This is a genomic window from Rhodobacter flavimaris, from assembly GCF_021378075.1.
Taxonomy (GTDB): Bacteria; Pseudomonadota; Alphaproteobacteria; order Rhodobacterales; family Rhodobacteraceae; genus Rhodobacter; species Rhodobacter flavimaris.
In genome coordinates this window covers 1-57003 of sequence record NZ_JAJUOS010000014.1, presented here as the reverse complement: position 1 = coordinate 57003, position 57003 = coordinate 1, and the positions used below count along the sequence as shown (strand labels likewise).

The following is a 57003-nucleotide window of genomic DNA, read 5'->3' as shown; positions in this document are numbered from 1 at the left end:
AGATCTTCGACGAAAAGCGCGGCGAATTGGGCCCGCCCCGAGACGCCCGACTTCGCATAGACTCGTGCCATCTGCGCGCGCACAGTGCCCGCTGCGGCGCTGCGCAACTCTGCAATCTCGGCCACGTCGAGCCCCTTGAGAGCGAAAAGCGCAACGTCGCGCTCGGCGGGGGTAAGCCCCCAGCGCGAGAACTGCGCCTCGATCACCTCGGCAAGCGCGCCCCGCGCGACCTCAAGCGCGCGCGCCTGAGCCCGCTGCGTCTCGAGAGCGCGGCGCAATTGCCAGCCCCCCGCCGCCACGCCCGAACTGAGCGCGAAAGCGATGAAGCCCTCAAATAGGGTCTCTGGCCCCAGCCCGTCGTGCAGGATGTCGGACGCCGCATCGCCCACGAAAAAGAGCACAGCGACCGCTTGCAGAAGCACCACTGCGGCAAGAACCGCGGTATGCCGCCGCTCGGCATCGGGCGTGGGAAGCCTCATGCCTCCGGGCCCCGCTTAGTCCGGCGTTGCCAGAGCATCGGTCGCACCAAGTTACGCCCGAGCGCGCGGCTTTCCACCGCCACGCCAGCCACATGCTCGGCCGCGAAGATCAGGATCAGGTTTGCCATCAGCTCATGCACGGTTTTCACCGCCTTTTTGATCTCGCCCGAGGCGCCAGTCTCGCCCGCAGCGGCGGTTTGCGCAAGCGCCGACCAGTCACCCGAGAGCACCGCCGCCTGATCCGCGGCAATCTGCATCGGGGAGCGGGCATCGGTAAGCCAGAGCCCGGTGAGGCAAATGACCAAAAGCCCGCCCCAGAGTGCATAGACCATCATCGCGCCCGCAGGATTGTGCGAGGGGTGTTCGCGCACCGGATGCCGTCGGGCCAGCCCGTGCAGATGCGCGAGTGCAGCGCGCGGCGCGGGCGGGAAGGCAGAAAAGCGCGCCTCGATCGGGCCGAGGAGCCCCCAACCGAACCGCAGAACAAGGAGGGCGAGCACGGCCCAGCCAAGCCCGACATGTAGCGCGCCCCCGGCCTTGGTGAAGAGCCCGTTTGCCAGCACCGCCACTGCAACGCTCCAATGGGTGAGCCGGATCAGCGGATCCCAGACGGGCGGCAGGGCAAGGCCGGTGGCGGGGGAGACGGAGCCCCCCGCCGGCCGCGCCGCGAGACCCGCTTTCATGCGGTCAAGCGGCCCCGGCATCAGTCTTTTTCCTTGATCTCGGTGACGGCGCCCGAGGCCGGGTCGATCACTACTTCCCAGACCGCCTTGGCCGCATCGGTGCAGACCGCCTCGACCTTACCATCCTCGACCTCGAAGTCGGAAACGGTGCAGCCCTTGGCGGCAAGCGCGGCGGAAACATCAGCGGGATTGCTGCCCACGACATCGCCTACGGCGGGCATCGCCAGCGCAGCAACGGGCGAGAGGATCAGCGCGGTGGCCAGAAGGGTTTTCTTCATCGGATACTCCATTATTGAGGTTGGCCCGGTCGGTCTAGACCTTCGGACAAGCCGTGTTGGCTGGGGCAGGGATGGGCGCATAAAGCCGTCCCGTCGATGCGCGGATCGCTGAAATCGGCGACTATAAGCGCGTGCTTACGGGCGGAAGGGAGAAACTGGTCGGGCATGGCGCGAAATTTTCGGGGTCCGGTCTGGAGGGGCAATCGTCGCAGTGCTTTAGACATCCCGATCTCGCCCTCGATCGGTCGTAGAGCGCCTAGCGCAATGGTCGCTTCCTGCGCTATGCGGCGTGCCCTGAGCGAGATCGAGTGGCTGGTAACGCCGATTGCTGCTGCTGGGCATTGTTGCAGAACGGCGGCTTGAGGCGTGAGTGCCCCTTTCCCCTTGAGGTTCAGGCGACGCGGACGATCTCGGCGGTGCCGAGGGCATTGAAGCGGTTGATGAGTGCGACGCGGCTGTGGATTTCGGCGGTTTGGCGTTACGGGTCTCTTGCGGCGATACGCTCGCCGAAGGACTTGAGGTACCGCATCTTCGCTTCGCCGCGGCTGCGGGCATGGTATCCGGTCCACCGCTTCCAGAATGCTCGGCCGTAGCATCGCGTTGCGCGGAGGGTTTAGTTGCGTGCCTGAGCGGCTGGACACCCCTCTTTCCACGGGCGACCATTCTTCCGGATCGGGATGATTGCCGCGTCGCAGCGTGCGATTATGGCGCTATAGCAGCGGCGGGTGTCGTAGGCGCCATCTGCGGTCACGGTGCGGATGTCCTCGCCTTGGGGGATCTGGTCGAGCAGGTTTGGCAGGAAAGGGCTATCGCCTTCCCGGCTGGCGGTAAACTCGACAGCACGGATGTCCGAAGTGGCCGTATCCATGGCCAGATGCACCTTGCGCCATTGGCGACGTCCCTGAACTCCATACTTGCGGGCCTGCCATTCCCCGTCGCCGTGGAACTTGATGCCTGTGCTGTCCACCAGAAGGCTCGGTGGCCCGTCGGTGCGGCGATAAGGGATTTGAACCTTCAGGGTCTTTTGCCTGCGGCATAGCGTGGAGTAGTCTGGAACCGGCCAATCCAGCCCGGCCAGACGCAGGAGGCTCGCAATCATTCTAGCTCTCTGCCTGAGCGGCAGCTTGAACAGCACCTTGATCGATAGGCAGAACTGGATCGCCGCGTCCGAGAAAACCGGCGGGCCCCGGACGTCCCTCATGCGGCGCGTGCCAGGCCATCTCCTTGTTCAGCTAGATCAGCAATGAACCGCGCTTACTGAGCGCTGCGCTGTAGGTGGACCAGTTCGTCGTGCGGTGGCGGGCGGGCTTGGGCTTGCTCATGCCGCCGGTCTAACCGCATGGATTCGTGCTATGAATCCTTCATGGCAAGAGCTCTGCAACAACGCCCACCCGAAAACAACTTGGCAATGCCCTTCCTAGCGCGCGAGGTTCCAAGATCCGAAATCCTTCCCGAGCGCTCCGGCAAGATCTTCGGTGGAATCGTAGAGTAGCTCGAGGGCGTAATGCGGATTGTGCGCGAATGCGCCGGCATCCGTGGTGACGAATTTCCAGTTGTAGGCCGCCTGAAGTAGGCGCGGGGTCCAGGCGTTGTAGGCAACGCTCTTGCCGTCCGCCTCATCCACGCGCCCATCGCCATTCGCGTCTGCGAAGAAGTAGGGGTGCTTGCGGCCGTCAAACACCATCGGTGTGGCCGCCACCGTGCTGGCGTAGTCGATGATAAGCCCGAGCAACCGTTCGGCATTTGCCGCGATGTCCGCCTTGATCCCTTTTTCAAGATTGCCGCTGCCGTCATAGCTCTGGCGCGACAGCCGGATATTCTCGGGGGTGCCATTCTCGTGGCAGGTCAGACAGGTCTGTTCCGCGACCTTGAGGCTGTGCGGTTCGTGACATGAGACGCAGGTTGTCACCGGGCGGGCGTGGAAGAAACGCCCCGAATAGCTGCGGCCGGGGTAGTGATAGCCGCCACCCGCATAGCCGCCGAGCCATGTGGCCGCGGCCACCGCGTAGTGCGGGTTGATGAAGCTCAGTTGTGCATCGGGTTGATCCGCCACGAGCGAGGCCACCGCTTTGTTGATCTGCGCGCCTGACGCCCGCCCCTGGTGGCAGGTCATGCAAGACGTTTCAGCGGTCGATGCGACCGGGTGCATGACGCCGCTTGGAAAGCGGATTTCCCGGATCTGCGCCAGGCCGGGATTGTGGCAGGTCGCACAGTCGACGACCCCTCCGGTCGCAACGGGAGCCGTCGGCACGCCTGGCGCCGAGCCATCCAGACCGTGGAAGGCGCGAAAACCTGCCCCGGAATGACAGACCGAGCAGGCGGGCGGAATTTCACCCGCCTCGTTCCAATGGGCGAAGGCCTCGGAGGACGCGTCCGAATGCCCCGAACGGGCCCAGTTTCCGATGGCAACCTGGTTTTCGATCTTGATCTGATCGGGCTGGAATGGCCCGGATTGGGGCATCACGAAGAGCTCGAGATCCTTCGCGATTGCGTCGATTTCTGGCGAAGAGCTGTCTGTCGTGCCCTGTGCGCGGGACAGCCCCGGCAAGGCCGCGACGAGCATTGCGAAAAGAAATATCTTAAAAAAACCTTTTAGTTCCAAAGCCATGCCTGGTCGCCTCCTGTCGTGGTGGGCACCTGTCAGCGCGATTACATGCTATCCGGATTGGACGTTTCCTGCAATGATTGTCCCCGGGCCGGTTCGGGTCGCGATTGTGAATGACGGAGTTGAGATGTTCGGATCTCGCTTATCTGCGGGGCTGAATTTGCCGCAATCAGGTCTGCCGCCGGCGCAGGCTGATCCACCCGTTTGCTTGACCGACGAGGCTGCGCTGGTTCCAGAGCATGGCGAAGAGCTGCGCGTCCAACTGCTTGTGGAGGAGAATGCGCGTGTCGCCCAAGGACAGCCCCTGATGCGGTTGCGGCGGGCGCCGGGCATTGCGCTCGTGGCCCCGATGGCGGGGCGGGTCGCCCGTATCGACCTGGCCCCGGGGCGCCGGCTCAAGCAACTTGTACTGTTCCACGACCCGGAGGGGGACCGGCACCGCTTCGACATCCCCCATTCGCAGGGTTCCTCGGATGCCCTGCGCGCGCTTTTGCAAGAGAGCGGCCTGTGGCGGGCGTTTCGCAGCCGCCCCTTCGGACGCATGCCGCGCCCCGAGGAAAATCCGTCGGCCATTTTCGTGATGGCCGTCGACAGCCGACCTGGGGCGGCGCGGCCGGATCTGGCCGTCATCGGCCGCGAAGACGATCTGGAGCGCGGGTTGGCCGCGCTCACGCGGTTTGTCGATGCCCCTGTCTATTTCGTCGAGGCGCGCGCGCTGCATTATCACGGTGCGATCCCGACCGGCGTCACGCGCCTGCAATCCAGCCCGCGCCATCCTCAGGGGCTTGCCGGGTTTCAGATCCATCGCCAGTGCCCCGCGCGGATCGGGGCGCCGGTCTGGGACATTGCGGTCGAGGATGTCGCCGATCTGGGACGCGTGCTGGCGAGCGGTTATCTCCATCCGACGCGGGTGGTCGCGCTCTCGGGCACCGCGTTACGCGAGCCAAGGCTCGTGCGGTGCCAACCGGGGGCCGATCTTAGGGGCCTGACGCAGCCATATGTCCGGCCGGGGCCGCATGACGTGCTGGCCGGTTCGTTTCTCGACGGTCGTCCGGCGCATTGGCTCGGGCCCCGGGATCGTCAGGTCGCGGTTCTGGACCGTGCTCCTTCGCCCCGGGCGCGACACTGGTTCCGCGCTGCGCTGGAGCGTGCGGCTCATAAAGCGCCGATCATTCCGACCGCGGCCCTCGAACAGTCGTTGGGGGGCAGTGCGCTTCCCGCCGCCGCGCTGGTTCGGGCGTTGGCTGCGGGCGACGCCGAGACATTCACGCGTCTTGGGGGGCTGTCGCTCGTCGAAGAGGATCTGGCGCTGGCCGATTATGCGACTGGCGCGCGCCCGCGGCTCGCAAATCAGTTGCGGGCGCTGCTCGACCGGATCGCGCAAGAGGAGGATGCGGCATGAGGCGGGGTCTTTGGGACCGCGAGATGGTCGCGCTTCTGCTCCTGCTCGCGATGATGCCGATGACGCTGGCCTGGCTCTGGTTCGGCGGGGTCGAGGCGCTCGGGCGGCTGATCTTGACGCTGCTCGTCTCGGGGCTCTGGCACATGATCTTCATGCTGGCCCGTGCGCAGCCGCCGTCCTTTGCCGGGGCCTTGACCGGCGTAGCTGTGGCGATGCTCGCGCCGCAGGACCTGAGCCTGTTACAGCTGCTCCTCGGGATCAGCTTCGGCTCGGTCATGGGCGAACTGGTGTTCGGGGGCTGGGGGCGCAATGTGCTGAACCCGGCGACGGTGACGCTCGCGTTTCTGGGGTTCAGCTTTTCCGCCGCGCCTTGGCCCGATTTAGTGCCGCCTGTCGCCTGGGCTGCGCTGCCCGCGCTGGCGATGGGGGTCATCTTTGGCGTCATGTCCGCGCGCCTGATCCTCGGCGCGCTGGCGGTTCTGGGTGGTGCGTTGATCGCCGATGCGTCGCTGTCCACGATCTTTCCCGCCGCAGGGATCGTTCTGGCACTGCTCGTGTCCGACCCGGTCGCCAGCGCCTCGACCCGGCTTGGCGGCTGGCTAAACGGCGCGCTTTTCGGGGCGCTTGTCGTACTTTTCGCCACCGGCTGGCAGGGCGCCGCGCCGATGCATGTCGCGGTGTCGGCGGCGCTTCTGGCCTCACTCGCCGCCCCGCTTCTCGACGAGACCGCAATTGCGCTCTGGACCGCACGCAGGAGAAAACGCCATGGCTGATCTGAACCCGGTGACTGCGTGGCGCAGACTTCTGGCCTTGCCCAACGAAAGCCGGACCAAGACGCTGGCGATGGCCTTTCTGGTCGCGCTTGTCTGCACGCTCATGGTCACCGGCGCCACGGTGATCTTGCGCCCGATCCAGACGGCCAACCGCGCGGCGGAGCAACAGGCGCGGCTTGAGGCGTTGATCTCGGGCGTTCCGGGCATGTCCCATCTGTTGGCGCAGGACGGCGGCACGCTCTCGACGGTGGTGGTCGAACTGAACCGCGGTGCCGCCTCCAATGTGACGCCCGCGACGCTCGCCTCCGCGCTCGAGGATCCGGCAAACTGGACGGCGCTGAGCGCGGCGCAGGATCTTGCCGGGCTCGGGCAACGTCCGAAGTATGCGCAGGTCTATTTCCTGCGCAACGTCGCGGGCGATCTCTCTCTCGTGCTGCTGCCGGTCAGCGGGGCGGGCTACAACGGCCCGATCAATGCGATCGTCGCGCTGCGCGCCGACATGAACACCATCGCCGGTCTCGCCATCACTGGCCAGTCCGAAACTCCCGGCCTTGGCGGCCGTGTCGAGGAACCCGCCTGGCTTGCACAGTTCCCCGGCAAGCAGGTCGCGGATGCAAGCGGGGCGGTGCGCTTTGCTGTCGCGAGAAGGGGCGCGAGCAGTGATTACGAGGTCGACGGGATCACCGGCGCCACGCGCACCTCGAATGCGATGACGCGCATCATGCGCTTCTGGCTCGGGCCCGACGGCTACGGCCCCCTGATCGACGCCATCCAGCGCGGGGAGTTCTGAGCCGTGTCCGCAACTCCGAGCCTGCGCAGCATCCTGATCGCGCCCCTCATCCGCCAAAACCCGGTGACCTTGCAGATCCTCGGCCTCTGCTCGGCGCTGGCGGTCACGACCTCGATGCAGACGGCGCTGACGATGTGCGCGGCGCTGACGGCGGTGCTGGTGATGTCGGCGGGGCTGATCAGCGTGATCCGGCGGCACATCCCCGACACGATCCGCTTGATCGTCCAGATCGTGATCGTGGCCTCTCTGGTGATCGTGATCGACCAAATCCTGCAGGCCTATCTGTTCGAGATCAGTCAGAAGCTCTCAGTTTTCGTCAGCCTGATCACCACCAACTGCCTGGTGCTGGGGCGGACGGAGTCCTTCTCGCGCCACAACCCTCCGCTGCGCTCGATGGTCGATGCCTTGGGCAACGGGCTGGGCTACTCGCTCGTGCTGACGGTGATCGGCGCGATCCGCGAGTTGTTCGGCGCGGGTTCGCTTCTGGGATGGCAGGTGCTGCCGACGGTGGAGCAGGGCGGCTGGTTCACGCCGCTCAACCTGATGCTGATGGCGCCCTCGGCCTTCTTCCTCCTCGGTGGGCTCGTCTGGGCGATCCGCAGCGTCCTGCCCGAGCAGGTCGAGGAACTTGAGTACCACTCACCCGATGATCCGGAGGCTTCCGCATGAGCGAGCTCTGGTCCCTCTTCCTGCGCGCGGCCTTTGTCGAGAACATGCCGCTGACCTTTTTTCTCGGGCTCTGCACCTTCATCGCCCTGTCGCGAAAGACGGGCTCGGCCCTGGGCCTGGGCATCGCTATGGTTGCGGTCATGGGCGTGACGGTGCCCCTCAATCACATGATCTACAAAGCGGTTCTGGCGCCCGGCGCCTGGGCTTGGGCGGGGCTGCCGCAGACGGATCTGTCCTATCTAAAGCTGATCGCCTTCATCGGGGTAATCGCGGCGACCGTGCAGTTGCTGGAGATGGTGCTCGACCGGTTCTTTCCGGCGATCTACGCCTCGTTCGGGGTGTTCCTGCCGCTCTTGACCGTGCAATGCGCGATCCTCGGCGGCAGCCTGTTCATGGTCGATCGCAGCTATGATCTTGCGGAATCTGCGGTCTTCGGGCTTGGCGCGGGATTTGGCTTTGCGGTTGCGGTCGTGATGCTGAGTGCGATCCGCGCCCGGCTGAGCTATGCCGATCTGCCGCAGGGACTGCGCGGGCTTGGGATCACCTTCATTCTGGCGGGAATGATGTCGCTCGGCTTCTCGGCTTTCGCGCAGATGGTGGCGTCATGACCGAGATCACTCTGGGCACGCTCATCGTTGTCGTGCTGGTCGTCGTTCTGACCTTCGTCTTGCTGGTGACCCGGCGCCGGCTGATCCCGGCCGAGACGATGACGGTCACGGTCAACGGCACCGAGCGGATCGAGGCCGCGCGCGGCGACCGGCTGCTCGGGGTGCTGCATGGCGCGGGGATCGGCATTCCGGCGGCCTGCGGCGGGTCAGGCACCTGCGGGCTCTGCCGGGTTGTCGTCGAGGGCGAGGGGGCGGGCACGCCACAGGCGACCGAGAAGGGCATACTGTCGGCCGCCGAACGCAAGGCCCATGTGCGGCTGGCCTGTCAGACGGCGCTGCGTGGTCCCTGTTCGGTGGACGTGCCGCAGGAGTTTCTTGGCGCGACCGGTTTCACCTGCTCCGTCGTCTCCAACCGACAGATGGCGCCGCTGATCCGCGAACTGGTGCTGAAACTGCCGAAGGGCCAACCCTTCGCCTTCCGCGCAGGCGGTTTTCTGCAACTTACAGCGCCGCCCTACGATCTCGATTTCCAAGAGATCGAGGTCGCGCCTGCCTTTCGCGAGATCTGGCAGCTGGCGGACTGGCCGCAGATGCGCTCGTTCTCGACCGAGACAGTGACCCGCGCCTATTCCATCGCAAATCGGCCCGAGGATTTCGGGCGTGTCGTTTTCAACATCCGGCTTGCCGTTCCGCCCGCGGGGCATGAGCATGACATACCGCCGGGGATCGTGTCCTCCTGGCTCTTCTCGCTCGAGCCCGGCGACCTGGTCGAGGCCTCGGGTCCCTTCGGTGAATTCCATGTCGAGCCCTCAGATCGCGAGATGATCTTCATCGGGGGCGGCGTCGGTATGGCGCCGCTGCGGGCGATGATCCACGAACAGATCGCGCTAGGCCACAACCGGCCGATGCGCTACTTCTACGGCGCGCGCTCGGCCGCCGATCTGTTCTATGTCGATGAGTTCGAGATGATCGCGGCGAACCACCCGAATTTCGAATGGACCCCGGCGCTGTCCGATCCGGCACCGGGCGATCGCTGGAAGGGGGCAACGGGCTTCATTCACGATACCGTCCGCTCGGCCCTGTCGCGCCATCCCGTGCCCGAGGATTGCGAATATTATCTTTGCGGCCCGCCGGTGATGATTTCCGCCGTGCTCCACACGCTTGCCAAGCTGGGCGTCGAGCCGCAGTCGATCCACAACGACGATTTTGGAGGTTAAGCTATGCCGATCCGTCCGACCCGACGCCAGTTGATCGCGCTTGCCGGGGCCGCACTCTGCGCAGGTTCTGCCCGGGCGCAGGCTCCGGCGCTCCTGACCGGGGCGAGCCCGGTCGAAACCCTTGAGGGCAGAGCTTTCGCAAGTCACTGGCGCGTTACGCTGGCTGCCGGGTCCGTGGGGGAGCGTCATCGCGCCGGGCTTGAGCATTTGCTGGCCCAGGTCGACCGGCAAATGTCGCCTTGGCGCGCGGATAGCGAGCTCTCGCGTTTCAATGCCGCACACCGCGAAACGGCGGTCTCGCCCGCGGTGGCGCGGGTCGCACGTGCCGCCCTCGATATTGCGCAGCGCAGTGGCGGGGCCTTCGATCCGACGGTCGGGCCGCTTGTGGCGCAATGGGGCTTCGGTCGCATCTCCGGATCGGGTGCGGGGCATTGGCAGGGGCTGAGTGCGGGGGCGGTTGACCTGACCAAGGACGATCCGGGATTGACCATGGATCTGTGCGGTATCGCCAAGGGCTACGCGCTTGACCTGATGGCCGGGCACCTGCTCGAGGCGGGCTATGCGGATTTCCTTATTGACCTCGGCGGTGAGCTGAAGAGTGCGGGTAGCCATCCGGCCGGTCGCGAGTGGCACGTTGCAATCGAGGATCCGCGCCTGAACTCGGACGGGGCCGCCGCAGGGTTGCGGCTGCCGTCGGGGTTGGCGGTGGCGACCTCGGGGCTGCGCGCACAAAGCTACGGCTTGGGGGGCCACCGCTATGGGCATATTATCGACCCGCATACCGCGCGCCCGACCGAAGGTGCCATCGCTTCGGTCTCGGTGCTCGACCGCTCGGCGATGAGGGCGGACGGCTGGGCGACGGCGCTGGTGGCGGCGGGGGCAAACGGGCCGGATATCGCCCGCTCAAATGATATCGCCACGCTGTTCCTCGTCGATACGGGGGAGGGGCTTCGCGCGGAAACCACCGGCGGTTTCGACCGCCTGATGATGTGAGGGGAAAACCATGGCGCTCCTCTTGGGGCTTGGCATCGTTCTTCTTGCCGTGGGGGGGCTTGCGCTCGGGATGGCCTTCGGGCGCGGACCGGCCAAGGGATCGTGTGGCGGCATGGCCTGTCTCAAGGATGTTGCCTGCGAAGGCTGCCCGCATCGCCGCTCACAGGAGGATCGGACATGAGCGAGCACGAGACTCTGGATTTGCTGGTGGCTCGGGATATGCCAGTGCTGCGGCCCGATATGCCGATCCGTCGCGCGGTTGCGATACTGGTGCAAAAGCGCGCTGCCGCGGCTGCGGTGATCGATGACAGCGGTGCTTTGAAGGGCATTCTGAGCCAGAAGGACTGCTTTCGGCCCACGCTCAATGCTAGCTACTATCAGGAGTGGAAGGGGACGGTGGAGGACTTCATGACCGCCAAGCTCGTGACCCTCTCGATTTCGGCCGACATCACCGACGCGGCCGAGGCGTTCATTACCCATTCGTTCCATCTGTTTCCGGTGCTTGACGGCGACCAGTTCGTTGGAATGCTGAGACGAGCGGATGTGCTGCAGCGGCTGCTGGAGATGGGCTGAGTCGGCCCGTAGGGCCTGTAACAGAACTGCGGGAGCCGGCAAAACCTGGTGGTAGGTGTGAAAGGCTGGGCGCTGTCACAAGAACCTGGCTTTAGGTGGGCAGGGCCGGCACCTAGCCTTTCTGGATGACGGAATGTTCGCCCTTCGCTATTTCAAGAGGAGCCCCGAGACCATCCGCTTACCGGTGATGCTATATGTCTGCTTCTCTCTATCGCTCCGGAATGTCGAAGTTCTGCTTCACGAGCGAGGCGTCGACATCTGCCATGAGACGGTCCGATTTCGGTGGCATCGGTTTGGGCCGATGTTCGCCTCGGAGATCCGGAAGCACCGTGTCGAGGGGACGAGATAGAGCCACCGGAGATGGCAACTCGACGAGATATTCGTAAAGATCAACGGCGAAATCTTCTACACTCTGCGCGAGGCCCAGATCCTGATCGAGCGATGGCGCGTTCACTACAACACAGTCAGGCCGCACAGCTCATTGGGTTATCGCCCGCCTGCGCCGAACAGCATCGTCCCGATCGACCAAAGGCCTATGACGTACTAACACTCAAACCGGACCACCCGATAGGGGCACGCCACAGGATAAATCTATCCCAGTTGGTGGACTACTTCAGTGGGGGCACTTCAACTGCCCAAGTGGAGATTGGTTCGAATTAGTCTGCCAGCACCCGGGAACCTAATTTTTCACGTGCCCGGAGCCAGATTGATGCGCGTCAAGGCGCAGCGGATCAAATTCAGCTATTCGCATAATCGAAACATGTGCTGAGGGGAGGCCGACATGCGACTCAAGAAAACAGCTTTCTGGTCCACGACCGCGCTAACTGTTGTAATGCTTGCGGCAGTTGGTGTGACCGTTACGGATTTTGTCATCTCACCGTCGGGTGGCGCGGTGCTGGCGCAACAGAACCGCTCGGGCGGGTCGGATGGGTCCGGCCAAGGTTCTGGCGGTGGTGAAAACCGCGGCGGCAGCGATAATCGCGGCGGTGCTGGCGCTGGCACAGGTGCCGGCGGCGAAGCTGGGGGTGCGGGGACCGGAGGTCAGCAAACCAAACCGAGCGACAGTGGAGGCCAGCAGGGGCGTCCCGCTACCGCGGCGCCGGCATCCGAGGAAGGTGCCGGGCGACCTGCCGGGGTTGGAGGCCCTCCTGATGGCAAGCAGGGCGGACGTAGTCCTGAGGAGGGCGAGCCGACACTGGGCGATCTGTTCGGGGATCTCTACGTCGTGGAGCGGGATGCCAACGGCGTGCCGATCCTGACGGATGATGGCTATCTTCAGCCGCTGGATGCAGACGGCAACCCGATCCCGCTGATCGATGGGGAAGTGGATCCGGAATATCTGGATGATTTGGTCACGATCGATCTGGGGCGGCTGAACCTCGGTCGTTCGGCCGAGGACGTGCTGGATGGGCAGCTCGAAGAGGCCATCAAGACGATCAACTTGGCTGATGATGCCTCTGCTGGGGAGTCGATCACCCTCGACGCTGCCGGACGGATTGTTGTGACCTATGTCGACGCAGATACGGGTGAACTAATCACCAAGACGATCGACTCTCCGCTCGAGAACCTTGCCATCTACGAGGCTCTGTTGACTGACGGCGAGCTCGTGGTGCTTCGGAATCTGGATGAAGACCCCGAACTTGAGGAAGTGGGCATTACGACCAGCCTGCTGCCCGACAGCTTGGCTTATCTTGCCGATGGTGAGCAGGACGCGACGGATCTGAGTGAAGCGACGGCTTATCTTGCGGCGGCAACCGACAAGACCGGTACGTTCACGGTCGATGAAGTGGCTTATATCAACAACATCCTCGGCATCGCGCAGGAGGAACTGACCTTCGATTACGATGGCGACGGCACGCTTGATCCGACGGGTATCTACGCATCGGTGATTGATTACTCGGCGTTTACCTACGACCGGGAAGACACGTACAACGTGGAAGTTGTTGTGCTTGTCCCCAGCGGCGAGACTTGGGTGGACCTTGACAAGGATGGTGTGCAGGACGAAGGCGAAACCTTCACGACCTGGGAGCCGGATCTGGTAAACATCTACAGCACCGTATTTACCGGTGAGTACACTGCCAGCGAGACGGCGACCATCACCGACTTCACCCAAGCTGCGGATGATGCGCGCGAAGTGATCGAGTTCATCCACGAGTACGCTATCCCAGCCGACAGCACGACTGAGTGAACCGAGACGAAAAAGATCTTGAGGGGGGCGGATAGCCCCCTTCAATTTAAGATGAGCGCCTCTGCGGAGCCAAGACTCGCTGCGCGACCCAAATGTGAGCTGCGAATGCTTGGGTAAATGTTGCGGTCTGGCGCGGTGACTAGGGCAGATCAAGGCCATTCTTCCAGCGGTCGAACGGGAGCGGGTGCGTGCATTTACATTTGGTATTGGCAAATCACGTAGTCTTGGATGTGGTTGAGCGAAATCAACGCAAGTCCGGGAGGACTACTGCAAGTTACTTATGTCTCTTGAACGGAAGGTTCTGATTGACTGGCCTCATGGGGGACCAGATCACTCGCAGACATGGGAGAGAAATCATGCGGAGCTCCAATCATTTGAAGCGTGGACTGATCAAGATAGGGCTGTCTGCGACAACGCTTGTTGCAATCGGTGTCGGTGGGAGTGTCGTCACTTCAGGGGGGACGTATCTCCAGATGGCGTATGCCGAGGAGGTGCATGATGAACATACTGATTCAGAACATGAAGGTGGTATGGGACCCGGCGCTGGAGGGCACGAAGAGGGTGACGATTCCGATCATGCCGGTGGCTCAGGTGGAAAGAAGTACCAGTACGGCTCGGGTGGAGCTGGAGCCGGCGGACAGGGAGGTGCGGGTGGCCAAGGCCCGGGCGCTGGAGAGGCGGGAAATAAGCCCGTCTGGGCTCAGGAAGGTATTCCCGAGGTCGAACTTGGTCGCCTGAACGTAGTGCGGACGCCGGCGAGGGTGTTAGACCGGGCCTACGTCGAGGCAATCGCCACGCTGGCATTCGACAGTGAAATGTCGGGGTTTTACAATCAATCCTACGAGATGATCGTCACGGATCTCAGGACGAGTTTCCGGGAAATCAGCTTCATCGACTCTCCGCTGCAAAACCTGTCGATGCTGCGAGCGTCTCTTGATGGTTCGTTGTCGATGCCTGGGGTCGCGAACGATACGATAACTCTTCAGGCCGTGTTTCTCGGCGTGGCGTCCGACAAGGGAATACCGATCACGGCAGATACCGTGATAGCCGTGACAACTATCCTTGGGACCCCTGTGACAGGCGCTGCCGCTACTACTTTGGCGTCGAAGGCAGAGGCCGTACGTCTAGCCATTGCGGAAGGTCACGGCTGAAATCGTGTTCGAGGGTGCAGAGGTCCTTGACCCTCTTGATGCTGGTGGCCAAAACTATGTGAAATGCTGTGCCAGCGCGCCCTGAGAGGCGCTGTTAGGGCACCAGTCGAGTGGGAGGACGCAACATTGAAAGCCACTTTGACGAAAGGCGCGGCGGTTCTTGCGGTCATCGGCGGCGTAACGGTTGAGGCCGGTCGTGCCATAGCTCAAGACGCCTCAAGCCCGGCGTCCTTTCCATCTTTCGGCGTGGCGAGCGTGACCTATGGCCCGTACCTTCGTATCGAGGGCGGCTATGCGTCGAGATCACTTCATGACGCTTACTGGCTGCCGCCGGGATATCCGGACAAAGATCCACGGGTGAATTTCGACCTTGATGATGACAAGGGCGCAATCTGGGGGGTGGCAGCGGGATATGACTGGCTGAACGGGTTAAGGGCAGACTTGGAACTCCTTGGGCGATCAGGCATGGATTTGAACGGTGTCTGGACCAGCCCGGGACCCGGACCGCATGCTGACATCACTGGGGGTACGGTCCGTACGACAGCGCTCATGGCGAACGTTTATTACGCGCCACTCGAACAGCGAGGCAGCCACTCCCGGTTTCAACCCTTCCTGTTTTCCGGCCTGGGACTTGCAAATAACAAGGTGAGCACATGGACACGGACGAATCCCGATGCGGAGGGAGGCGAGGAGCGAACCGATCGCTCGTTCGAAGGTGACAGTAATCTGACGATCGCGGCCGCCATCGGCTTTGGGGCGTCGATCCAACTGACGAAGCCTGGGCAGCATCCGGTGATCCTCGAGGCCGCATACAAGTATTACTACTTCGGTACCGCCCACGGAGGGGCGACGCCCTTGCCGGGTTCCGGCACTTCAGAGCCCTACAAGCCGCTGACCTTCAAGCCTAACGATCAAGTGGTGACGCTCAGCCTGCGGATTCCGCTGAAAAGATACTGAGCCCTCCCAAAATCGGCACAGCAAGGTCGTGTTGTCGCGCAACCGGTTATTAGAACCCTCTTCTGTTTGATGTCTCGCACGGCATTCGTGGTGTCCCAATGGTGACCCGAAAACAGATACGAGCGCATGACAAAATCCCGACTGGGTAGAGGTGCGTTCGTGAGCATTCCCAAGGGTGCCGTCGGTAGCCTCGACTTCGTATGCCAGACGCGATAGTTCCCTAATAATGAGCATCTTTGAGCGGTATCTCTCCTTCTGGATCGCGCTAGCCATGGCTGGCGGCATTATCCTTGGAAGTGCAGCGCCCGAACTGGTCACGGTGATTGCGGCCACCGAGGTGGCGAATGTCAATCTGGTGGTCGCGGTACTGATCTGGGCGATGGTCTACCCGATGATGGTCGGCGTCGATCCTCGCAGCCTGAAAAACGTGGTGAAGGAGCCAAAGGGGCTTGCGATTACCTTGGTGGTCAACTGGCTGATCAAGCCATTTACGATGGCTGCGCTCGGAGTGCTGTTTTTCCGGTCTGTGTTTTCGGACTTCATTGCGGACGAGGATGCGCAGCAATACATCGCGGGGCTGATCTTGCTCGGTGCGGCGCCCTGCACGGCCATGGTGTTCGTCTGGTCGCAACTGACCCGAGGCGACGAGAGTTACACGCTGCTCCAGGTCTCGGTGAACGATGTTGTCATGGTCTTCGCCTTCGCGCCGATCGTTGCATTTCTGCTTGGGGTTACGGACATTGAGGTGCCATGGGGAACGCTTGTTCTGTCCGCAGGCCTGTTTGTTGCCCTCCCGTTGGTGGCCGGCGTCTTGACGCGGAGGCGACTGGGGAGTGCCGAGCGCATCGCGATCTTCCGCGGAAAAATCAAGCCGTGGTCGATCATCGGACTCATCGCAACGGTTGTGATCCTGTTCGGTCTTCAGGGACAAGTAATCCTCGATAGGCCACAAGTGATCGCGCTGATTGCGGTCCCGATCCTGATTCAGTCCTATGGCATCTTCGTTCTGGCCTATACCGCAGCCTGGGCGTTGCGGGTTCCCCACAGGATTGCCGCGCCCTGCGCCCTGATCGGCACCTCGAACTTCTTTGAGCTAGCAGTTGCAGTGGCGATCAGCCTCTTTGGCCTCAATTCCGGCGCGGCCCTGGCCACCGTTGTGGGTGTGCTGGTTGAAGTCCCGGTCATGCTGTCCCTCGTTGCGCTTGCCAATGGCACGCGAGGACGGTTTGAATAGCTCAAGTCTCTGACTGGCTGGCTCCCAGATCGTCAGGTAGGCAAACAGGTCTGAGGATGCCATCGGGTTCTGTCAGAGGAACTTGGCTTTAGGTGGGCGGTGCGGTCACGTAGCCTTTCTGGATGACGGAACGTTCGCCCTTTCGCTGTTTCTAGACGAGCCCCGAGATCATCCGCCTGGCGGAGATGCTATATGTCCGCTTCCCTCTATCGCTCCGGAATGTCGAGGATCTGATTCACGAGCGAGGCGTCGACATCTGCCATGAGACGGTCCGATTTTGGTGGCATCGATTTGCTCCGATGTTCGCCTCCGAGATCCGGAAGCACCGTTTCGAGGGGACGAGATGGAGCCACTAGGGATGGCAACTCGACGAGATATTCGTAAAGATCACCGGCGAACTCTTCTACACTCTGCGCGAGGCCCAGATCCTGATCGAGCGATGGCGCGTTCACTACAGCACAGTCAGGCCGCACAGCTCATTGGGTTACCGCCCGCCTGCGCCGAACAGCATCGTCCCGATCGACCACAGGCCTATGATGCACTAACACTCAAACCGGACCACCCGATAGGGGCACGCCACTATCCCGCAGACCGCGTCCCGCCCCTTTTGGCGATTGAACGATCGTCTGGCCAAGGCGCATAGTCGTTCGGTGAAGGTTTAATCCAGCCCCCGCAACCATTGAATTCGACACCCCGCCCACAATGAGGCGGGGTTTGTCATTCCGGGGTTCCCCGAGCCCCAGGATCGCGCCCAGTTCCCCATAGAGTTCAATGTCATGGCCGCCACCCTCGCGCGGCAGCATCCGGATCTCCGCGATCAGGCCGCGCAGGATATCTGCGGCTTCGTTCCGGGTGCCGTCGGCGTTCAGTGCCTCGATGAGGGTCGCAACCTTCGACCGGTAGATCTCGGCCATGGCGGGGTGCAGCGTGACCGGGGGTGGCTCGGGGAGTTGGTCGAGCTTGGCCCGCAGCGTGAGCTTCTCGTCTTCGAGCGCCTGCAGCCGCTCCGTCATGCTTTGATGAAACATGCCGTTGGCGACGGCATCGATGAGATTGGAGATCTCCTTCTCGAGCTTCGTAAGCCGGGCTTCGGCGGTCTTGCGTTCCGTCTCGGAGGATTGCTGTTCCTTGCGCATCTCGCGCTGAAACTCCTCGACGAAGGCGGCAAGCAGGTCGGGGTGGAGCAGGTGATCCTTCAGCCCCTCGAGGACGCGTGCCTCGACCTCGGCGCGGCGGATCGTGGCTCGGTTGGGGCAGGTGCCGCGGTTGCGATTGGCCGAGCAGCCGTATTTGAGCGCGTTGACGAGGATGTAGTTCGCGCCGCAGCAGCCGCACTTGAGCAGGCCGGAGAGCAGGTAGGTGGGGCGTCGTGCGGCGCCATAGGCATTGGGGCGATCTTCCGCCCGGATGCGCTTGCGGACGCCGTGCTGGATCTTCTTGACCCGTTCCCAGAGTTCGTCGTCGATGATCCGCAGGTGCGGCACGTCCTCGATGATCAGGTCTTCGCGTGGATTGGGACGCGCCTGACGCTTGCCCGTGTCGGGATCCTTGACGAAGTTCTGGCGATTCCAGACCAGCTTGCCGATGTAGAGCTCGTTGTTGAGGATGCCGGTCCCGCGCTTCCAGTTGCCCGAAATCGTCGAGAAGGACCAGGTCGCACCGGGTTTGCCGCCCTTCCCGCGCGGCGGGGGGATCCTGTCGTGATTGAGCTCGATCGCGATGGCACGCGCGCTGTGACCCGATGCGAAACGCTCGAAGATCCGCTGCACGATCACCGCTTCCTCGGGATCGATGGTCCGATCTCCCCGCGACTGGCTGCCATCGGGCAAGAGTTGGCGAACTGCCTTGTAGCCGTAGCTGATCCCGCCGGCGGACTTGCCCGCGCGCACACGTCCTTCGAGGCCGCGACGGGTCTTCTGGGCCAGTTGGCGCAGGAACAGGGCTGACATGGTGCCGTTGAGGCCAACGTGGAGTTCATTGATCTCGCCTTCGGCCTTGGTGACGATCTGCACGTCGAGGAAGGCCATCCGCTTGTGGAGGCCCGCGATATGTTCCTGGTCCCGCGAGAGCCGGTCGAGTGCTTCGGCGACGATGACGTCGAACTGTCCCTTCATCGCCGACCGCAGCAGTTGCTGGAAGCCAGGACGCTGGTCTGTGGCTCCGCTGATCGCCTCGTCACTGAAGACATGGACCACCTGCCAGTCGGTCTCTTCGCAGAGCTTGCGACAGACCCGGACCTGGTCCGTGATCGATGCGGCGCTTTGGAGGTCCGTCGAGTAGCGCGCATAGATGGCGGCTCGCATGATCTACTCCTCCTGTGGGTTGTGTTTCTTCCGACGCGTCTTGCGAGAACGCTTGGCCTTGCGGTCCCGCGCCTTGGCGTCCTTGATGGTGTCCCGGATGATCGCTTGATAATCAGCGCAGGCCTTCTGAGCGGTCGCGCGATTGTAGTGCTTCTCTGCCATCGCAAGGGTGGCGTGCCCGAGAACATCGCGAATGATGTTCACGTGTTCGGGGTCGCACTCCGCGATGGTCGTTGAAGCAATATGCCGAAAGGCGTGAGGCCGGAGGGTTATTCCGAACTCCCGCTTGGTCAGCTTCGCAAGGCCGGACGTGAAGCTGTCGATGCTCATCGCGTTGCCGCGCCGGGTGATCCAGAGCGCGTCGCTCAAATTGCCCTGCAGAAGGATCGGCCGGAACACGTGGAGATAGCGTTCCAGGGCCCAGGCGATGGAGCGCGGTAGGTGAAAGCTTCTGGCCTTCTTGTCCTTCATGTCCTCCGCCCGAAACCGCAGCCAATAGCTCGCTTCAGTAGGTTCAACATGAAGCGTGACCGTCATGCTTATGAACGCTCGGGCACGTACGGGAACGGCGATCAATATCCCCACCATGAGCGCCTGGCGAAACGCCGTCGCTTGTTCGAGCTGGTCCAGATCGTCTCGATCGCGCAGTTCCGTCAGGCGTTCGAGCGCCCAGGAGTAAAGTTGTTGCGCCGTCACCGGGATCGGAGGCTTCAGCGGCTCGAGGGCGGCTTCGGCCATAAAAGCATCCGCCCCGTCCTTCAGCCACCGCCAGTCACGCGCAGGACAGAACCCCTTGATGACCAACCACAGCGAGAAGAGAAATCCAGCTAGAGTCCGCACCTTCAGGGGGCGCTCACCGAGTCGAAGCATCGTGCCAGGCTCAATCCGGTTGGTGACGCGGCTTTCCGCATCTCGAAGATAGGCCTCAACTGTGTCGAGGGTCACCCTGTCCGGGGGCGAGAGATCCAAGAGTTCCGGCCTATGGCGCATCAAGAAGGCAAGCCAGTGCCCATACATCTGTTGGTGGAGCTGCACGGTTCCGTGAGACCAATTGGCGAAGGGCCCAGGGCGCTTGAACGGGCCACCTTTGAGCCGGGCCACCTTCCATGCCGAAACATCCTGAAGCGGCCAATCTTCGAATTTGAGTCCGATCCGCGTGCGTTGAGTACCTTGGGAGGTCATCACTTGTATCCTCCCTGTTTGTCCAGAATCCCATGGTAAGTGTCCTGGGCGCTCCTGTTGGAGAGCGGGCTATAGATTTTGGCGGTCGTATCAATCTTGCGGTGATTGAGCAGCCGCCGCACCGACTCGTACTCACCGGGGCGGGTCTCGAGGAAAAGCTTGGCCGCCAGATGCCTGAAGAGATGCGGGTGCATCTTGAGGCCGGTATGGTGCGCGATCAGCTTGCTGATGCCTTCTCCCAGATGCTTGGGGGCGCGTGCGCCACCCGAGGGTTTGGGGAAGAGCGCACGATCAAGATCTTTTGCAAGCAACGGCCGAAAGGTTGCGAGATAGCGCTGAATAATCTGGGCGTGGATGCCCCCGATCTCCGCGGTAATCGAGACGCGGTTCTTGGTCTCTGCGGCTGGAATGAAGATCCTGTAGATGATCTTGCGGCCATGCGTGGTGCAGGTGAGGTGCCGTTCGAGCTCAAGCGCAGCCAGGTTGGCCATCCGCATGGGGCAGGCTGTCCCCAGCGCATTGCACTTTCCCGGTGACGCAACCAGCCCGTCATCGTGAACAAAGCCCGAAAACTCCAGCCTCGGGTGGTCCAGAGTTGGTAGGCAGAGCAGCTCCAAACCAATGTTCGCAAATGCTTAACAGCGGGAGCAGTCTTTCGCTTCGCCCGAAACCAAGTATTGCCGCGACAGCGCGCTTTGATCGAACCTTGTTAAGGTTACGTAGCATGAGTGAGAGGGAAATCAATAAATTCGCTAAAGTATTGAAAGCATTTGTATTTATTCTGGGTGTGGCAGCAAAGAGCCGTCCGCTAGCGTCGCAAGATGACTTTAAAGACGGCGCCCGGTCCATCTCCCACGCAGCACGCTTCGCCATCGTGAGCAAGGGCCGCATCTTTGACAATTGCGAGGCCGAGGCCACACCCCCCCGAGTGATCCGAGCCGAGCCTGAGGAACCGGTCGAATATTCGCTCGCGCTGCGAGAGGGGGACGCCCGGGCCGTCGTCCGCGAACTGCAGAGTGACAAAGTCCGGTTCGAATGCGACCAACACATCCAAGGTGCCCCCTGGTTGCAGGGCATATTTGGCGGCATTGTCCAGCAGGTTCTCGACCATTTCCTCAATCAGGATTGTGTCGCAGTCGACCGGCCGGGGCGTGCCACTGACCGAGAAGGTTACTTCGACATCGCGTGGTAACTGCGCCTCGGCAAAGGCGCGGACACGTTCGCGGACGACCGTGAGCATGTCGACCGGCCGATGAAACTCCTTCAGGCTGCGACCCCTTACCCGTTCGAGCGAGAGCAGTTGTGAGGTCAGTCGGCCGGTATCGCGCGCACTTTGCGCGAGGCCCGCAATGCGTGCGCGTAGCTCCGCCTCATCTGGGGCGCTCATTGCGGCCTCAGCCTGACTTTGCATTGCGGCAACAGGGTTACGCATCTGATGTGCTGCATCCGAGATGAACCCATCGCGCAGGGCGAAGGCGCGCGCCAAGCGCTCGAACAGCGAGTTCGTTGTCTTAACAAGCGGGCGCAGTTCTGGCGGAACCCATCGGCGGATCGGACGCAGGTCATCGGGTGAGCGCTGGCCGATCGCATCGCGTAGGTCCAAGAGCGGTTTCAGTCCCAGTTGGATCCCGAACCACAGAATCAAAGCGGCTGTCATGATCACAGACCCGAGTAGCATGGATGACTGGACGACTAGTTCGCGAGACAGTGCATAGCGCTGGGTCACTGTTTGCCAAACTTCGACCGTTACCCAGCCACCAAACTGAGGTTCGCTTATGAACTCCTGCAACACCACTGCGCGAACTGGTTTGCCCAAGGAGATACTGTCAAAGAAGAAGGGCTCGCCGGTTGAAGGGGGTGAGCCTTCGGGCATCTCTGGTGGATTAGAATATCCTGTGACGAAGCTGTTACTCGGGCCGGTGATCCGGTAGTAGACTGGATCTCCGAGGGCTGAGGTCAGTTCTTCAAGCAGCTTTTCAGTCAGCACATCGCCTTCGGAGATCACAACATCGCGCGAAATCGTTAGTGCTACAGCAAGCAAGGTATTGTCGTAGAGCTCGCGGGAAAGTTGGATGGCCGCCTGGTATCGCGCGTAGGACGCCGCGGCTGCGACGGCCATCAGCGGCAAGATCAATAGCAGAAACAACCTTCCCCGTAACGATAAATGGCTCAGCATCAATCCGCGTCCAGCATATAGCCGAGGCCGCGTGCTGTGCGAATTGTCGCTCCGCATCCTTCGATCTTACGGCGCAAGCGCGAAACCAGGAGCTCTACTGCATTGGATTCGACTGGCGTGCCGGTGCCGTATAGGGCATCTGCGATCCGATCCTTTTCCATCAGCCTTCCGCGATGTTCGAGCAGAAATTCAAATAGCGCAAGTTCCCGCCTTGGCAGGTCGATGACGCTTCCATGATGCTGAAGAGTGCGTTGCACCCGGTCATATACCAGTTGTCCAACCGTTTCGTGGTCGGGTGCTATCTGCGGACGTCGCCGCGCCAGCGCGCGCAGGCGAGCTACGAGTTCCTCCATGTCGAAGGGTTTGACCAGATAATCGTCGGCACCCGCATCCAGCCCTTCGACACGCTCCGAAGTCTTGCCTCGGGCGGTCAGAATCAGAACCGGGGTCGTATCCCCGCGCCCTCGCAGCCGACGGATGATCTCTATCCCGGACATCCCCGGCAGGTTGACATCTATCACGGCAACGTCCGCGGTATTCCCTTTCAGGAAAACGTCGGCCGCCTGGCCATCATCCAGATGATCCACCGCATGCCCCTGATCTTTCAAGGCATTTTGAACACCTTTGGCCAGGTTCAAGTTATCTTCGACAAGGATGATGTGCATCAGACGCCTTTTTGGACTCCGGACAGGTTTTGGACAGGATGACCGTCTATGTTCTCCATCAAGCCGGTCTTGGGAGGAGAAATCAAGAACGGCAACGCGTCATATCGCCTGAAGCGAGCGATCTGGCGTGCATGAGAAACTTGGGAGGACATCATGAACAATACCTTCAGCATCACGCGCCGTGTGGCGCTCGGGCTTGTAGCAGGCGCTATGACGCTTGGTCTGGCGGGCCCTGCCGCGGCCGAGTCCGACTTTTCCGGGAAAACGATCGAGTGGATCATTCCCTTCTCGGCCGGCGGTGGCTCAGATACCTGGGCGCGGTTCAATGCGCCTCTCCTATCGAAATACCTGCCGGGCAATCCGACGGTTGTCGTCGTGAACGAGCCGGGTGGCGGTTCGACCAAGGGCACGAACCTGTTTGCTGCGCGTGCAAAACCCGACGGTCTGACGATCCTCGGCACGTCGGGCTCGACCCAGTTTCCGTACCTGCTGGGCGATCCGCGCGTGCGCTACGAATACAAGGACTGGAAGATTGCGATGGCCAGCCCTACCGGTGGCGTTGTCTACACTTCGCCCTCGTTGGGCCTGAACGGTCCCGAAGACATCGCGATGCTGAAGGACAAGAACCTAGTATACGCCAGCCAAGGCGCGACCTCGCTCGACCTCGTGCCGCTGCTGGGCTTCCGTCTGATGGACTTCGACGTGCAGCACGTGTTCGGCTTCAAGGGACGCGGTGACGGCCGTCTGGCGTTCGAGCGTGGCGAGGTGAATATCGACTACCAGACCTCGTCGGCTTATCTCAAGAGCGTCCAGCCGCTGGTCGACGCCGGACAGGCGGTTCCCCTGTTCAGCTGGGGCGTCCTGAATGAAGCGGGCGAAGTGGTGCGCGATCCCACCTTCCCCGACCTTCCCTCGTTCGTCGAAGCCTATGAGACGCTGACCGGCGCTGCGCCCTCGGGCCCGGAGTACGATGCCTATTTCGCCTTCTTCACGGCGGGGTTCCCGGCTCAGAAAATGGTGTTCCTGCCGGGCGAGACGCCGGACGACATCGTGGACGCCTACCAGAAGGCGTTCGAAGACATGAAGGCCGATCCCGACTATCAGGCGAACGCGGATACGGTTCTGGGCGCCTATGGTCAGGTGACCGGCGCGCTGGCACAGGCGCTCTTCGAAAAGGGCACGACCATCACCCCGGAGATCCGCGCGCAGGTCACCGGTATGCTCGCCTCCGAGTACGGCGTTAAGCTGGGCGAGGAATGATCCTCTAGCCCGACCTTAGGCGGGCGTCTGATCCGGCGCCCGCCACATCTTCCTTCACATCACCAAGACCTGTCGCACCAGCGACCAACACGGGAGGTTCCTACCGTGGTCGATACCCTTTTGACTGCGCTCTCAGCGCTCCTAACGTTTCAACACCTCGCCTATATGTTTGTCGGTGTCGGGGTCGGGCTGATGATCGGTGTCATTCCGGGCCTGGGCGGGATTGCCGGCTTATCGCTGCTGATGCCGTTCCTCTACGGGATGGAAGAGACCACGGCGCTGGCAATGCTGATTGGTCTGGTGGCGGTTATTCCCACCTCCGATACCTTCTCATCGGTGCTGATGGGGATCCCCGGATCCTCGGCGAGCCAAGCGACGGTGCTCGACGGCTTCCCGCTGGCACGCGAGGGGCAAGCCGCCCGCGCGCTCTCTGCTGCGTTCATCTCGTCGATGGCGGGGGGGATCTTCGGCGCGGTGGTGCTGACCGGTTTCGTGGTCATCGCGCGGCCGATAATTCTGTCCTTCGCGTCGGCCGAGCTGTTCATGCTTTCACTTTTCGGCCTGTCGATGGTGGCGGTTCTGGCCGGGCGCAGCCTTGCCAAGGGTCTGGCCGCCTGCTGCATCGGGTTGGTTATCGGCTCGATCGGGGGGGCGCCTGCGACGGGCGAGTTCCGCATGATCTTCGGGCTCGAGTATCTGTATGACGGTATCCCGCTGGTGATCGTCGGCCTCGGTTTTTTTGCCATTCCCGAGATCGCTGACCTCCTGCGCAAGAATTCGGCAATTGCCTCGGGCAACGCGCTTGGTTCGGGCTGGTTTCAGGGCTTCCGCGACTGGTGGAAAAACATCTGGCTGTCGATGCGTTGCGCGGGAATTGGCTGCATCATCGGCGCAATTCCGGGCCTTGGTGGATCGGTGGTGGATTGGATCGCCTACGGCCACGCGGTGCAAACCGTCAAGAAGGATCCGAAATTCGGCAAGGGCGATATCCGTGGCGTGATCGCGCCGGAAAGCGCCAACAACGCGATGCAGGGCGGGGCGCTGCTGCCAACCATGCTGTTTGGCATCCCCGGTTCGGGCGCGATGGCGGTGTTCCTAGGCGGTATGGTGCTGCTGGGCATTCAGCCCGGACCGTCGATGGTCGGGGCGGATCTTAACATCACCTATTCGGTCGTCTGGTCGCTGGCGTTGGCCAACGTGATGGGGGCAGGGATCTGCCTTGCTCTTGCGATCCCGATCTCGCGGCTCACGCAGATCCCGTTCCAGCGTCTCGCGCCGTTTATGATCGTGCTCATCTGCTTTGCGGCCTTCCAGGCGACGCGCTCGCTTGCCGATCTGGTTGCGTTGCTGTCGCTTGGCGTGCTGGGCGTGCTGATGAAACGCTTCGGCTGGCCGCGTCCGGCGCTGCTGATCGGCTATGTGCTGGCTCCGCAGGCCGAGACCTACTTCTATCAAGCGCTTCAGTTCAACGGCTGGTCCTTCCTTGGCCGCCCCGGGGTCCTCATCATCGGGTTGATGACGCTGGCTTCGGTGTACTTTGGGCTGCGCAACCGCGTCGATGAGCATGGCCATGTTGTGCCTAATGAAGACGACGCTCCGGACGTTCCGTCGTTCAGGGCGCACATGCCGCAGATCGTATTTGCCGCCGCGATGGCGGGGCTGCTTCTGGTGGCAATGAGCGACTCGCTCCAGCATGACTTCCTTGGAAAGATCTTCCCGCTGTCAGTCTCTGTGGTCGGGCTTGCGATGCTCGGCATCCTGTTGCCTCAACTGATGCGCGGAAAGACCGGCCATCACGCCCATTTTGACGCCGAACTGACCGGTGATCATGTCGGGCAAGAGGGCATCGGAAGCCTCTGGGGTGGCCTAGCCTGGATCGCAGGACTGGTCGGGCTGACCGCGCTGATCGGCTTCTATGCTGCGCTGCTGGTCTTCTTCCCGGTGTTCCTGGCGATGCGTGCCAAGGCAGGCCCGCTGGCCGTTGCCCTGATGACCATCGGTTGCGCGGGCTTCATCCTGACGCTGGCATGGGCGCTCTCGCTCAACTTCCCGACGGGGCTTCTGCAGGACGTCGTCGAGCTTCCCTGGCCCTTCCGCTGAGCCTCACAGGCCCGCGCGGATCGCGCGGGCCCTCTCCATTCATCTGCAGGAGGCGACCATGCCGCAGACCGCAATCCCCTTTCATTTCTTTCGCGGCGGCACTTCGCGCGGCCCCTATTTCCGGCGTGAGGATCTGCCCGAGGACAGCGAGACGCTGGCCCGCGTGCTGGTCGCGGCCGTGGGTTCTGGGCACAAGCTCAACATTGACGGTATCGGTGGCGGAGCGGCGGTGACCACCAAAGTGGCGATGCTGTCGCGCTCGGACACCAACGATTGCGATATCGATTATTTCTTTGCGCAGGTGAGCGTCGAGGATCGACTGGTCGATTTCAAGCCGACCTGCGGCAATATCCTGTCGGGAGTGGGTCCCGCTGCGTTAGAGATGGGCCTGATCGCACCGCAAGGTGAGGTGACGCGGGTTCGCATCCGCTCGGTCAATACCGGCGCCAAGGTCGAGGCCGTGGTGCGCACGCCGGGCGGACAGGTTGATTACGCAGGTGAGGCCGCGATCGACGGCGTGCCGGGCACCGCAGCGCCGATCTATCTGAACTTCATGGATGTGGTGGGCTCGGCCACCGGGGCGCTGCTGCCCACCGGCGCGTTGCGCGATATGATCGACGGGATCGAGGTGACCTGCATGGATGTGGCGATGCCGATTGCCATCGCGCGCGCCACTGATTTCGGCCTGAGCGGCTATGAGACCGTCGAAGATCTGGACGCGAACCGCGACTTCTACGCCCGGATGGAGCCCATTCGGCGCGAGGCGGGGCGGCGGATGGGGCTGGGCGATGTGTCGCAATCGGTCACGCCAAAATTCGCGCTGCTGGCGCCACCGCGCAACGGGGGCACGATCTGCGCGCGCTACTTCATGCCGTGGAACTGCCATCCGACGATGGCGGTAACCGGGGCGCAGTGTCTGGCGTCCTGCGTTCTGACGCCCGGGACCGTCGCCGAGGGGCTGTTCTACCCGCCCGAGGGCACCCCTGCGTTGGTGCTGATCGAGCATCCCGGCGGCGCGATCGACGTGACCGTGGATTACGAGACCGGCCCCGCGGGCTTCACGCTGAAATCGGCGGGCCTCCTGCGCACCGCGCGCCTTTTGGCCCGCGGCGAGCTGATGGTGCCCGAGGCAGTCTGGAGCGGCAAGTGAGGGTTCATATCCTCGACGACTGGTCCGATAACTTACGGAACCTCCCGTGTTTCGCACGTCTGGCCGCGCATGACGTCACGGTCTGGACCGATCATGCCGAGGGCCCCGCGCTTGCCGAGCGCTTGCGCGAGGCCGAGGCGATCTGTCTGTTTCGCGAACGCACCCGGATCACCGCCGATCTCTTGGGGGAGCTGCCGAAGCTGCGGCTGATCTCGGGGCGGGGGGCGTGGCCGCATGTCGATGTTGGGGCCTGCGCGGCGCGCGGCGTGGCCTTCGCCAGCCGCAAACCCGCCGAGGCCCCCAACCACGCGGCCGCGGAATTGACATGGGCGCTAATCCTCGTGGCACTGCGCGACCTGCCGCGGCAGATGGCCAATGCGAAAGCAGGGCTTTGGCAAACCGGCGTAGGCCGCAGCCTGCACGGCAAGACGATCGGCATCTACGGCCACGGCCGGATCGGGCAGCTGGTTGCCGACTATGCCTGGGCCTTTGGCGCAAGGGTGATCTGGTGGGGGTCGGAGGCCGGGCGCGCTCGGGCCGCCGCCGCGGGGGGCGAGGTGCCCGCCAGCCGCGCGGAATTCTTCGCCCGATCCGAGATCCTGACACTGCATCTGCGGCTTTGCCCCGAAACGCAGGGTATCGTAACCGCCGACGATCTGGCGCAGATGCCGCTGCGCTCGATTTTGGTGAACACCGCGCGCGCGAGGCTCATCGCGCCCGGCGCTCTTTTGTTGGCGCTTAACGCGGGGCGGCCTGAAATCGCGGCGCTCGATGTGTTTGATCGTGAGCCTTTGACGGATCCGGCCGATCCGCTGTTATCGCATCCGCGCGTTATCGCGACGCCCCACATAGGCTTCGTGACCGAGGAAGAGTTCGACCTGCAATTCGCCGATGTCTTTGATCAGGTTAATGCCTTCGCGGTCGGGCGACCGATCAATCTGGTCACTTCTGCGGGCGCTTGACGCTAAGTAATCGGGCCGCAACCGGCGCACCCATGATTACCACCACGATCCGCGTCAGGTGATGCAGGATCACGAAGCCCAGGTCCGCCCCCGCCACCAGGGCCAGCACGGTCATTTCTGCCTGCCCTCCCGGGGCGAAGGCCAAAAACCCCTCGATCGGATGGGCAAGGCCGCTCAGTGTGACGATCTCGGTGAAGGCCGCTGCCATAACCGCAAGCAGTGTCACGAAGGCCAGCCCCGACAAGATGAAGCTGCGCAACTCGCGCAGGGTGACGCCAACGTACTGCACACCGATCCCAAGTCCGATGAAAAGTTGCGCGGCCCAGATCGCCTCGGCGGGCGGGCGCGTGTGGATCAACCCCGTCAGCGAAAGTGCGGCGGTCACGATCATCGGCCCCAGAATCGAGGCGCCGAACATTCCGATGCGCTCCGCCCCCTTCCAGCCTGCAACCGCAGCGAGAGCCATCAGCGTCAGTTCTTGCAAGGGTAGATCGCGCGCCGGGGCGCCTACGGCTCCGGTCAGCCCCGCGCCGTAAAGACCGGTCAGGATCATCGGCGCAAGCGTCACGATCACCAGAACCCGCGTGGCATGAATCAACGCCAGCGCGCGACCATCGCCCCCAGCTTCGGTGCCGAAGATCACCATATCCTGCAACCCGCCCGGCATGGCCGCATACCAAGAGGTTACCGGATCGTAGCCGAGGCGGCGGAAGAATGGCACGCCCACCAGCCCGATCAGCACGACGTAGACCGGCACCAACGCCACGCTGCCCATCATCTGCGGTATGCGTACAACTACCTCGGGCGTGATCGAGGCCCCAACAGCGACTCCCAGAATCGTGCGGGCCAACACCGAGATTGCACCCATGCCTTTCAGCGGCATTCCCGCGAGCGCCGCAAGCAGGCAGGCGGTCATCGGCCCGAAAAGAAACGGCAGCGGCAGGCTCAGTAGGTGAAAGAACCCCGCCCCGGTCAGCGCGAGCGCAAGTGTGGCAAGCCGTCGGGTAGACGTTCCGCGCATTGGGATAAAAGGCATCTCAAACCTCCTTGCGTATAGTTGAATACCAATGTATACATTTGGATACATAAATCGCAAGAGGGTCAAAACATGGCCGATGACACCGAAATCCCGCAAGGCCAAAGCGCTTATCGCCGCCTGCTCGACGAGATCCGCAACGGCACGCTGAGTCCCGGCGCGCGGCTGCGTGAAATCGAATTGGCCGAGCGGATGGGCATTAGCCGCACCCCCGTTCGCGAGGCGATCCGCCAGCTTGAGGCTGACGGGCTGGTGATGCATCTGCCACGGCAGGGCGCGACGATCCGCAGTCTCGATCACGCCGAGGTGGTTGAGCTTTACGAAATGCGCGCGGTGCTGGAAGGCACGGCTGCGCGGCTCGCGGCGCGGGCTGCCTCGGATATCGAACTGGCAGAGCTGGTCGCGCTCAACGACGAGCTCGCGCAGATGCCGGCCGGCGCGCTGGCCCGCGAGGTCAACCGCGTGTTTCACCGCACGCTGATCGAGGCTGCGCGCAACCGCTTTCTGATCAAGGCGATGAGTGCGTTGCAAAAGACGCTGCTGATCCTTGGGCCCACGACCCTGGCAGAACCGGAGCGCGCGATCGCGGCGGTTTCAGAGCACCGTGCCGTTCTTGACGCGCTTCTTGCGCGTGATGGGGCGGCCGCAGAAGCAGCGATGCGCGGGCATGTCGAGGCGGCACTCTCAGCTCGCATCCGCGGGATGCGCGGGCGCGAATTACCGATGGAGGACGAGGCATGAAAGATTGGCCCGAAACATTTGATATTGCCGTCGTTGGCGGTGGCAATGCGGCGCTGTGTGCGGCGATCACAGCTGCCGAGGCAGGTGCGAGTGTGCTGATCCTAGAAGGCGCGCCGAATAGCTATCGAGGCGGCAATAGCCGCCACACGCGCAACTTTCGCTGCATGCACAAGGGGCCGATGTTTCCGCTGACCGACGCCTATGAGGAAGAAGAATACCTGCACGACCTGATGCTGGTGACCAAGGGTAAAACCGATGAGGGGCTGGCCCGGCTGGCGATCCGTTCATCCGAGGAGTGTCTGCCCTGGATGCAGGCGCATGGCGTGCGGTTCCAGCCGTCGCTCTCGGGCACGCTTAGCCTGTCGCGCACCAACGCCTTTTTCCTAGGCGGCGGCAAGGCGCTGGTGAATGCCTATTACAACACCGCCGAGGACCTTGGCGTGAAGGTCGCATACGAGGCACTGGTGAGCCACGTCCATCGTGAGGGCAACCGTATCACGTACCTCGAAGTTGAGATCGCCGGTCGCCCAGTAACCGTCAAGGCGCGGGCCTTCGTGTTGGCGTCGGGCGGCTTTCAGGCCGATATCGATTGGCTTGCCCGCGCTTGGGGACCATCGGCGCGCAACTTCCTGATCCGCGGGACACCCTACAACCGCGGCGTCGTGCTGCGCGACATGATCGACCAAGGTGCCGAGCAGGTCGGAGACCCGACCCAATGCCACGCCGTCGCCATCGACGGGCGCGCGCCGAAATACGACGGCGGCATCGTTACCCGGCTCGACTGCGTACCGTTCTCGATTGTGCTCAACACGAAGGGCGAGCGCTTCTACAACGAGGGCGAGGATGTCTGGCCCAAACGCTATGCGATTTGGGGCCGTCTTGTCGCGGCGCAGCCCGATCAGGTGGGTTTCGCGCTGATTGACGCGAAGTCGATCGACCTGTTCATGCCCTCGGTCTTTCCGCCGGTGAAGGCTGACACGATCGAGGAACTGGCCGAGAAGATGGGCCTGGACCCGCAAGCGGTGCGCCAGACGGTTGACGGGTTCAACGCCGCCTGCCGCCCGGGCAAGTTCCACCCGACCGAGCTGGACGGCCTAGCGACCGAGGGTCTGGATGTGCCCAAGACCAACTGGGCGCGCCCACTCGATACGCCGCCCTTCTACGGCTATCAGCTGCGTCCCGGCGTGACCTTCACTTATCTAGGGCTGAAGGTCGATGCGCAAGCGCAGGTGCACGGTGCCGAGGGCCCGATCCGCAACCTCTGGGCGGCGGGCGAGATCATGGCGGGCTCGATCCTTGGTCAGGGCTATCTGGCTGGCTTCGGCATGACCATCGGAACTGTATTTGGACGTATTGCAGGCAAGGAGGCCGCCGCCCATGTCGCTTGACCTTTCTCCCCCGATCCTCTCTGCAACCGAAGATGCCCGTCGCCAGATCGAGATCTGCAACGCCTGCCGCTATTGCGAGGGCTTCTGCTCTGTCTTTCCGGCGATGACCCGGCAGAAGGCCTTTGCCGATGGCGACCTGACGCAACTGGCCAACCTGTGCCACAACTGCCGCGGCTGCTACTATGCCTGCCAATACACCGCGCCCCATGAATTCGCGCTGAATATCCCTGCGGCGCTGGCTGAGGTGCGGGTCGAAAGCTGGGAGCGGTTGGCGCGCCCGCAGACGATTGCGCGCCTGTTCCAGACGCATGGCGTGGCGATGGCCGGGCTGTTGGTGGTGGTGCTTGCGCTGTTCTTCTGGGCGCTGAGCGCCCTGCGCCCCGAGGCTGGTGCAGGCTTCTATGCCTATCTGACGCATAATACTCTCGTGGCGATCTTCGCCCCAGCCTTCGTGCTGCCGCTGGCGCTGATCGCGCTGTCGGTGCGTGATTACTGGCGCGAGGTCGGCGGCGGCCGGGTGCGGCTAGCCCATGTGCTGAGCGCCTTTGACAGCGCTGCAAGGATGAAAAACCTTTCGGGCGGTCACGGCGAAGGCTGCAACTTCGAGAAGGGCGACCGCTTCAGCGACCGCCGTCGGGTGTACCACCAGCTGATGATGTATGGCTTCCTGCTGTGCTTCGCCTCGACCGCCAGCGCGACGTTGCTGCACTATGGTCTCGCCTTCGAAGCCCCCTATTCGCTGATATCTGTACCCAAGCTTCTGGGCGTGCCGGGCGGGCTCATGATGGTGGTGGGCAGCGCGGGGCTCGGCTGGCTTAAACTGCGCGCCGACCGCTCGCTGGGCGCTGCGCGTGTCTGGGGCGGAGAGATGGCTTTCGTGCTGCTTCTGGGCGCGGTCGCGCTCACCGGGCTCACACTTTATGCCGCGACCGGCTCGACATTGGTCAAACCGCTGCTGGCAATCCATCTGTCGACGGTGATGGTGCTGTTCCTGCTGATGCCGTTCTCAAAGATGGTGCATGGCTTCTATCGCCTCGCGGCACTGATCGCCGAGGCGGGCAAGCCGGCCCCGGCCGGAGAACGTGCGTAAACGGTCTCTCGACCGCTGACGTTACGGGCCTGCCTGGCAGTCAGCGGTCGGAGATTGGGCGGGGTCGGCCCTCTCCATCCAGAGCGACAAAGGTGAAGGTGGCGTCAGTCACCTTTACGCTTTCTTCGGCATAGCGATTGCGTCTCCAGGCTACGACGTGGATGCGCATCGACGTGCGCCCCGAGCTGACAAGATCGGCGTACAGCGAAACCTCATCGCCCACTTTCACGGGTTTATGAAAGGTCATGCCGTCCACCGCGATGGTGGCTGAACGTCCCCGCGCTATCCTTGCAGCAAGATTTCCTGCTGCAAGGTCCATCTGCGCCATAAGCCAGCCGCCGAAAATATCCCCGGAAGGGTTCGTGTCGGCGGGCATGGCAATGGTCCGAATGACGTGTTCGCCCGAAGGCTGGTCAAACGACACGTTCAGAGCACATGACCACAAGCGGCCGCTGGTGTTCGTGTGTCCATGTTGCGCCCCCGGTTGAGATGGTCGTCGATCTCGGCGGCTGCGCCGATCATTCGACCGAACAGGAACACCGTAAAGGCGGCGGTTTCAAGATCGCGGGGACTCAGCGCACCCGACTGATAGTCCTTCCAGAGAACGGCCAGAAGCAAGGCCGCGATGATCGCATCGATGTTGACGCAGAATACGTAGGGTGAGGCACCCACCTCGAACAACTCGCGCACCAGGTGGCGGTAGAAGTCGTGGAAAATGTTGTATTCGCTGCGTTCCTCCATGAAGCGCGCGATGAAGCGTTCGCGGGGGTCAAAGTTCTCGGGTTTGCCCTTGAAGATCGGGTGATGCACCCCCGGAAGCGCCCGGACTTCTTGCCCTAGCTCCTTGGCGTGGCGTTTTTCCTCCTTGTAGCTAAGGGCGAACTTGCGGGCCATCGCCTTGAGGTCCAGCCCATGGGCTGGGTCGGTCGGGTCGGTCAGCGCGCAGCCCCGGAACTGGTCGAGCAGGAAGGCCATGCCCTCGAAGCCATTCCCGCCGTGGCTGTAGCCCGAGTGTGTCAGGAAACCGATCATCGCCTTGTTGATCTGTACGCGTTCCGGTGTCTGCGGCCCGTCCGCCGCGACCGCGCCCTTGGCGCCCTGGGCAGAAATCGCGCCCGGACCGTTGGATATCAACAGCCCGATCAGGATCTGAATGTAAAGCGCTTCGGTCGGCCCCGGTTGCTTACCGGTCATGGCAAGGCAACAAAGGTCTGCCATCGTCCAGTTCTGGAAGCGTTCGGAGCGCGGTATACCCCACAGGCTACCTGACTGATGGTGCTCTTTTGGGATAGTCGCCCCGACCATGACGCCATAAAGACGCAGGTACCAGGGAAGCGTCTCGGCCGTGAGGCGGCTGATCCGCTTGCGCACCATCGGTCCCCAGGCGATCGTTGTGGTGATCGCAGCCAGAATTGCGTCTCGCGATAGTCTTTCACCGAAGCTTTGAAGCAGGCGTAGGAAGACAGAGCGGCCGCCGCGTGCTGCGATCGCTGCCAGCATGGCCTCCGGCCTTGGGTCGTCGGCCTCGCCCTGAGTAGCGAGAAACAGTTTACGTGTCTCGTCGTCCACAGAGATAGTCGAGATATCGAAAGCGTCGTCGCGCCCGTCGCGCAGGCCAGACTTCGCGAACAGCTCCACCAACGCTTGTGCACAGGCCAGAGCCCGTTCGACCCGGCGCGGGCCGGTGATCGCCGCGGCGACCGCCATGATCGCGTTTGGCGCATTACCTGCATCGCGCGCAGCATCCGTCGCCACAAGGATCGGGTCGCCTACAAGGTTGACCTCGGCCGACACCGCGATGTCGAGCAGTGCGCGGTCATGGGCATCGGCAAGCTCGTGCACGAGCGGCAACGCGAACATCGCGTTCAGCGGTTGCAGAGCCAAGTCAAGAACCGTGTGCCCATGGACACTTGTCACCTGCGTTTTAGGATCCATGACACTGGCGCCGGACTTGTCCTTCATGCCCTGCCGCGCAATCACGGCGCCGATTTGGTCCGAGAGAGCGGTGATCTGTCCGGCATAGGGGGCTGGCGCCGTCACTATGGGCAGGGCGACATCGGGCGGCAAATGCAGGCCCTGATCGTTTGCGATCCACGGTTTCAGCGCAAGCGAGCCGCGCGGCGGGAAATCGGGTTGCATGTCATTCAGCGCCATAACGGCTGTCAGAGCGGCAGGAATGTCAGCGATGTTGGTTACCAACGCCCCCTTGGCCGACGCGTGCGGTGTTTCTGCAGAGAAGACGCCGTCTGTCCCGAAGGCTTCGATGAACCAGCGCTCTTTGTCCTCGGCACTATCTCCGGAGCCGGCCATTGCGCCGGCGTGGCCGACCGCACGGGTGAGTTTGGACTTCCACCGCCCGACTACGCAGGCAACCACGGGTTTGGACCAGTTGATTTCCTTTTCGTAATATCCGCCCGGTTCTACATAAAGCACCGCAGCCCGCGATCGGGGGTCATTGGCAAAGCCATGCGCAAAGTCGCGCGCGCCATATTGAATGTACACATCCTTCCCGGATGAGATGAGCGTTGTCGTGCCCCAGCCCGCCGTCGCCATGTATTGCGCGATCGTGGTGGTAAAGCCACCCGAATTGGAAAAGACTGCAACCGATCCCTTGAGAAGCGATTCCTCGGGATGGTCGCCGCCAAGAGCGCCGCCGACACGGACGCGAGACCAAGAATCCGCCACGCCAAGACAGTTGCCGCCCACGATATCAATGCCATTGGCCTGTGCCATCGCCCGAATCTCACGCGCGTCGTGAACGGCGATCTTTTCAGTAATGATCACGATCTTGCGCAAATCTGGATTGACCCGGATCAGTTCTGCAACGCCGTCGCGCACGCCCGAGGGCGGCAGATACACGACCCCCGTGTTGAACCGGTGCCCCGCCTTGAGCCCCTCGAGTACGCTATTGAACACCGGGATGTCGCCCGCTGGTGTTTTCAGCACTTGCCCCGAGCGACCGGGCGATGTGCCGAATACGACATTGCCCCCTGAAAAGGCATGGCTGACGGGTGTTACGGTTCGGCTTTCGCCGCCCAGAATATTCAATACGCAGACGCGATCTTCCGGCGTGGCGATCTGGTCGAGACGGTCAATGCCCAGATAATACGGCAAACCGGCGATTCCCTGACGATACATGGCGCGTTCCTCCTCAGGCGTTGATATTCATAGCGCGGGCGATCTCGTCGCGTCCGCCGCTGCGCATCCACTGATCCACCCGTTTCGCATAGGCGACCACTTCAGAGATGGCGCTGTCGAAGCCGAAGAACCGATAGGGCACACCAAGGCTGTCCAGCGTATCGGCCAGATTGCCCATGCCGCGCACCAGGTTCGGCCCGCCGCGACCCACGACTACATAAAGCGGCACCGGCCCGTGCTTGGCAAAATGCTCTCGCAGCGCGTCGCCCATGCCCCGGAAGGTCTCCAGGATATCGGTGTTGTTCGACTTGCCCCCGATGATGAAGAGGACGTTGGTCTGCTTCAGGAAATGGCGGTAGCAGATCGAGGCAACGGCCTTCATCTTCTCATAGGGAGGGTTCCCGCCGAAATCCGATGAGATGATGGCGGCATCGCCCAAAACCTCGGTCACGAGCGAGTTCGCGCCGCCGCCAAAGGTGGGCGCCAGGATCGTTCCCTTGTCATTGATGACGAAGACATCGGACTGCCCCTGATGTGTTCGAAGCTGGTTCACCTCTTGCTCGAAAACCGAGATGTCGGCGGCGAACAGGTAATCCGGCAGTCCGAGACGACCGACGCGCGGGTCATCCCGATCAAAGCCACATTTGAAATCGCAGGCGATTGGCGTCAGGCGGCCATTTCCCCCTGGCATCATGCGGATCGGGTTTAGCTCAAGCGTGGTCATGCCGTAGTGGTGCATGAGCTCCCAGAGCTTTGGCAGATGCTGGACAAGTGGTGAGATGATTTCCTTCGGTGCTCCGAGGCTTGTCAGTGCATTCGCGACGACGAATGCCTTCAACCCGGTCAAGGCGTCGAAAGGCACACTGACGATTTCCGACTTACCCAGTTCTTCGATATCCACGCCGCCGCGATGGGTGATGGTCATCGTTGGGGCGCGAAACCGGGTATCGTCCGTTATGGCGAAATAGACCTCATGTTCCGCCGGAATTCCGGCCTCGAAGGTTACGCCATTAGCCTTGGCCAAGGCATTGCCGTGACGATGTTCAGCGAAGTAAAGCCGTTCTTTCTCTGCTAGTGCCGTCTTCAGGTCATCTGCACGACCGATCAGGCCAGCTTTGCCCTTCTTGCCCACACCGCCCCGAAACAGCGGTTTGACAAAGATGACCCCATGGCGGTCGATGAGCGCTTGGATCTGATCCTCGGTCGCATCCGGTCCCAAAACGTCCGATGTCGGAAAGTCGACATGAGCCAGCAGGCGCGCGCCTGTCAACATGCCTGTCACTTGCATTGGATATCCTCCCACTCCCTTGCGTTGGTGTTGTCTACAAGGCGAACCTGTCGAAGACCTGTCCGGCAGAGCATTTCGTGTAGAACAGTAAAGGGAGCTTGGCTGGAGTGTCTTGTCAGAAGAACTTGGCTTGTGGCGGGCAGGACGGTCACATCGTCTCTTAGGATGACCAAACGCTTTCGCTTCCCCCGCTTTAAGACCAGCCAGGTAGTCATCTAGCTTTCCGTGATGACGTATGTCGGGTTCCTGTTGTCGCTGCGACGTCAGGGGGCTGCTACATGGGCGGGGAATCGACATTTTCCACGAGACGGCCCGATTTTGATTGCATCGCTTCGGGTCGATGTTCGCCTCGGAGATCAGAACACGCCGGACTGAAGGGATGCAGTCAAGCTACCGGAGATAGCATCTCGACTAGATGTCCGCGAAGGTCAACGGGACGCGGCATTATCTCTGGCGCGCCGTTGATCTCGAACGCGATGAGATCAAAAGCTATGTGACAACGTCGCTGGAATAGAGCGGCTGTGCTGAAATTTTGAAGGAAAGCACTAAAGAGGCATGGCTACGCACATATCTTTATCACGGACTGTCCGTCATCATCCAGATATGGCGAGACCTGGTTAGTCGCCCCCTTCGCGGGGGCGTGGATCGAAACCCCGAATGATTGATCTTGAGGGCAGAGCCGTTGGTCGCCCCCTTCGCGGGGGCGTGGATCGAAACCGTCAGAAAGTCGATATGCGTCATGTCAGCCTGCGGGTCGCCCCCTTCGCGGGGGCGTGGATCGAAACATGATGCGAACGAAAATATCCCGCCCGTCAACGTGTTGTCGCCCCCTTCGCGGGGGCGTGGATCGAAACGCCTCAATAACTGCGGTGTGATCGCCATTCGCCCGTCGCCCCCTTCGCGGGGGCGTGGATCGAAACATCGCGACCGCCGACCTGCCATCGGCGGGCTGGCACGTCGCCCCCTTCGCGGGGGCGTGGATCGAAACTTCGACGTGTCGATCGTGACCGATCCGGCCTATGGTCGCCCCCTTCGCGGGGGCGTGGATCGAAACCCTCACTTATAGAGCGTCACGCCGCGCGCGGCGCTGTCGCCCCCTTCGCGGGGGCGTGGATCGAAACATCAGGCCAACGTAGGAGTAGAGCGTCCAAGGGTGTCGCCCCCTTCGCGGGGGCGTGGATCGAAACACTCCGTGCGCGATAGGTGCTAGCTTGCGTCTGGTCGCCCCGGCTCTGATGCACAAATGGCGTGAGGGATTCATCTCGTGAATCCAGCGTGGTAGCTGGGCTTTATGAGCAGACCGAAACCCACGATCTACAAGACCAGGAACTGGCCAGCCTACAATGAAGCGCTCAAGCGCCGCGGTTCGCTGACGATTTGGTTCGACCCCGCGATGAACTGGGATGCCGCGCCGACAGGCAGGCGTGGCCGCCAGCGGACCTACAGCGATGCCGCCATACAGACGTGCCTTTCGATGAAGGTGCTGTTCGGCATGGCGCTCCGACAGACGACCGGGTTCGTCGAGAGCCTGCTGCGGCTGGTTGGCCTCGACTGGACTGTGCCCGACTTCAGCACGCTGTCACGCCGTCAGAAGTCCTTGGCCGTCAACATCCCCTACCGCGGCTCCAAGGGGCCATTGCACCTGCTGATCGACAGCACTGGTATCAAGGTTGAGGGCGAAGGCGAATGGCATGCTCGCAAGCATGGTGGACCCAAACGGCGCGTCTGGCGCAAGATCCATCTCGGGATCGACGAGGAAACGCTGGAGGTCCGCGCTGTCGAGATCACCGGGAGCCACATCGGTGATGCACCGGTGCTACCCGACCTGCTTGGCCAGATCCCGGCGGACGAGCAGATCGGCCACCGTCTGTTCACCCTTCAGCGCTTCAAGCGCCACCTTCGCCTTGAACTCAGGCGAATGCTGCTTCCGTTTCGACATCTCTGATCTCCTTCTCGCCGAAGATCAGCAGACAGCAAATCATAGCTTACGTCAGCGTCCGATCTTCTGGGGGTAGCTCACGTCTATTCACTAAGTGTGTTTGCAGCCGGTTGTAGAGCCTACGGATGAGTGGCCGCTGCGTTACCGACCTTTAATGCTCGCAAATCGTGTCAATCGCTGAACTCATGCACAAAATCTATCGATAACCTGCAGGTTTCTCTTGGTTGTGAATAGGATTTATTGATCGAAGAGTGGGAAGCCGATTTCTTGCTTTGATTGTGCGTACCTTGAGCGGACTCTCATTGATAATGATGGAATGTATCATTAGTCTGACATTGGGCAATCAGAGTGGGAGCCCCTATGTCTCGACCGACAATTGCAGATCTCGCGCGTGAGGCAGGTGTCAGCGTCGCTACCGTCGACCGTGTTCTGAACGGGCGCCTCAAGGTGAGGGAAGAGACGGCGCGACGCGTGCAAGAGGCCGCAGCGCGTATCGGTTATCATGGCGCGAACGCGATCCGGGCCAGGTTGATGGCCGAGTTGCCCGAGTTGCGCTTTGCGCTGATCCTGCAGAAAGAGCGTCATCCGTTTTACCAGAACTTCGCTCGCATATTCCAAGAGCGCGTCGAGGCGATCACGACCCACCGCTTGCGGCTAACGTTGAAATTTGCGCAATCCACCTTGCCAGGAGAGTTGGCGCAGATCCTTACGTCTTTGGCGGGAAAGGTTGACGCAGTTGCGGCAACAGGGATCGATCACCACGAGGTAACGGCCGCAGTATCTTTGCTGCGTCAGCGCGGTATCCCCACGTTTTCGATGCTATCAGACTTCGCGCAGGGGGTTCGGGAGAGCTATATCGGCGTAAACAATCTGAAGGCCGGGCGCGCTGTAGGGTGGATGTTGTCCCGAGTCGCGCCACGACCTGGCAAGATTGCGATCTTCATTGGGGGCCATCGGTTTCATGGGCATGAACTTCGTGAGACCGGGGTGCGAAGTTATTTCCGCGAGTACGCACCGCAATTCGAGCTTTTGAACGCGCAGGCGAATCTGGAAACGCGGCAACTGACCTATGAGGCGACCATCGAGCTGCTTCAGCGACATCCCGACCTTGTGGGGATTTACTGTGCGGGCGGCGGGATGGAGGGAGCGATCGCTGCCGTCCGAGAAGAGCGGAGACCCGGGGATGTCGCGTTGATTGTCAACGAGCTTACGCCGGATTCTACCGAGGCCCTGCAGGATGGGACCGTGACGCTGATCATGGGGACGCCGCTGCAGCAGCTCTGCGAAGAACTCGTGACGATCATGATTCACTCGGTCGAAAACGGCATGGCCGAGAATCCGGGGCAGAGATTTCTGCCATTCCAACTGTGGACCCCGGAGAGTCTCTGATCTCGCGCCCAAGAAAATGATGTAAAGCAATCATTGCTAGCATCATTTTACATCAGAAATGATGGCAATCGACCTCATGGCGCTGTTGACCGGAGGGGTTCGATAGGGAATCTTCTTTCCACGGCGACCAGAGGAGGGGAGCCGAAGCTCACGGAAACCTAAAGGGCAGGGCAAACTTCGCTGCGGCGGAGCACGAAACTTGCATGCCTTAGTCTGGCTCCGGGCAGGCGATATCCGGTGCAATGCACCCCAGTGGAGGAACTACGAATGAAGAAATTGCTGACCGCGACTGCGCTTTGCACCGTGATGGCGGGGGCCGCTTCGGCCGAGAACATCGGTGTTTCGATGGCGCTGTTCGACGACAACTTCCTGACCGTGCTGCGTAACGGCATGCAGGATTACGCGACCTCGCAGGATGGTGTTTCGCTGCAGATCGAAGACGCCCAGAACGACGTCGGCAAGCAGCTGAACCAAATCCAGAACTTCATTGCCTCGGGCGTCGATGCGATCATCGTGAACCCGGTTGATACCGATGCGACGGTGGCGATGTCAGCGGCGGCGGCCGAGGCGGGTATCCCGCTTGTTTACGTGAACCGCCAGCCGGTCAACATCGACACCCTTCCCGAAAAGCAGGCTTTCGTGGCTTCGAACGAAGTTGAATCGGGCACGCTCGAAACCCAGGAAGTTTGCCGCCTTCTGAAAGAGCAGGGCAAGGGCAATGGCGCCAAGATCGTGGTGATGATGGGCGAATTGTCGAACCAGGCCGCCCGTCAGCGCACCCAGGACATTCATGATGTCATCGCCACCGCGGACTGCAGCTTCATGACGATCGTTGAAGAGCAGACCGCGAACTGGTCGCGCACCCAGGGCGCCGACCTTATGACAAACTGGCTCTCGGCTGGCCTCGAGTTCGACGCGGTTGTTGCCAACAACGACGAAATGGCGATTGGCGCCATCCAGGCGCTGAAGGCCGCTGGCAAGGATATGGGCGAAGTGATCGTCGGCGGCGTTGACGCCACGCAGGACGCGCTGGCTGCTATGGCGGCGGGCGATCTCGACGTGACCGTGTTCCAGAACGCCGCCGGTCAGGGCCAGGGTTCGGTGGATGCCGCGCTGAAGCTGGCGCGCGGCGAAAGCGTCGACACCAAGGTCTACATTCCCTTCGAACTGGTGACCCCGGCGAACCTCGCTGACTATCAGTCGAAGAACTGATCGGACGAACAAGGCTTCCGGGGGCGGCGTCGCCGGCCCCGGCATTCCGACCCGGAGGAGCGGGGAGGAGAGGAGGAGAGTTCCATGCTTGATGCAAATCCGGCCAGCGCCCGCAGCCCCTATGACGGCGAATACATCCTTGAGGTGGACAATGTCCGCAAGGAGTTTCCGGGCGTCGTGGCTCTGGACAATGTCCAGCTAAAGATCCGCCCGGGCACCGTTCACGCGCTGATGGGCGAGAATGGCGCGGGCAAGTCGACGCTGATGAAGATCATCGCCGGCGTTTATATTCCCGATCGCGGCGAGGTTCGCTTTGCCGGCAAGCCGATCGACATCAAGGGCCCGATCGACGCGCTGAACTCTGGCATCGCGATGATCCATCAGGAACTCAACCTGATGAACACGATGACCGTGGCCGAGAACATCTGGATCCGGCGTGAGCCGAAGAACGCCTTCGGTCTGGTCGATCACGCGCAGATGAACCGTCAAACGCAGGACCTGTTCGACAGCCTCAATATTCGTCTTGAGCCCAAGGGCCTCGTCGGCGACCTGACCGTGGCACAAAAGCAGATGGTCGAGATCGCCAAGGCGGTCAGCTACAACTCGGACGTTTTGATCATGGATGAGCCCACCTCGGCCATCACCGAGTCCGAGGTCGAGCATCTTTTCGCGATCATCCGCGATCTGCGGTCGCGTGGTGTCGGCATCGTCTACATCACGCATAAGATGAACGAACTGTTCGAGATCGCCGACGAACTGACGGTTTTCCGCGACGGCAAGTATATCGACACCGTTCCGGCGTCGGACGTGACCCGCGACGACATCATCCGCATGATGGTCGGGCGTGAGATCACCGAGATGTTCCCGAAGGTCGACTGCCCGATCGGCGACGTCATCCTGGACGTGCAGAACCTCAGCCTGCCGGGCGTCTTCCATGATGTGTCGTTCAAGCTCCGGCGCGGTGAGATTCTGGGCGTTGCAGGGCTTGTCGGTTCGGGCCGGTCAAACGTGGCCGAGGCGCTGTTCGGTGTGAAACCTGCCGAAACCGGCGACATTTTCATCGATGGCGAGCATGTCGTGATGTCCTCGCCGCAGGTCGCAATGGGCCATGGGCTGGCATTCCTGACCGAGGATCGCAAGGAAACCGGATGCTTCCTGATCCTCGACTGTCTCGAGAATATCCAGATGGCGCTGCTGACCCGTGAAAAGGTCAATGGTCTGGGCTTCGTGCAACAGGCAGAGATTACCAAGCTGGCTGAGGAATACGCGGCCAAGCTGCGGGTCAAGACGCCGAACCTGCACGAGCGGGTCGAGAACCTCTCGGGCGGCAACCAGCAGAAATTGCTGATCGCGCGCTGGCTGCTGACCAATCCAAAAATTCTTATCCTCGACGAGCCGACGCGCGGCATCGACGTGGGTGCCAAAGCAGAAATCCACCGCCTCATCACCCAGCTCGCAGGGCAGGGCGTGGCGGTTCTGATGATCTCGTCCGAACTTCCCGAAGTTCTGGGCATGTCCGACCGCATCATGGTCATGCACGAGGGGCACGTCAGCGGTTTCCTTGACCGCTCCGAGGCGGACCAGGTGCGCGTGATGGAACTGGCGGCGAAATAAGGGGGGCCAATGGCTATGCAAGATACTCTCACGACCACTGGCAAAGAGATGCGGACGCACAAGCGTTTGCCCGCCGAGGTCAACATTCTTTTCGTGCTGATCGGCATTGCGCTTGTCTTCGAGATCCTTGGCTGGATCTTCCAGGGACAGTCGTTCCTGGCCTCGATCGACCGGCTCAAGATCATGATCCTGCAGGTGTCGGTGATCGGCATCATCGCCGTTGGGGTGACGCAGGTTATCATTTCAGGTGGCATCGACCTTAGCTCTGGCTCGGTCGTGGGCGCGGTGGCGATGTTCGCGATGTCCTTCGCGCAAGTCTCGACCTATGCGCGGGCCGTCTATCCGGGCCTGACCGATCTGCCAGCGATTGTTCCCATCCTTCTGGGCCTTGGCTTTGGCGGCTTGATCGGCCTGATCAACGGCTCTCTGATTGCCTACACTAGGATCCCACCGTTCATCGCGACGCTGGGAACCATGGTGACTGCGCGTGGCTTTGCCAAGTGGTACACCAAGGGTCAGCCGGTCTCGTTCCCGACGGATGGGTTTGCCTTCATCGGCAAGGGCATGATGCCCGTCGTGATCTTCATTGCGGTCGCAGTGATTTTCCACGTCGCCATGCGCTACACCCGCTACGGCAAATTCACCTATGCGATCGGCGCGAACCAGCAGGCTGCCCGTGTCTCGGGTATCAACGTCGAACGCCACCTGATCAAGGTTTACATGGTTGCCGCGATGCTGGCCGCGCTGGCCGGGATGGTTGTGGCCGCGCGCGGTCAGACAGCACAAGCGGGCATGGGGCTTGCCTATGAACTCGACGCTATCGCCATGGCCGTGATCGGTGGCGTGTCCCTGACGGGCGGACGCGGATCCATCATCGGCACCGCGATCGGCATGATCATCTTCGGTGTCATTATCTCCGGTTTTACCTTCCTGCGGCTCGACGCCTATTACCAGGAAATGATCAAGGGCGTGATCATCGTGGCTGCCGTCGTTGCCGACGTCTATCGCCAGAAGAACCGCAAGAAGACCTGATCCTCCCGCTCGAAGTGTCCCGCTTCGAGTCCTCCCGCCCGGCGGTTCGCCGCCGGGCGCCCGATCCCGGCTTCTCTGAGGCCACCCTAACCAACCCCCCCTCCGCAGCCCTGGAATCTGGCGCCGCGTGAACCAAGGAGGAACTGCGCATGAAGATCGCGATTGACCCTTTCATGCACCGCCATCTGAGCCTTGAAGAGCTGCCGTCGAAAGTCAAAGAGCTTGGCTACGACTGGATCGAAATGTCGCCGCGCGGCGACTTCCTCGAATGGTTCAAGGCCCCTCGCGTTTTCCCCGACCGCATCAAGTCGTTCAAGAAAGCGCTGCGCGACGCCGATGTCGGCATCGCCTCGCTGCTGCCGATGTATCGCTGGGCCAGTAATGACGAGACCGAGCGTCAGGCGGCGGTGAAGCATTGGAAACGCGCCATCGAGATCGCGGTCGAGATGGAAATCGACACGATGAACTCGGAGTTCGGCCGCGGCCCGCACCCGGACAAGGGCTCGTGCTACTGCTGCCACACGGGCAGCATGATCGAGGCCTGCGAGGACGCCTGGTGGCGCTCGATGGACGAACTCGTGCCGATCTTCGAGCGCGAGGGCATCAACCTGCACGTCGAGCCCCACCCCGAGGACTGGTGCGAGACCCTGCAGCCCGCGCTCGATATCATCCGCACGGTGAACTCGAAGCGCGTCAAGTTCCTCTACTGCGCGCCGCACACCTTCTACTTCGGCGATGACACCAAGGCGATGCTGCGCGAGTCCGCCGACGTTCTGGCCCATGTCCATGTCGGCGACACGTTTAACCACAAGGCCAGCTCGGGCCTGCGCTACATCCTGAACCCTCCGGGTACCAATGCCCGTGTGCACCAGCACCTGAACATCGGTCAGGGCGAGGTGCCGTGGGACGACTTCTTCGGCACGCTGCACGAGATCGGCTTCGACGGGATCATGACCGCCTGCGTCTTCGCTTGGGAAGACAAGGCCGACCACTCCGGCACCTTCATGCGCGCCGAAATGCAACGCTACATCGACAAATTCTGGAAGTGAGGTTCCAACCATGACTGTCAAAATCGGTGTTATCGGCACGGGGATGATCGGCCGCGATCACGCGCGCCGCATCAACCAGGTGCTCGCCGGCGGCAAGATCGTCGCCCTGTCCGACGTGAACCGCGCCTCGGCCGAGGCCGTGAAGGCCGACATCGCCCCCGATGCGGTGGTCTTCGACACTGGCGAGGAACTGATCGCCTCGCCCGAAGTCGAAGCGGTTCTGGTGACTTCCTGGGGCGCCACGCACGAACAATACGTTCTGGCCGCGATTGCGGCGGGCAAGCCGTGCTTCTGCGAAAAGCCGCTGGCCACGACCGCCGAGGGTGCCAAGCGCATCGTCGATGCCGAGGTCGCGCAGGGTAAGCGCCTTGTGCAGGTCGGATTCATGCGCCGCTACGACGCGGGTTATGTCGCGCTGAAAGAGGCCGTGCAGAGCCATACCGGTGCGCCGATCATGGTGCACGCGGCGCATCGCAACCCGACCGTGCCCGAGCAGTACATCACCCCCATGGCGATCCATGACACTCTGATCCACGAGATCGACGTGTTCCGCTGGCTGCTGGATGACGATTATGTCTCGGCCCGGGTGATCTTCCCGCGCAAGGCCGCGCGTTCGCACGGCAAGCTGCGCGATCCGCAAGTCGTGATCCTTGAAACCGCCAAGGGCGTGGTGATCGACGTCGAGATCTTCGTCAACTGCCACTACGGCTATGACATCCAGTGCGAGGTCGTCGGCGAAGACGGTGTTGCTCGTCTGCCGGAGCCGATGGCGATCCAGATGCGTCTTGGAGCCAAGCTGCAAAACCGCATTCTGACCGATTGGAAGGACCGCTTCGTCGCCTCCTACGACGTCGAGCTGGACGATTTCCTGAAGGCCGCCGCGCAAGGCACCGCCTCCGGTCCGAGTTCGTGGGACGGCTATGTCGCTGCCATCACCTCGGATGCCTGCGTCGTGGCGCAGGAGAAAGAGGGCGAGGCTGTCGCAATTTCGCTCCCGGCGCGTCCGGCACTCTACAACTGAGGTGAACCCATGCGTTTCGCGATGAACCATATTGCCGCGCCGAAGGTCGATCTGGTCGAGTTCTTCGAAATGGCAAAACGACTTGGCACCACCGAGGTCGAGATCCGCAACGATCTGCCCAACGTGGTGGCGACCTGGGCGCCCGAAGACGTGAAGGCTGCGGCCGAAAAGGCGGGCGTCACGATCCTGTCGATCAATGCGCTCTACCCGTTCAACGTCTGGTCTGGCGACTTGCCCGAGCGTGCCGTGGCGATGGCCGACTATGCCGCGGCATGCGGCGCAAAGGCGCTGGTCATGTGCCCGCTGAACGACGGCACGCCCGTGTCCCATTCGCAGACTGTTGCGGCGCTCGATGCGATGAAGCCGATCCTGACAGAGCGCGGCCTGACCGGCCTCGTCGAGCCGCTCGGCTTCCCGATCTCGTCCCTGCGCACCAAGGCCGAGGCGATTGCAGCGATTACCGAGGCGGGAGACGATGGCACCTACAAGGTGCTGCACGACACCTTCCACCATCACCTCGCGGGCGAGACCCAGTTCTACCCGAACCGGACGGGCCTTGTGCACATCTCGGGCGTGACTGATCCGGGCGTGGCGGTGGCCGATATGCTCGATGCACATCGGGTTCTGGTGGATGCAGCGGACCGGCTTGAGAACATCGCGCAGATCAGGGCGCTGATCGCCGCAGGGTTCTCCGGGCCCTACAGCTTCGAGCCCTTCGCGGAAGAGGTTCACAACGCCGACGACCCCGAGGCGGCGCTCGCTGAAAGCATCGCCTACGTCAAGGCGCAACTCTGACAAGGCTGGGGGCCTTCGGGCCCCCGGTTCCCCGCGCAGGGGCGAAGGAAGGATGATACCGATGAAGACGCTTGATGTAGTTACGATAGGCCGAGCTGGCGTTGATTTGTATGGGGCGCAGGTTGGCGGTCGGTTGGAGGACATGGGGTCTTTCGAGAAGTATATCGGTGGGTCTCCGACGAACATCGCCTGCGGCACGGCGCGGCTTGGGTTGAAGTCTGGCCTGATCACGCGTGTGGGCGACGAGCACATGGGCCGCTTCATCCGCGAGCAGTTGCTGCGCGAGGGTGTCGATGTGCGCGGGGTCAAGACCGACCCCGAGCGCCTGACTGCGCTGGTGATCCTGGGCATCCGCGACGAGGACCAGTTCCCGCTGATCTTCTACCGCGAGAACTGCGCGGACATGGCGCTGTGCGAGGAGGATATCGACGAGGCGCTGATCGCCGATACGCGCTCGGTGCTGGCCACCGGCACGCATCTGAGCCACCCGCGCACCGAGGCCGCGGTGCTCAAGGCACTGCACCTTGCCCGCAAGCATGGCGCGCGGACCGCACTCGATATCGACTACCGGCCAAACCTCTGGGGCGTGGCGGGTCATGGCGAGGGCGAGAGCCGCTTTGTCGAAAGCGCGGCGGTCACGGCCAAGCTTCAATCGTCGCTGCATCTCTTCGACCTGATCGTCGGCACCGAGGAAGAGTTCCATATCGCGGGCGGCAGCACCTCCACGATCGCGGCGCTGCGCGCGGTGCGTGCGGTCTCGGGTGCCACGCTGGTGTGCAAGCGCGGTGCGCGCGGCGCGGTGGCGTTTGAGGGCGCGATCCCGGACAGCCTCGATGAGGGCCAGAGCGGCCCGGGTTTCCCGATCGAGGTGTTCAACGTGCTCGGCGCGGGCGACGGGTTCTTCTCGGGGCTGATGAAGGGCTGGATGGAGGACGAGAGCTGGCCGAAGGCGCTGGAATACGCCAATGCCTGCGGCGCCTTCGCGGTCAGCCGTCATGGCTGCACGCCAGCCTATCCCTCGCTGGCAGAGCTGGAGTTCTTCCTCAAGCGGGGCGTTGTGCGGCCCGACCTGCGCAATGATGCGGCGCTCGAGCAGATCCACTGGTCCACGAACCGCGCGCGGCGCGGGCTGCCGGACTGGGCGGATTACCGCATCTTTGCCTTCGACCACCGGATGCAGCTGGAAGAGATGGCGGGCTACACGCTGGCCAGGGGCGGCGCCTTCAAGGAGCTGTGCCTTGAGGCCGCGCGCGAGGTGCAGGGCGGACAGCCGGGCTACGGCATCCTGTGCGACAACCGGATCGGGCGGGCGGCGCTGCACGCGGCCTCGGGCACCGGGCTCTGGATCGGGCGGCCCTGCGAATGGCCGGGCTCACGCCCGCTGGAGCTGGAGCCCGAACTGGGCGCCGATTGCGGCGGGCTGGTGCAATGGGCGCGCGAGGACGTGGTCAAGGTGCTGTGCTTCTGCCACCCCGACGATGACGCCAGCACCCGCAGGCACCAGGAGGCCACCGTGCGCAAGCTGTGGGAAGCCTCGCGACGCAACAACCTTGAGTTCCTGCTCGAGATCATTCCCTCCAAGGTCGCCCCGGTGGGCGAGGACACGACTGCAATACTAATCCGGCAATTCTACGAGGCAGGGATCTATCCCGACTGGTGGAAGCTGGAGCCGATGGCGACGCAGGCCGAATGGGCCAAGGCCTGCGTCGCTATCGAGGAACACGATCCGCATACGCGCGGCATCGTGGTGCTGGGGCTCGACGCCCCCGAAGCGGAACTGGCGGCCAGCTTCGAGGTCGCGGCGGCCTTCCCGCTGGTGAAGGGCTTTGCTGTGGGGCGCACGATCTTCGGCTCGGTGGCGCGGGCCTGGATGGAAGGCGATCTGACCGATGCCGAGGCCGTGGCCGAAATGGCGCGGCGCTACCGGCGGCTGTGCACGATCTGGGATGCGGCGCGCAAGCGCGTGGCGTGAGGAGAACTGGGATGGAAACGATCCGTTTGACGGCCGCGCAGGCCATGGTCCGCTGGCTCTCGGTGCAGATGACCGAAGAGGGCGAGCGCTTCATCGAGGGCATGTGGGCGATCTTCGGGCATGGCAACGTGGCCGGGATTGGCGAGGCGCTGCACGGCGCGCGCGACAGCTTTCCCACCTGGCGCGGCCAGAACGAGCAGACCATGGCCCATGCGGCCATCGCCTATGCCAAGGCCAAGGCGCGCAGGCGCGCCCATGCGGTGACCAGCTCGATCGGGCCGGGCTCGACCAACGTGGTGACGGCGGCGGCGCTGGCGCATGTGAACCGCCTGCCGCTGCTGATCGTGGCGGGCGACGTGTTCGCCAATCGCCGCCCCGATCCGGTGTTGCAGCAGGTCGAGGACTTCGACGATGGCACGGTCAGCGCGAATGACTGCTTCCGCCCGGTGGTGCGCTACTTCGACCGTATCACCCGTCCTGAGCACCTCCTGACCGCACTGCCGCGCGCGCTGCGGGTGATGACCGACCCGGCCAATTGCGGCCCGGCCTGCATCGCGTTTTGCCAGGACGTTCAGGCCGAGGCCTGGGACTGGCCGGTCGCGTTCTTCGAACCAAAGGTCTGGCGCATCCGCCGGCCCGAGCCCGACCAGGCCGAACTGGCCGAAGTGGCCGCGCTGATCGGTGCGGCGAAGAACCCGGTGATCATCGCCGGGGGCGGGGTGATCTATTCCGGCGCCGAAGAGGCGCTTGGGGCCTTCGCCAGCAAGCACCAGATCCCGGTGGCCGAGACCCAGGCCGGCAAGTCGGCGCTGGCACAGGCCCATCCGATGAACTTCGGCGCCTCGGGCGTCGATGGTTCGGCAGCGGCCAACGCGGCCAGCCGCGCGGCGGATCTGGTGATTGGGGTCGGCACGCGGCTGCAGGACTTCACCACCGGCTCGCGCACCATGTTCGCGCCCAATGCCAGGCTCGTCTCGATCAACATCCACGGCTATGACGCGGCCAAGCACGGGGCGGTCAGCCTTGTGGCCGATGCGAAGGTCGCGCTGGAAAAGCTGAGCGCGCTTCTGGGCGATTACAACGCCAGCCCCGATACCGAGGCGCGGACCGACTGGCTGCGCGCCGTCGATGCGCATTGCGCAGCCCCCACGGGCGACGGCCTGCCGAGCGATGCGCAGGTCATCGGCGCAGTGCAGCGCGCGACCGGCGAGGCCGCCATCGCCATGTGCGCCGCGGGCACCATGCCCGGCGCGCTGAAACTCCTGTGGCAACCGTCGCAGGGCGGCTATCACATGGAATACGGCTATAGCTGCATGGGCTACGAGGTCGCTGGCGCGATGGGGATCAAGCTTGCGCAGCCCGCGCGCGAGGTGATCTGCTTCGTGGGCGATGGCAGCTACATGATGGCGAACTCGGAGCTGGCCACGGCGGTCATGCGGCGCATCCCCTTCACCGTGGTGCTGACCGACAACCGCGGCTATGGCTGCATCAACCGGCTGCAGACCTTGGGCTGCGGCGGTGAGCCCTTCAACAACATGTATGTCGATTGCAACGTCGCAGTGCAGCCGACCATCGACTACGTGGCCCATGCCGCCTCGATGGGCGCGCATGCCGTCAAGACCGCCGATATCGCCCAGCTCGAGGCCGAGGTCAAAGCCGCCCGGTCGCGCGACATCCCGACCGTCATCGTCATCGACACCATCGCCCGCGACTTCCCCGGAACCGGTCTCGAAACCAGCGCAGGCGAACACGGCCACTTCTGGGACGTCGCCGTCCCAGAAACCTCAAACCGAGAAAAACAACGCAATTACTTCGCGCGATACCTCGAACAAACCGCAAAAGCCAAACTAGTGAACTAAACCATCGGCCCCCGGAGAAACGACCATGATCCAATACGGCACCAACCCCATCGCCTGGGCCAATGACGACGACCAGTCCATCGGCGCCCATATCCCGACCGAACAGATCCTGCACGAGGCGGGCGAAGTCATCGGCTTCGACGGGATCGAGAACGGCCATCGCTGGCCCACTGATCCGCAGGCGCTCAAGGACACGCTTGGGAAATACGGGCTCAAGTTCATCTCGGGCTGGTATTCGACCGAGCTTCTGACCCGCTCAGTGGCAGACGAAATTGTCGCCTGTCAGGAACATCTCGCGAAACTGAAGGTTAACGGCTGCAAGGTCTGCATCGTTTGCGAATGCTCGAACACCGTGCATGGCAGCCCGACGACTCCGGTCAATGCCCGCCCGCGCCTGAGTGCGGAAGAGATGGTGGCTTTCGGCGCAAGGATGGAAGAGTTCGCGCAGTACCTTGCCTCGCAGGGGATCACGCTGGCGTACCATCATCACATGGGCACCGTGGTCGAAAGCCCGGCCGAGATCGACGCCTTCATGACGGCCACAGGCCCCGCCACGCATCTGCTTTTCGACGCCGGGCACTGCACCTTTGGTGGAGGTGACCCCGAGGAAGTATTGGCTCGCCACGTCGGTCGCGTCGCCCATTTCCATGCCAAGAACATCCGCCGCGACGTCTGTGAACAGGTCCGGGCCGAGAACATGTCCTTCCTGCAAGGCGTTCTTGCCGGGGCATTCACCGTGCCGGGTGACCCGGAAGGCGCCATTGACTTCCTGCCCCTGTTGAAGATCCTTGCGGGGGCCGGTTACGACGGCTGGTTGGTGATCGAGGCAGAGCAGGACCCGAACGTGCGAAACCCGTTGGAATACCAGTCGCTCGGCCTGCGCTCGCTCAAGGCGATGGCGCGCGAGGCGGGTCTCGATACGGCGGAGGCTGCTGCCTGATGTTCGACCTCGACGATCCCTGGTTCCGTCCACTGTGGCTGCGCATCGCCGTGGTTGGCGTATGCATCGGCTGGGGGATCTTCGAGGCGCTCGGCGGAAACTCGGGTTGGGCGATGCTGTTCCTGGCGGCGGGCGGCTATGCCGCCTGGCGCTTCTTTGTAACCTTCAACCCCGGAGAAGACGAATGACCAGCCTTCTGCGCAAACCCTTTGGCAGCCACGGCAAGGTGCATGAGATCACGCCGCAGTCGGCGGGCTGGCGCTATGTCGGCTTCTCGCTTTACCGGCTGCGAGCAGGCGAAAGCGCGTCAGAGGCCACGGGCACGAACGAGGTGATCCTCGTCATGGTCGAGGGCAGGGCCGCGATCACCGCCGCCGGGCAGGACTGGGGTGTGCTGGGCAAGCGGATGGATGTCTTCGAGAAGACCCCGCCGCATTGCCTTTACGTCCCGAACGGGCAGGACTGGGCGGCGGTAGCCGAGACCGACTGCACCATCGCCGTCTGCGCAGCCCCCGGCAAGGGTGGCCACCCTGCCCGCCGGATCGGCCCCGATGGCATCACCCTGACCGAACGCGGCAAGGGCACCAATACGCGCTACATCAACAACATCGCCATGGAGGCCGAGGACTACTGCGACAGCCTGCTGGTGACCGAGGTCTTCACCCCGGCGGGTCACTGGTCGTCCTTCCCCAGCCACCGCCATGATGAAGACGACTTCCCCCGCATCACCTATCTCGAAGAGACCTATTACCACCGGCTGAACCCCGGCACCGGCTTCGGCATCCAGCGGGTCTATACCGATGACGGCAGCCTGGACGAAACGATGGCGGTCAAGGACGGCGACGTGGTCTGCGTTCCGCGCGGCCATCACCCCTGCGGCGCGCCCTACGGCTTCGAGATGTATTACCTCAACGTCATGGCCGGCCCGCGCCGCAACTGGCGCTTCGTCCCCGCACCCGAGGTTGAGTGGATCATGGAACGGGATGCGAAATGATGACTTGGAACTCTGGTTAGGGCTTGCAGCGCAAGTCTACTGGATCGACTAGGTCAAATTCGCGGAAACAAGAAAGGCGGCGCTCGGGCAGCGCCGCCTTTCCTTTCAGAGATCTGCCTGCGGTTTAGAGCCTCCGTTTCCGGCGGGATGTTTCGCCCAGCACGATCACTGGTAATCGACCCAAACTCCGCCCAGATCGGCCGAGCGCACACAGTTCTCGACCCAGCGGACGCCCTCGACCCCTGCCTTTGCGCCGGGATAGCGCAGGTCTTTGATCTGCTCTGGCTTGCCCGCATCATGTGCCTCGATTGCCAGCGCAAAGCGGTAATACAGGTTTGCCCAGGACTCGAAGAGCCCTTCGGGGTGTCCCGCGCCGATGCGGTCGTCAATGAGCGATGAGGGATGCAGATAGCCCATGCCGCGATCCAGGATGCGCGCAGGTTCCCCCTGAACCTCGAAGCGCAGCTGGTTGGGGTGCTCGTCCCACCACTCGACAGAGGCTTTCGACCCGACAATCCGTATCTTCTGGCCGTGCATCGATCCGGCATTTACCGCCGATGTCCAAAGCGTTCCGAATGCTCCCCCTTCGTATTCCATCAGGGTTATTGCGTTGTCCTCAAGCGGGGCGCGCGATGCCACGAAACTCTGACGTGCGCAGAGCAATCTCCTGATCTTGAGGTCGGGGCAGATCACCTCGGAGATATAAAGCGGGTGGGTCGCCAGATCTCCAAGGACGTAGCTTGGCCCGGCAAAGCGCGGATCGACACGCCATTTCGCCGCCGGGTTCGCCAGCTCTACGGGTTCGTTGTGAAAACCATGCGCGAATTGCAGGTTGACCAGCCGGATCTCACCCAGGGCACCACTCGCGACAAGCCGCGCGGCCTCTTCGATCATCTGATGTCCGGAATAGCCGTAAGTCACGCCGATGATCAGCCCACGCGCTTCTGCCAACGCCTGCAATTCCTCGGCTTCGGCGGTCGTAAAGGTCAGGGGCTTTTCGCAGATGACGTGGATGCCAGCCTCCAGCGCCGCCCTGCTGATCTCGTAATGCGTGTTGTTTGGGGTGGCGATCGATACCGCACGGATACCGTCTTCCCGCGCGGACTCAGAGGTGAACATCGCGCGGTAATCGGCATAGCAGCGCGCAGGATCAAGGCCGAGTTCGGCACCAAAATCCCGTCCACGTTCGGCGTTCAAATCGAATGCCCCCGCGACGAGGTCGAAGTACCGGTCACGCAGGGCGGCTGAACGGTGAACATAGCCAATCTGGCTGCCTTTGCCTCCGCCGACCATACCCCAGCGGACAGTGGATTTCGTAATGCGCTCACCGTTGATCATTCGGCAGTCTCCGTGATGGTAGCGTGGGCAAAGCCCACGGAATTGAGGAAGTCGCGCGACTTGCGCACGTCGGATAGCGAACCATGCGCGTTGCGCGGGTCGCGCTCCTGCTCGACGGTGATGAAGCCGGCGTAGCCGCGAGCGGTCAGAAAGGCTTGAATGGCCCGGTAGTCGATGCAGCCATCGCCAATCGGGCACATCACGCCCTCTGCGCAGGCATCGAAAAAGCGGATGCTGCGGCTCAGGACATCGTCGAACTTGCTCCGGTCGATATCCTTAAAGTGAATATAGTCGATCCTGTCCCAGTAGGTTTCGAGGGCTTCAATGGGGTCAATACCAGCATAATAGCTGTGCCCGGTGTCGATGCAGAAACCTGCCTCCTCGACCGGGATGTCCTGTGCGATCTTGGCGATCTCGTCGGCGAACTCGATATATCCGCCCGCGTGTGGATGAATGACTGCGCGTACACCGAACTCGTCTCGCGCGATGCGGGCGATGGATCGGATATTGGCGACCATCCCGGCCCAGTCCGAGTCGCTTAGGCGCTGCGCGCGGCCGCCGTGACCCGCCGCGAAGTCGCGTTCATCATGTCCCCAGTCCATGACGGTCAGATAAGGGGCTGCATGCCTTTGGCCCGGCGCACGCGGGGGTTTGGGCAGATGGGTAATGACGGCGCAGATCTCGCGCGTCTGGCGCTCAAGATTTGCTCGGTTTGTCGGATCGACCAGATCGTCAAAGATCGTTCCCGCAACGACATAAAGACCGCGTGCCGCCAATTCGTTCGATACCAGCGCGGCATCGAGCGGCATGTAGCCGTAGGGACCAAGCTCAAGTCCGCCATAGCCGGCTGCCGCCGCCTCATCCAGTACGCGCCGCCAATCGGGAAGATTGGGGTTGCTCACATCGTCTACCCCCCAGCAGCAAGGCGCTGTGGTGATCGTGATCGTCATGGCTGATTCCTCCTCCGTCCTTCCCAAGCACTATCCTCGGCATACGACGTATCGAAGTTGAGACTTGATGGTTTCCCCTCAAACTGCGAGCAATGATCTCGCTCGTTTGGGCTATAACCGCCGTGAGGAGGTGCCATGACTCGCACCAGGATTACGCTTGAAGATGTGGCGCGCGCGGCCGGAGTGTCGGTTGCTACGGTTGACCGTGTCGTCAACCAGCGTGGCGGCGTGGCAACTGACAAGGAAGCGGCGATCCTGCGGGAAGCTAGACGCCTTGGCCTTGACCGAAAGCTCGCTATTCGGCCGACCGCAATCAAGCGCATCGGCGTCTTGATCCAGCCGCCGTCCAATCCATTCCACGCGCAATTGCGCGAAGGGATCGAGCAGGCGCGGGCCATCTATCGTGACCAGAACCTTCTGCTCCAAATCGAGCATATTGACCCGACCCGACCGCACATGATCGCGGCCCAGATCGTGCGCATGGGGGCTTGGGCGGACGGCTTGATCCTGACGGTTCCGGCATCGCCAGACATTTTCGACGCGATTCAATCACTGCCTGAACGCGTTCCCGTCGTGACCATGGCCGACGATGTCCCCGGATGTCGGCGTGCCGCCTTCATCGGCCCGGATGACGAAAAATCAGGGCGCGTCGCGGGCGACTTGATGGGGACACTGATCGGCAGGGAAGGCGGCGAAGTTCTGGTGTTGATCGGGCGCTACGACATGCCCGGCCACAGTGCCCGTGCCGAAGGTTTCGCCCAAGTTCTGGCTGAGCGGCATCCAACTGTTCGAGTGATGCAGGTTATTGAAACACACGAAGACAAAGCGGCGGCGGCCACTCTGGCATTGCAGGCCCTGCGTAAGAATGCCCGGTTGCGCGGGGTGTATCTATGCTCGACCGGCAGTGCAGAGATCACGGCGGTATTGCCGCATACCGAAATCGCAGTCATCACCCATGAGTTGACTGCCACGCGCCGCGCATTGCTTAAAGCGCGGAAGCTGCAGGCCGTTATTGATCAGAAGCCAATTCTAGAAGCCCGTTTGGCGGTCGAGACCATCGCCCACCTCATCGGTAGGCTCGAAGGGCAGGCTGGTTCGATCGCCACCGATATCCAGATATTCATGCCCGAGAGCGTTTGAAGTAACGGTCGGGCAGTCGGCCTATTTCTCCGAGGCAGTGTTATGGTGATTGGGCCGCTAGGGCGAATCTGCCCTGTCTTACGGAACTGTGCTGCCCTTGCATTCGGGCTTTGACCTATTCGAGTGGCGATAATGTTCGGCATAGGTCTAATCCAGCCCCCGCAACCAAACTTCCTAAATGATATCAACACGCTACGCGCCGCCTAAGGGCGGTAATCTGCGTTGCGCTCTCGGCGCTGGAAGCAAACTGGAAGCAACCGGAGAGCGAAAACGGGTGTGGCTGAGAGGCAACGCCACAGAACTTGCGGTCCGAACCTAAACATCCAACTTTCTGCGCTTTGCCATGAAGCGGCTGTAGCGGACGCGAACTTCATCTACAGCGTCCATGTTCGGTGGTTGGTCGGGAAAGTTCAGGAAACCAGAACCGCCGAAGAGCAAAAACGCGGCCGCATCATATACTTCAGCCGCATATCGCTCATCATCGTAGCCTCCAAGAAACATATTGCCCTCGTTAATCGCGATGAACACCGCCCAATAAGCGCTCCCATCGCTTCTAGGGTCCAGACTCATTGAGTTTCATAGCCAGAACAAGACGGTTGCAGCGAGCATGATCGTGGAGAAGAAGGTTTCCGGGCACCGGTCGTATCGGGTCGCCACGCGCCGCCAATCCTTCAACCGCC

49 protein-coding genes, 5 pseudogenes and 1 CRISPR repeat array (1 of these 55 only partly in view) are annotated in these 57003 nt (G+C 62.4%); of the genes and pseudogenes, 36 read left to right on the top strand and 18 right to left on the bottom strand.

Annotated features, from left to right (window positions below):
- From LZA78_RS15630 to LZA78_RS15610, 5 genes and pseudogenes are all read right to left on the bottom strand, one after another.
- Positions 1-479 carry the 5' portion of a helix-turn-helix transcriptional regulator gene (locus LZA78_RS15630; protein WP_233677850.1) on the bottom strand. The gene continues 10 nt to the left of window position 1, outside the view, so the window shows 479 of its 489 coding nt (coding positions 1-479); it begins with the start codon at positions 477-479; its stop codon lies beyond the left edge, outside the window.
- Positions 476-1183, bottom strand: coding sequence for a cytochrome b/b6 domain-containing protein (locus tag LZA78_RS15625; RefSeq protein ID WP_233677849.1), 708 nt, complete (start codon positions 1181-1183; stop codon positions 476-478). The genes LZA78_RS15630 and LZA78_RS15625 overlap by 4 nt, the downstream gene beginning before the upstream one ends.
- A complete protein-coding gene (locus LZA78_RS15620; RefSeq protein ID WP_233677848.1) occupies positions 1183-1440 on the bottom strand; it encodes a PepSY domain-containing protein in 258 nt (85 codons plus the stop codon). The genes LZA78_RS15625 and LZA78_RS15620 overlap by 1 nt, the downstream gene beginning before the upstream one ends.
- A gap of 391 nt (positions 1441-1831) precedes the next feature.
- Positions 1832-2762 (bottom strand): annotated as a pseudogene (locus LZA78_RS15615) (IS5 family transposase).
- A gap of 95 nt (positions 2763-2857) precedes the next feature.
- The gene (locus tag LZA78_RS15610; RefSeq protein WP_233677847.1) at positions 2858-4003 is read right to left on the bottom strand and encodes a cytochrome c3 family protein; all 1146 of its coding nucleotides are present in this window, start codon (positions 4001-4003) and stop codon (positions 2858-2860) included.
- 169 nt (positions 4004-4172) lie between these two features.
- Between LZA78_RS15610 and LZA78_RS15605 the strand changes: the two genes are divergently transcribed.
- The 15 genes and pseudogenes from LZA78_RS15605 to LZA78_RS15525 form a co-directional block, all read left to right on the top strand.
- Entirely contained in the window at positions 4173-5447 is a 1275-nt protein-coding gene (locus LZA78_RS15605; RefSeq protein ID WP_233677846.1) for a Na(+)-translocating NADH-quinone reductase subunit A, read from the top strand.
- On the top strand, positions 5444-6220 hold the full coding sequence (locus tag LZA78_RS15600; RefSeq protein WP_233677845.1) for an RnfABCDGE type electron transport complex subunit D: 777 nt from the start codon (positions 5444-5446) through the stop codon (positions 6218-6220). The genes LZA78_RS15605 and LZA78_RS15600 overlap by 4 nt, the downstream gene beginning before the upstream one ends.
- On the top strand, positions 6213-7010 hold the full coding sequence (locus tag LZA78_RS15595) for an FMN-binding protein (RefSeq protein ID WP_233677844.1): 798 nt from the start codon (positions 6213-6215) through the stop codon (positions 7008-7010). Before LZA78_RS15600 ends, LZA78_RS15595 begins: the two co-directional genes overlap by 8 nt.
- 3 nt (positions 7011-7013) lie before the next feature.
- Complete coding sequence (locus LZA78_RS15590) at positions 7014-7679, top strand: NADH:ubiquinone reductase (Na(+)-transporting) subunit D (RefSeq protein WP_233677843.1); 666 nt, start codon at positions 7014-7016, stop codon at positions 7677-7679.
- Positions 7676-8287, top strand: a complete 612-nt coding sequence (nqrE, locus tag LZA78_RS15585) for an NADH:ubiquinone reductase (Na(+)-transporting) subunit E (RefSeq protein ID WP_233677842.1) — start codon at positions 7676-7678, stop codon at positions 8285-8287. Before LZA78_RS15590 ends, nqrE begins: the two co-directional genes overlap by 4 nt.
- Positions 8284-9504: an NADH:ubiquinone reductase (Na(+)-transporting) subunit F gene (gene nqrF, locus LZA78_RS15580; protein WP_233677841.1), complete on the top strand. Its 1221-nt coding sequence runs from the start codon at positions 8284-8286 to the stop codon at positions 9502-9504. The genes nqrE and nqrF overlap by 4 nt, the downstream gene beginning before the upstream one ends.
- A gap of 3 nt (positions 9505-9507) precedes the next feature.
- Entirely contained in the window at positions 9508-10497 is a 990-nt protein-coding gene (locus LZA78_RS15575; RefSeq protein ID WP_233677840.1) for an FAD:protein FMN transferase, read from the top strand.
- Between the two features lie 10 nt (positions 10498-10507).
- Positions 10508-10678 carry a hypothetical protein gene (locus tag LZA78_RS15570; protein WP_233677839.1) on the top strand — a complete coding sequence of 57 codons (171 nt, stop codon included), beginning with the start codon at positions 10508-10510 and terminating at the stop codon, positions 10676-10678.
- Entirely contained in the window at positions 10675-11070 is a 396-nt protein-coding gene (locus LZA78_RS15565; protein WP_233677838.1) for a CBS domain-containing protein, read from the top strand. Before LZA78_RS15570 ends, LZA78_RS15565 begins: the two co-directional genes overlap by 4 nt.
- Positions 11071-11458: 388 nt before the next feature.
- Positions 11459-11617 (top strand): annotated as a pseudogene (locus LZA78_RS15555) (integrase core domain-containing protein); the annotation flags it as partial.
- A 234-nt stretch (positions 11618-11851) separates the two neighbouring features.
- Entirely contained in the window at positions 11852-13258 is a 1407-nt protein-coding gene (locus LZA78_RS15550; protein ID WP_233677837.1) for a hypothetical protein, read from the top strand.
- A gap of 356 nt (positions 13259-13614) precedes the next feature.
- Positions 13615-14409, top strand: coding sequence for a hypothetical protein (locus LZA78_RS15545; protein WP_233677836.1), 795 nt, complete (start codon positions 13615-13617; stop codon positions 14407-14409).
- A gap of 126 nt (positions 14410-14535) precedes the next feature.
- Positions 14536-15366 carry an outer membrane protein gene (locus LZA78_RS15540; RefSeq protein ID WP_233677835.1) on the top strand — a complete coding sequence of 277 codons (831 nt, stop codon included), beginning with the start codon at positions 14536-14538 and terminating at the stop codon, positions 15364-15366.
- Between the two features lie 226 nt (positions 15367-15592).
- On the top strand, positions 15593-16600 hold the full coding sequence (gene arsB, locus LZA78_RS15535; protein ID WP_233677834.1) for an ACR3 family arsenite efflux transporter: 1008 nt from the start codon (positions 15593-15595) through the stop codon (positions 16598-16600).
- A 386-nt stretch (positions 16601-16986) separates the two neighbouring features.
- Positions 16987-17145: pseudogene (locus tag LZA78_RS15525) on the top strand (integrase core domain-containing protein); the annotation flags it as partial.
- A 3-nt stretch (positions 17146-17148) separates the two neighbouring features.
- Here LZA78_RS15525 and LZA78_RS15520 read toward each other — a convergent pair.
- The 5 genes from LZA78_RS15520 to LZA78_RS15500 all read right to left on the bottom strand — a co-directional run bounded on the left by LZA78_RS15520 (position 17149) and on the right by LZA78_RS15500 (position 22926).
- A complete protein-coding gene (locus tag LZA78_RS15520; protein ID WP_233677833.1) occupies positions 17149-18903 on the bottom strand; it encodes a recombinase family protein in 1755 nt (584 codons plus the stop codon).
- Between the two features lie 3 nt (positions 18904-18906).
- The gene (locus tag LZA78_RS15515) at positions 18907-20085 is read right to left on the bottom strand and encodes a tyrosine-type recombinase/integrase (protein ID WP_233677879.1); all 1179 of its coding nucleotides are present in this window, start codon (positions 20083-20085) and stop codon (positions 18907-18909) included.
- Positions 20085-20582, bottom strand: a complete 498-nt coding sequence (locus LZA78_RS15510) for a tyrosine-type recombinase/integrase (RefSeq protein WP_438811089.1) — start codon at positions 20580-20582, stop codon at positions 20085-20087. Before LZA78_RS15510 ends, LZA78_RS15515 begins: the two co-directional genes overlap by 1 nt.
- Positions 20583-20893: 311 nt before the next feature.
- On the bottom strand, positions 20894-22261 hold the full coding sequence (locus LZA78_RS15505; protein WP_233677831.1) for a sensor histidine kinase: 1368 nt from the start codon (positions 22259-22261) through the stop codon (positions 20894-20896).
- Positions 22261-22926: a response regulator transcription factor gene (locus LZA78_RS15500; RefSeq protein ID WP_233677830.1), complete on the bottom strand. Its 666-nt coding sequence runs from the start codon at positions 22924-22926 to the stop codon at positions 22261-22263. The genes LZA78_RS15505 and LZA78_RS15500 overlap by 1 nt, the downstream gene beginning before the upstream one ends.
- 153 nt (positions 22927-23079) lie before the next feature.
- Between LZA78_RS15500 and LZA78_RS15495 the strand changes: the two genes are divergently transcribed.
- The 4 genes from LZA78_RS15495 (at position 23080) to LZA78_RS15480 (ending at position 28398) form a co-directional block, all read left to right on the top strand.
- Positions 23080-24186, top strand: coding sequence for a Bug family tripartite tricarboxylate transporter substrate binding protein (locus tag LZA78_RS15495; protein WP_233677829.1), 1107 nt, complete (start codon positions 23080-23082; stop codon positions 24184-24186).
- A 165-nt stretch (positions 24187-24351) separates the two neighbouring features.
- A complete protein-coding gene (locus LZA78_RS15490; RefSeq protein WP_233677828.1) occupies positions 24352-26286 on the top strand; it encodes a tripartite tricarboxylate transporter permease in 1935 nt (644 codons plus the stop codon).
- Between the two features lie 58 nt (positions 26287-26344).
- Positions 26345-27436: a 4-oxalomesaconate tautomerase gene (locus LZA78_RS15485; RefSeq protein WP_233677827.1), complete on the top strand. Its 1092-nt coding sequence runs from the start codon at positions 26345-26347 to the stop codon at positions 27434-27436.
- The gene (locus LZA78_RS15480; RefSeq protein ID WP_233677826.1) at positions 27433-28398 is read left to right on the top strand and encodes a D-2-hydroxyacid dehydrogenase family protein; all 966 of its coding nucleotides are present in this window, start codon (positions 27433-27435) and stop codon (positions 28396-28398) included. Before LZA78_RS15485 ends, LZA78_RS15480 begins: the two co-directional genes overlap by 4 nt.
- Here the strand turns inward: LZA78_RS15480 and LZA78_RS15475 are convergent.
- Entirely contained in the window at positions 28379-29434 is a 1056-nt protein-coding gene (locus LZA78_RS15475) for an AbrB family transcriptional regulator (protein ID WP_233677825.1), read from the bottom strand. The genes LZA78_RS15480 and LZA78_RS15475 overlap by 20 nt on opposite strands.
- 72 nt (positions 29435-29506) lie before the next feature.
- Here LZA78_RS15475 and LZA78_RS15470 point away from each other — a divergent pair, with 72 nt between their 5' ends.
- The 3 genes from LZA78_RS15470 to tcuB are packed head-to-tail and all read left to right on the top strand — an operon-like array spanning position 29507 to position 32653.
- Complete coding sequence (locus LZA78_RS15470) at positions 29507-30175, top strand: GntR family transcriptional regulator (protein ID WP_233677824.1); 669 nt, start codon at positions 29507-29509, stop codon at positions 30173-30175.
- A complete protein-coding gene (gene tcuA, locus LZA78_RS15465; protein ID WP_233677823.1) occupies positions 30172-31563 on the top strand; it encodes an FAD-dependent tricarballylate dehydrogenase TcuA in 1392 nt (463 codons plus the stop codon). The genes LZA78_RS15470 and tcuA overlap by 4 nt, the downstream gene beginning before the upstream one ends.
- A complete protein-coding gene (gene tcuB, locus LZA78_RS15460; RefSeq protein ID WP_233677822.1) occupies positions 31553-32653 on the top strand; it encodes a tricarballylate utilization 4Fe-4S protein TcuB in 1101 nt (366 codons plus the stop codon). Before tcuA ends, tcuB begins: the two co-directional genes overlap by 11 nt.
- A 40-nt stretch (positions 32654-32693) precedes the next feature.
- Here the strand turns inward: tcuB and LZA78_RS15455 are convergent, their stop codons facing one another.
- From LZA78_RS15455 to LZA78_RS15445, 3 genes are read right to left on the bottom strand one after another with little or no spacing between them, the layout of a single operon-like run.
- A complete protein-coding gene (locus LZA78_RS15455; protein WP_233677821.1) occupies positions 32694-33029 on the bottom strand; it encodes an acyl-CoA thioesterase in 336 nt (111 codons plus the stop codon).
- Positions 33030-33079: 50 nt separating this feature from the next.
- Positions 33080-35791 carry a hypothetical protein gene (locus tag LZA78_RS15450; protein ID WP_233677820.1) on the bottom strand — a complete coding sequence of 904 codons (2712 nt, stop codon included), beginning with the start codon at positions 35789-35791 and terminating at the stop codon, positions 33080-33082.
- A gap of 13 nt (positions 35792-35804) precedes the next feature.
- Complete coding sequence (locus LZA78_RS15445) at positions 35805-37079, bottom strand: ATP-grasp domain-containing protein (RefSeq protein ID WP_233677819.1); 1275 nt, start codon at positions 37077-37079, stop codon at positions 35805-35807.
- Between the two features lie 620 nt (positions 37080-37699).
- Positions 37700-38266: direct repeats of the CRISPR family, unit length 32 nt; unit sequence GTCGCCCCCTTCGCGGGGGCGTGGATCGAAAC.
- Between the two features lie 104 nt (positions 38267-38370).
- Between LZA78_RS15445 and LZA78_RS15440 the strand changes: the two are divergent.
- From LZA78_RS15440 to iolB, 13 genes and pseudogenes are all read left to right on the top strand, one after another.
- A pseudogene (locus LZA78_RS15440) lies at positions 38371-38940 on the top strand (IS5 family transposase); the annotation flags it as partial.
- A 438-nt stretch (positions 38941-39378) separates the two neighbouring features.
- Positions 39379-40407 (top strand): LacI family DNA-binding transcriptional regulator, encoded by a 1029-nt coding sequence (locus LZA78_RS15435; RefSeq protein WP_233677818.1) that lies wholly within the window; start codon positions 39379-39381, stop codon positions 40405-40407.
- Between the two features lie 267 nt (positions 40408-40674).
- Positions 40675-41619 (top strand): sugar ABC transporter substrate-binding protein, encoded by a 945-nt coding sequence (locus LZA78_RS15430; protein WP_233677817.1) that lies wholly within the window; start codon positions 40675-40677, stop codon positions 41617-41619.
- An 84-nt stretch (positions 41620-41703) separates the two neighbouring features.
- Positions 41704-43233 carry a sugar ABC transporter ATP-binding protein gene (locus LZA78_RS15425; RefSeq protein WP_233677816.1) on the top strand — a complete coding sequence of 510 codons (1530 nt, stop codon included), beginning with the start codon at positions 41704-41706 and terminating at the stop codon, positions 43231-43233.
- Positions 43234-43248: 15 nt separating this feature from the next.
- Entirely contained in the window at positions 43249-44265 is a 1017-nt protein-coding gene (locus LZA78_RS15420; protein ID WP_438811088.1) for an ABC transporter permease, read from the top strand.
- Between the two features lie 149 nt (positions 44266-44414).
- Positions 44415-45314, top strand: a complete 900-nt coding sequence (locus LZA78_RS15415) for a sugar phosphate isomerase/epimerase family protein (RefSeq protein ID WP_233677814.1) — start codon at positions 44415-44417, stop codon at positions 45312-45314.
- 10 nt (positions 45315-45324) lie between these two features.
- A complete protein-coding gene (locus LZA78_RS15410; RefSeq protein ID WP_233677813.1) occupies positions 45325-46335 on the top strand; it encodes a Gfo/Idh/MocA family protein in 1011 nt (336 codons plus the stop codon).
- 9 nt (positions 46336-46344) lie between these two features.
- On the top strand, positions 46345-47130 hold the full coding sequence (locus tag LZA78_RS15405; protein ID WP_233677812.1) for a TIM barrel protein: 786 nt from the start codon (positions 46345-46347) through the stop codon (positions 47128-47130).
- A gap of 61 nt (positions 47131-47191) precedes the next feature.
- On the top strand, positions 47192-49102 hold the full coding sequence (locus tag LZA78_RS15400; RefSeq protein ID WP_233677811.1) for a bifunctional 5-dehydro-2-deoxygluconokinase/5-dehydro-2-deoxyphosphogluconate aldolase: 1911 nt from the start codon (positions 47192-47194) through the stop codon (positions 49100-49102).
- Positions 49103-49113: 11 nt separating this feature from the next.
- Entirely contained in the window at positions 49114-50961 is a 1848-nt protein-coding gene (gene iolD / locus LZA78_RS15395; protein ID WP_233677810.1) for a 3D-(3,5/4)-trihydroxycyclohexane-1,2-dione acylhydrolase (decyclizing), read from the top strand.
- 25 nt (positions 50962-50986) lie between these two features.
- Positions 50987-51901, top strand: a complete 915-nt coding sequence (iolE, locus tag LZA78_RS15390; protein ID WP_233677809.1) for a myo-inosose-2 dehydratase — start codon at positions 50987-50989, stop codon at positions 51899-51901.
- A complete protein-coding gene (locus LZA78_RS15385) occupies positions 51901-52089 on the top strand; it encodes a DUF3329 domain-containing protein (RefSeq protein WP_233677808.1) in 189 nt (62 codons plus the stop codon). Before iolE ends, LZA78_RS15385 begins: the two co-directional genes overlap by 1 nt.
- Positions 52086-52895 (top strand): 5-deoxy-glucuronate isomerase, encoded by an 810-nt coding sequence (gene iolB, locus LZA78_RS15380; protein WP_233677807.1) that lies wholly within the window; start codon positions 52086-52088, stop codon positions 52893-52895. The genes LZA78_RS15385 and iolB overlap by 4 nt, the downstream gene beginning before the upstream one ends.
- A 165-nt stretch (positions 52896-53060) precedes the next feature.
- Here the strand turns inward: iolB and LZA78_RS15375 are convergent, their stop codons facing one another.
- On the bottom strand, positions 53061-54233 hold the full coding sequence (locus LZA78_RS15375) for a Gfo/Idh/MocA family protein (RefSeq protein ID WP_233677806.1): 1173 nt from the start codon (positions 54231-54233) through the stop codon (positions 53061-53063).
- Positions 54230-55183, bottom strand: coding sequence for a TIM barrel protein (locus LZA78_RS15370; RefSeq protein WP_233677805.1), 954 nt, complete (start codon positions 55181-55183; stop codon positions 54230-54232). Before LZA78_RS15370 ends, LZA78_RS15375 begins: the two co-directional genes overlap by 4 nt.
- A 135-nt stretch (positions 55184-55318) precedes the next feature.
- On the opposite strand from LZA78_RS15370, the gene LZA78_RS15365 reads away from it, so the two are divergent.
- Positions 55319-56323 carry a LacI family DNA-binding transcriptional regulator gene (locus tag LZA78_RS15365; RefSeq protein WP_233677804.1) on the top strand — a complete coding sequence of 335 codons (1005 nt, stop codon included), beginning with the start codon at positions 55319-55321 and terminating at the stop codon, positions 56321-56323.
- Between the two features lie 315 nt (positions 56324-56638).
- Here LZA78_RS15365 and LZA78_RS15360 read toward each other — a convergent pair whose 3' ends face one another.
- Positions 56639-56893 carry an AP2/ERF family transcription factor gene (locus LZA78_RS15360; RefSeq protein WP_233677803.1) on the bottom strand — a complete coding sequence of 85 codons (255 nt, stop codon included), beginning with the start codon at positions 56891-56893 and terminating at the stop codon, positions 56639-56641.
- Between the two features lie 6 nt (positions 56894-56899).
- Positions 56900-57003 (bottom strand): annotated as a pseudogene (locus tag LZA78_RS15355) (IS5/IS1182 family transposase); the annotation flags it as partial.

What these genes read in the sequence shown, in the direction of transcription:
- LZA78_RS15625 (WP_233677849.1), bottom strand. Translation starts at nt 1,183, where the DNA reads ATGCCGGGGCCGCTTGACCGCATGAAAGCGGGTCTCGCGGCGCGGCCG.
- LZA78_RS15620 (WP_233677848.1), bottom strand. Translation starts at nt 1,440, where the DNA reads ATGAAGAAAACCCTTCTGGCCACCGCGCTGATCCTCTCGCCCGTTGCT.
- LZA78_RS15610 (WP_233677847.1), bottom strand. Translation starts at nt 4,003, where the DNA reads ATGCTCGTCGCGGCCTTGCCGGGGCTGTCCCGCGCACAGGGCACGACA.
- LZA78_RS15605 (WP_233677846.1), top strand. Translation starts at nt 4,173, where the DNA reads ATGTTCGGATCTCGCTTATCTGCGGGGCTGAATTTGCCGCAATCAGGT.
- LZA78_RS15600 (WP_233677845.1), top strand. Translation starts at nt 5,444, where the DNA reads ATGAGGCGGGGTCTTTGGGACCGCGAGATGGTCGCGCTTCTGCTCCTG.
- LZA78_RS15595 (WP_233677844.1), top strand. Translation starts at nt 6,213, where the DNA reads ATGGCTGATCTGAACCCGGTGACTGCGTGGCGCAGACTTCTGGCCTTG.
- nqrE (WP_233677842.1), top strand. Translation starts at nt 7,676, where the DNA reads ATGAGCGAGCTCTGGTCCCTCTTCCTGCGCGCGGCCTTTGTCGAGAAC.
- nqrF (WP_233677841.1), top strand. Translation starts at nt 8,284, where the DNA reads ATGACCGAGATCACTCTGGGCACGCTCATCGTTGTCGTGCTGGTCGTC.
- LZA78_RS15575 (WP_233677840.1), top strand. Translation starts at nt 9,508, where the DNA reads ATGCCGATCCGTCCGACCCGACGCCAGTTGATCGCGCTTGCCGGGGCC.
- LZA78_RS15570 (WP_233677839.1), top strand. Translation starts at nt 10,508, where the DNA reads ATGGCGCTCCTCTTGGGGCTTGGCATCGTTCTTCTTGCCGTGGGGGGG.
- LZA78_RS15565 (WP_233677838.1), top strand. Translation starts at nt 10,675, where the DNA reads ATGAGCGAGCACGAGACTCTGGATTTGCTGGTGGCTCGGGATATGCCA.
- LZA78_RS15550 (WP_233677837.1), top strand. Translation starts at nt 11,852, where the DNA reads ATGCGACTCAAGAAAACAGCTTTCTGGTCCACGACCGCGCTAACTGTT.
- LZA78_RS15545 (WP_233677836.1), top strand. Translation starts at nt 13,615, where the DNA reads ATGCGGAGCTCCAATCATTTGAAGCGTGGACTGATCAAGATAGGGCTG.
- arsB (WP_233677834.1), top strand. Translation starts at nt 15,593, where the DNA reads ATGAGCATCTTTGAGCGGTATCTCTCCTTCTGGATCGCGCTAGCCATG.
- LZA78_RS15520 (WP_233677833.1), bottom strand. Translation starts at nt 18,903, where the DNA reads ATGCGAGCCGCCATCTATGCGCGCTACTCGACGGACCTCCAAAGCGCC.
- LZA78_RS15515 (WP_233677879.1), bottom strand. Translation starts at nt 20,085, where the DNA reads ATGACCTCCCAAGGTACTCAACGCACGCGGATCGGACTCAAATTCGAA.
- LZA78_RS15510 (WP_438811089.1), bottom strand. Translation starts at nt 20,582, where the DNA reads ATGCGGATGGCCAACCTGGCTGCGCTTGAGCTCGAACGGCACCTCACC.
- LZA78_RS15505 (WP_233677831.1), bottom strand. Translation starts at nt 22,261, where the DNA reads ATGCTGAGCCATTTATCGTTACGGGGAAGGTTGTTTCTGCTATTGATC.
- LZA78_RS15500 (WP_233677830.1), bottom strand. Translation starts at nt 22,926, where the DNA reads ATGCACATCATCCTTGTCGAAGATAACTTGAACCTGGCCAAAGGTGTT.
- LZA78_RS15495 (WP_233677829.1), top strand. Translation starts at nt 23,080, where the DNA reads ATGAACAATACCTTCAGCATCACGCGCCGTGTGGCGCTCGGGCTTGTA.
- LZA78_RS15490 (WP_233677828.1), top strand. Translation starts at nt 24,352, where the DNA reads ATGTTTGTCGGTGTCGGGGTCGGGCTGATGATCGGTGTCATTCCGGGC.
- LZA78_RS15485 (WP_233677827.1), top strand. Translation starts at nt 26,345, where the DNA reads ATGCCGCAGACCGCAATCCCCTTTCATTTCTTTCGCGGCGGCACTTCG.
- LZA78_RS15475 (WP_233677825.1), bottom strand. Translation starts at nt 29,434, where the DNA reads ATGCCTTTTATCCCAATGCGCGGAACGTCTACCCGACGGCTTGCCACA.
- LZA78_RS15470 (WP_233677824.1), top strand. Translation starts at nt 29,507, where the DNA reads ATGGCCGATGACACCGAAATCCCGCAAGGCCAAAGCGCTTATCGCCGC.
- tcuA (WP_233677823.1), top strand. Translation starts at nt 30,172, where the DNA reads ATGAAAGATTGGCCCGAAACATTTGATATTGCCGTCGTTGGCGGTGGC.
- tcuB (WP_233677822.1), top strand. Translation starts at nt 31,553, where the DNA reads ATGTCGCTTGACCTTTCTCCCCCGATCCTCTCTGCAACCGAAGATGCC.
- LZA78_RS15455 (WP_233677821.1), bottom strand. Translation starts at nt 33,029, where the DNA reads ATGCCCGCCGACACGAACCCTTCCGGGGATATTTTCGGCGGCTGGCTT.
- LZA78_RS15450 (WP_233677820.1), bottom strand. Translation starts at nt 35,791, where the DNA reads ATGTATCGTCAGGGAATCGCCGGTTTGCCGTATTATCTGGGCATTGAC.
- LZA78_RS15445 (WP_233677819.1), bottom strand. Translation starts at nt 37,079, where the DNA reads ATGCAAGTGACAGGCATGTTGACAGGCGCGCGCCTGCTGGCTCATGTC.
- LZA78_RS15435 (WP_233677818.1), top strand. Translation starts at nt 39,379, where the DNA reads ATGTCTCGACCGACAATTGCAGATCTCGCGCGTGAGGCAGGTGTCAGC.
- LZA78_RS15430 (WP_233677817.1), top strand. Translation starts at nt 40,675, where the DNA reads ATGAAGAAATTGCTGACCGCGACTGCGCTTTGCACCGTGATGGCGGGG.
- LZA78_RS15425 (WP_233677816.1), top strand. Translation starts at nt 41,704, where the DNA reads ATGCTTGATGCAAATCCGGCCAGCGCCCGCAGCCCCTATGACGGCGAA.
- LZA78_RS15420 (WP_438811088.1), top strand. Translation starts at nt 43,249, where the DNA reads ATGCAAGATACTCTCACGACCACTGGCAAAGAGATGCGGACGCACAAG.
- LZA78_RS15415 (WP_233677814.1), top strand. Translation starts at nt 44,415, where the DNA reads ATGAAGATCGCGATTGACCCTTTCATGCACCGCCATCTGAGCCTTGAA.
- LZA78_RS15410 (WP_233677813.1), top strand. Translation starts at nt 45,325, where the DNA reads ATGACTGTCAAAATCGGTGTTATCGGCACGGGGATGATCGGCCGCGAT.
- LZA78_RS15405 (WP_233677812.1), top strand. Translation starts at nt 46,345, where the DNA reads ATGCGTTTCGCGATGAACCATATTGCCGCGCCGAAGGTCGATCTGGTC.
- LZA78_RS15400 (WP_233677811.1), top strand. Translation starts at nt 47,192, where the DNA reads ATGAAGACGCTTGATGTAGTTACGATAGGCCGAGCTGGCGTTGATTTG.
- iolD (WP_233677810.1), top strand. Translation starts at nt 49,114, where the DNA reads ATGGAAACGATCCGTTTGACGGCCGCGCAGGCCATGGTCCGCTGGCTC.
- iolE (WP_233677809.1), top strand. Translation starts at nt 50,987, where the DNA reads ATGATCCAATACGGCACCAACCCCATCGCCTGGGCCAATGACGACGAC.
- LZA78_RS15385 (WP_233677808.1), top strand. Translation starts at nt 51,901, where the DNA reads ATGTTCGACCTCGACGATCCCTGGTTCCGTCCACTGTGGCTGCGCATC.
- iolB (WP_233677807.1), top strand. Translation starts at nt 52,086, where the DNA reads ATGACCAGCCTTCTGCGCAAACCCTTTGGCAGCCACGGCAAGGTGCAT.
- LZA78_RS15375 (WP_233677806.1), bottom strand. Translation starts at nt 54,233, where the DNA reads ATGATCAACGGTGAGCGCATTACGAAATCCACTGTCCGCTGGGGTATG.
- LZA78_RS15370 (WP_233677805.1), bottom strand. Translation starts at nt 55,183, where the DNA reads ATGACGATCACGATCACCACAGCGCCTTGCTGCTGGGGGGTAGACGAT.
- LZA78_RS15365 (WP_233677804.1), top strand. Translation starts at nt 55,319, where the DNA reads ATGACTCGCACCAGGATTACGCTTGAAGATGTGGCGCGCGCGGCCGGA.
- LZA78_RS15360 (WP_233677803.1), bottom strand. Translation starts at nt 56,893, where the DNA reads ATGAGTCTGGACCCTAGAAGCGATGGGAGCGCTTATTGGGCGGTGTTC.